Below are 57,074 nucleotides of genomic sequence, written 5' to 3'. Positions count from 1 at the left end.
CCTGATCGACACCTCCGGCCTCAACGTGCACCAGCTCACCGCCAAGGTGCGCCAACTGCTCGGCTCCGAAGGCCTGCCGGAGCTGCGGATCGCGGTGATGTCGTTCGGGTTCAAATACGGCATACCGCTGGATGCCGACCTCGTTTTCGACATGCGCTTCCTGCCCAACCCCTTCTGGGATCCGGCGCTGCGACCGTTCACCGGCCAGGACGAGGTGGTGGCCGACTTCGTGCTGGGTCAGCCCGGCGCCCAAGAGTTCGTCGACGGGGTGCTCGCCCTGCTCGAGCCGATGACCGCCGGTTATCTGCGCGAGGGCCGGTCCTACGTCACGCTCGCCGTCGGTTGCACCGGCGGCAAGCACCGCTCGGTGGCCGTCGCCGAAGCCCTCGCCGACCGCATCGGCGACGGCGACCGCACCCGCGCCATCGTCGTCCACCGCGATCTAGGACGCGAATGAAAAACACCCCACGAAGTTCTCCGCTCGTGCCTCGCTCCGATACTTCGCGGGGACCCCGAATGAGCAGTGAGGGAAGTTCTCCGCTCGTGCCTCGCTCCGATACTTCGCGGGGACCCCGAATGAGCAGTGAGGGAAGTTCTCCGCTCGTGCCTCGCTCCGATACTTCGCGGGGAGCCTTTCCACCGGCACCGAAGGGTCGCGCATGAGCCGGCGCCCGGCGGTGGCGGCGCTCGGCGGCGGACACGGCCTGGCGGCGTCCTTGCAGGCGCTGCAGCTGGTCACCGACCGCATCACCGCGATTGTCACCGTCGCCGACGACGGCGGTTCGAGCGGCCGGCTGCGGCGCGAGTTCGACATCCTGCCGCCCGGCGACCTGCGGATGGCGCTGGCGGCACTGTGCGACAACTCCGAGTGGGGCATGCAGTGGCGCGATGCGCTGCAGCACCGGTTCGCCGGCGATGGCCCGCTCGGCGGTCACGCGCTCGGCAATCTGCTGATCGCCTCGCTGTGGGACCTGCTGGGCGACCCGATCGCCGGGCTCGACCTGGTCGGGCGTCTGCTCGGCGCCCGTGGCCGGGTGCTGCCGATGGCGGGGGAGCCGCTGCAGATCCGCGCCGACGTGCGCGGCGCCGACCCCGACCGCCCCGACGAGGTGAGCGAGCTGGTGGGTCAGGTGACGGTCGCGACCACCCCCGGCCGGGTGCTCAACCTGCGGCTCGAACCGGACCCGCCGATGCCCTGTCGCGAGGCGGTCGACGCGGTGCTCGACGCCGACTGGGTGGTGCTCGGCCCCGGCTCGTGGTTCACCTCGGTGATGCCGCACCTGATGGTCCCGCACCTGCGCGAGGCGCTGATCTCGACGCCGGCCCGCCGCATTCTCACGCTCAACGTCGTGATGAATGACGGTGAGACACAAGGGTTTACGCCCGCTGACCACGTGCAGGTGCTGCGCGAGCACGCACCCGACCTGCACCTGGACGTCGTGCTCGCCGACCCGCGGGTGGTGGAGGACGAGGACAGCCTGCGCGCCGCCGCCGAAACCGTCGGAGCCCAGGTGCACCTGCTGCCCGTCGCCGACCCCGACCACCCGGGCACGCACGACCCGCTGCGGCTGGCGGCGGCCTACCGCGATGTGATCGGGTGACACCCCACCCATCGGCGGCCGGGACGAAACGATGAGAGGATGTCGCGCATGGCGATGACGGCAGCGGTGAAGGACGAACTCAGCCGGGTGACTGTCAGCAAGACCTGCTGCCGCAAGGCCGAGGTGGCCGCGGTGCTGCGGTTCGCCGGTGGTTTGCACATCGTCGGTGGCCGGATCGTCATCGAGGCCGAGCTCGACACCGCCAACGCCGCACGTCGGCTGCACCACGAGGTCACCGACCTCTACGGCATGCGCCCGGAGGTGCTCGTCATGAGCGCCGGCGGGCTGCGTCGGGGCAGCCGGTATGTCGTGCGCGTGGTCCACGAGGGCGAGGCCCTCGCCCGCCAGACCGGCCTGATCGACTCCCGCGGCCGACCGGTGCGCGGGTTGCCGCCGCGCGTGGTCAACGGCTCGATGTGCGACGCCGAGGCGGCCTGGCGCGGTGCTTTCCTCGCGCACGGCTCGCTCACCGAGCCCGGACGTTCCTCCTCACTCGAAGTCACCTGCCCCGGACCCGAAGCGGCACTGGCGCTGGTCGGTGGGGCGAGGCGGCTCGGCATACAGAGCAAGGCTCGCGAGGTGCGGGGAGTGGACCGGGTGGTGATCCGCGACGGCGACGCGATCAGCGCGATGCTCACCCGGCTCGGCGCCCACGACTGCGTCATGCAGTGGGAGGAGCGGCGGATGCGGCGTGAGGTGCGCGCGACCGCCAACCGGCTCGCCAACTTCGACGACGCCAACCTGCGCCGTTCCGCCCTCGCTGCGGTGACCGCCGGCGCCCGGGTCGAGCGCGCGCTGGAGATTCTCGGCGACGAGATCCCCGACCACCTGCGCGAGGCGGGGCACCTGCGCCTGGAGCACAAGCAGGCAAGCCTGGAAGAGCTTGGGGCACTTGCGGATCCGCCGATGACCAAGGACGCCATCGCCGGCCGCATCCGGCGGCTGCTGCTGATGGCCGACAAGCGGGCCGACGACCTCGGCATACCGAGCACGAAGGCGAATCTGTCGCCGGACCTGCTCGACGGCTGAGCGGCTTTCGGTTACCCGCGGGTCATGTCCTAGGGTCGGAGCCGACAGTTCCGCAAGACCTCAAGGAAGGGATGTGTCCGCCGTGACCGTCCGTGTGGGAATCAATGGCTTCGGCCGCATCGGTCGTAACTTCTTCCGCGCCATCAAGGACAGTGGTGCCGACGTCGAGGTGGTCGCGTTCAACGACCTGGGCGACGACAAGACCCAGGCTCACCTGCTGAAGTACGACTCGATCCTCGGGCGTTACGACGGTGAGGTGAAGGTCGTCGACGGCGGCATCGAGGTCGACGGCAAGCTCATCCGCAGCCTGGCCGAGCGCGACCCGGCGCAGCTGCCGTGGAAGGACCTCGGCGTCGACGTCGTCATCGAGTCGACCGGTCTGTTCACCGACGCGACCAAGGCCAAGGCGCACATCGACGCCGGCGCCAAGAAGGTCATCATCTCCGCGCCGGCGAAGAACGAAGACATCACCATCGTCATGGGCGTCAACGACGACAAATACGACCCCAAGGCGCACACGATCATCTCCAACGCCTCCTGCACCACCAACTGCCTGGCGCCGATGGCGAAGGTCCTCAACGATGCCCTCGGCATCGAAAAGGGCCTGATGACCACCATCCACGCCTACACCCAGGACCAGAACCTGCAGGACGGTCCGCACAAGGACCTGCGTCGCGCCCGCGCCGCCGCGCTCAACATCGTGCCGACCACCACCGGCGCCGCCAAGGCGGTTGCCCTGGTGTTGCCGGAGCTGAAGGGCAAGCTCGACGGTTACGCCCTGCGCGTGCCGACCCCGACCGGCTCCGCGACCGACCTCACCTTCGAGGCCGCCAAGGAGACCTCGGTCGAAGAGGTCAACGCCGCGGTCAAGGCGGCCGCCGAGGGCGCCCTCAAGGGCTACCTCACCTACACCGAGGACCCGATCGTGTCCAAGGACATCGAGACCGACCCGGCCTCGTGCATCTTCGACGCCGAGCTCACCAAGGTGAACGGCAACCTGGTCAAGGTCGTCGGCTGGTACGACAACGAGTGGGGTTACTCCAACCGTCTGGTCGACCTCGTCGCGCTCGTCGGCAAGGACCTCTGAGCCGCGATGCGCACGATCGACGACCTGGGCGACCTGCGCGGCCGCACCGTGCTGCTGCGCAGCGATCTGAACGTCCCGCTCGATGGCGACACGATCACCGACGAGGGCCGGATCGTGGCCTCGGTGCCGACCATTCGGCAGCTGACCGAGGCCGGCGCCCGGGTCGTCGTGTGCGCCCACCTCGGCCGCCCCAAGGGCGCGCCGGAGGACAAATACTCCCTCAAGCCGGTCGCCCGGCGGCTCGGCGAGCTGCTCGACGCGCCGGTGCAGTTCGCGACCGACACCGTCGGCGAGGACGCCAAGGCCAAAGTTGCGGCGCTGCAGGACGGTCAGGTGCTGGTGCTGGAGAACCTGCGGTTCAACCCGGGGGAGACCAGCAAGGACGACACCGAGCGCGGTGACTTCGCCGACGAATTGGCCTCTCTCGCAGACGTTTTCGTCAGCGACGGCTTCGGTGTCGTGCACCGCAAACAGGCCAGCGTGTATGACGTCGCCGAGCGGCTCCCGCAGGCGGCCGGCGGTCTCGTGCAGTCCGAGGTCGAGGTGCTGCAGCGGCTCACCAAGCCCCGGAGGCCGTATGCCGTCGTGCTCGGCGGGGCGAAGGTCAGCGACAAGCTCGGTGTCATCGACAACCTGCTGAAGACCGCCGACCTGCTGCTCATCGGTGGGGGCATGGTCTTCACCTTCCTCAAGGCGCAGGGCCACGAGGTCGGCAAGAGCCTGCTCGAGGAGGACCAGGTCGGGACGGTGCGGGGCTATCTCGCCGAGGCCGAGAACCGCGGCGTCGACATCGTGCTGCCGACCGACATCGTCGCCGCGACCGAGTTCTCGGCCGACGCGGACCACGAGGTGGTGGCCGCGGACGCCATACCGGCCGACCGGATGGGGCTGGACATCGGACCCGACTCGGCCCGCGCGTTCGCCGAGAAGATCGCCGGTGCCAAGACGGTCTTCTGGAACGGGCCGATGGGCGCCTTCGAGATGGCGCCCTACGCCGCCGGCACGAAGGCGGTGGCGCAGGCCCTCGCCGAGGCCACGAAGGCCGGCGCGACGACTGTCGTCGGCGGCGGCGACTCGGCCGCGGCCGTGCGGCAGCTGGGCTTCGCCGAGGACGACTTCACCCACATCTCCACCGGCGGTGGCGCGAGCCTGGAATACCTCGAGGGCAAGACGCTCCCGGGCCTGGCCGTGCTCGAGGATTAGGAAAACCCTTGGCGGACAAGCGAACTGCCCTGATCGCGGGCAACTGGAAGATGAACCTGGACCACCTGCAGGCCACCGTGGTCGTGCAGAAGCTGGACTGGACGCTGCGCGACAAGCGGCACGACTTCGAGGCGGTCGAGGTGGCGGTGATCCCGCCGTTCACCGACCTGCGCTCGGTGCAGACCCTCATCGACGGCGACAAGCTGAAGCTCAAGCTCGGCGCCCAGGATCTGTCGCCGCACGACGAGGGCGCCTACACCGGTGACATCGCCGGCGTCTTCCTGCGCAAGCTGGGCTGCACCTATGTCGTGGTCGGGCACAGCGAGCGGCGCGAGCACCACCAGGAGACCGACGAGGTCGTGGCGAGCAAGGTGAAGGCGGCATACAAGAACGACCTGACGCCGATCCTGTGCGTCGGCGAGCCGCTGGAGGTCCGCAAGGAGGGTCGTCAGGTCGAGCACGTGCTCGCCCAGCTGCGCGCAGCGCTCGACGGGGTGCCGGCGAGCCAGGCCGAGTCGATCGTGATCGCCTACGAGCCGGTTTGGGCGATCGGCACCGGCGAGGTCGCCACCCCGCAGGACGCGCAGGAGGTCTGCGCGGCGATCCGCGGCGAGCTCGCGAACCTGTATGACGCGAAGCTCGCCGACGGTGTGCGGGTGCTGTATGGCGGGTCGGTGAAGTCCGGCAATGTCGCGAGCATCATGGCCGAGCAGGATGTCGACGGCGCACTCGTCGGCGGCGCCTCGCTCGACCCGGCCGAGTTCGCCGCGATCGCGCGCTTCCAGGCGCACCACGGCGGAGCCGCCTGAAGCGGAAGGTATCCTTTCTCCCCGTGGACATTCTCCGGATCGCGCTTCAGGCGCTCGTCGTCATCAGCAGCCTGTTCCTGGTGCTGTTGATCCTGTTGCACAAGGGCAAGGGCGGGGGCCTGTCCGACATGTTCGGCGGTGGCGTCTCGAGCAGCCTGTCCGGCTCGTCGGTGGCGGAGAAGAACCTCAACAAGCTGACCGTGATCGCCGGCCTGCTGTGGATCGTCGCGATCCTCGGCCTGGGTCTGATCGTCCGGTTCCAGTCCTGACCTCCCCCGTCAGTCTTTTCAGGAAGGACCAGATTCATGGCCGGTGGTAACGCCATCCGAGGCAGCCGCGTCGGTGCAGGCCCGATGGGCGAAGCGGAACGCGGCGAGTCCGCGCCGCGCGTCATCGTCTCCTATTGGTGCGCGAACGGGCACGAGACCCGGCCCAGCTTCGCCGAGGAGCCCGGTATGTCGGTCCCGGAGACCTGGGATTGCCCGCGCTGCGGCTTCCCCGCCGGGCAGGACGAGGCCAACCCGCCGGCTCCGCCGAAGGCCGAGCCGTACAAGACCCACCTGGCCTACGTGAAGGAGCGGCGCAGCGACGCCGAGGGCGCGGTCATCCTGGACGAGGCGCTGTCCTCGCTGCGTGAGCGCGGCCTGATCAAATAACTACTCCCGTAGTAGAGGAATCCGGTCGCTATAGCGACCGCGCTGAAGGAAGCGCGGTCGGGCCGCCCGCAGCGGCATTACCTCTTCGACGACGACCCGGCAGCCGATCCGCCGACGACCTCGGCGCGCTGATCGACCATCACCCTGGCGGCAGCCTCGACCAGCGCGCCCAACGGCTGCGGGGTCGTCTCTGGCGTCAACCGCTCGGCCAACGCCGTCGCCAGCCGTCGTTTGCGTCCCGACCCCGACCCGGCGAACCGGTGCAGCTGGTCCTCGATCGGCCGCCCTCGCCATTCGGGCTGGTGCTGGAAGGTGCGAAACCGGCCGAGCTCGCCCAGGTCGTGTAGCGCATCGAGCACCGCGGCAGCACCGAGCGAGCGGATAAGTTCATCCTCCAGGTCGCGGTTGCAGACGAAGAAGCCGTGCGCGACCAGGTTGCCCTCGACGCGTATGCCGAGCCGCCGCAGGGCCCGGACCACGACCTGTTGCTCACCCGCATCACACAGACCGAGCACGCTGGTGCCAGCATCAGCGCGCAGGTGACGGGGAAAGTTGGTGATGCCGTGCGTCACCCGCACCTCGACGTCGTGCACACCCCGCAGCGTCAGCAGGCGCGCGACGACCACAGCGTCACTGTCACCTTCGACGAGAACTCGCACGGTCGGCATACGGCCCAGCCTGACACGGACCCCAGGGGGAGAGCAGCCGGATTGTCAGTCGTGTGGCAGGAGCGGCCGCATGAAGGTGCGCTCGTAGCGCACGACGCAGGTGATCACGACGCGTCGTTGCTCGGCACCTTCGCCGCGGCGGCGGTGTCGAGCCACCACACGGTCGCGCGCAGCCCTTCGACCGCGGACGCCGGCGTGTTCCACGGGTCGTCGGTGGTGAGGGCGCGTTCGACCGCGTCGGCCTTGTCCGCACCGGCGACCGTGAACCAGATCTCGCGCGCCCGCTCGATCGCGGGATAGGTGAGCGAGATGCGCGTCGGCGGCGGCTTGGGGGAGTCGTGCACCGCGACCGTGGTGGTGGTCGTGCAGTTCTGCGCCTTGTGCTGCGGGAAGAGCGAGGCGATGTGCCCGTCCGGCCCGACCCCGAGCATCAGCACGTCGAAGGTCGGCACCGCCGGGTCCTCTTCCAGGCCATTGGTGTCGGCCTCGTCGAACTCCGCCAGCTCGCTCGCGTAGGCCGCCGCCGCCCGCTCGACGTCGTCGCCATACGAGCCGCCCGCCGCCGGCATCCGGTGGATGTTGTCATCCGGTATGCCGAGCCGCTTCAGTCCCGCGTCCACGGCCTGTTGGTCATTTCGCTCGGCGTCGCCGGCCGGCACCCAGCGCTCGTCGCCCCACCACAGGTGCACGGCGCTGCGGTCGGCGTCGTCGGCCGGCCGGGCGCTCCACGCCTGCATCACCGCCTCGCCCATGGACCCTCCGGTGAGGACGACGTGCGCCTCGCCGCGTTGCTGCAGCGCCTCGTCGATCCGCGCGACCAGCGCGTCGACGATGTCGGCGGCGAGGGTCGCCTTGTCCTTGCGGATCTGCAGGTCGTGGTCCTTCATGGTGGGTCCCTTCGTCAGAGCTCGCTGGGCAGGTCGAGGTCCTCCAGCCGCGGCGACTTGCGGCGGCTGGGCGGCTGCGGCTCGGGCCGTCGCTTGGCGCGCGCGGGCGCTGGGGTGGCGGCTCGCTCGCGCCCGGAGATCAGTTCGAGACCGCGCAGCAGCGCGTCGCGGTAGACCTCGTCGCCATCGAGCCGGCTGAGCTCCTCGGCCAGCGAGTCGGCGGTGTCCGGGCGGGCCAGGCTGATCCGCCGCACCGGCTGGTCCGGTTGGGTCAGCGTTGCGTCCGCCTGGCCGGCCGGGCGCACCAGGTCGATCGGCCCGCTCTCGCGGTCCAGGCGCACCGAGACGATGCCGGTGCCCTTCGGCCCGACCACCCGGCGCACCGGACACCGCAGCCGGATCGCCAGCCAGCCCGCCAACAGGTCGGTGCTGGCCGAATCCGCCGCGCCCTTCACCGTCACACCGGTGACCTGCTCGAAGGGCTCGAGGTCGAGGGCGGTGGCCAACAGCCCGCGCCAGCGGGTGGTGCGCGACCAGGCCATGTCGGTGTCGCCGTCGGCATACGCGTCCCGGCGTCGGGCGAGCTCGCGCCGCGGGTTGGCCGCGAGCGAGGAGTCGGTGATCCGGCGCACCGCCATCTTGCCGATCGGGGAGCCGGCCAGGTCGGGCGGCGCGGGGATCGGCCACCAGGCGACGACGGGGGAGTCGGGCAACAGCAGGGGTATGACGACGCTGTCACCGTGGTCGGCCAGCTCGCCGCGCAGTCGCAGCACGACGATCTCGCTCGCCCCGGCGTCGCCGCCGACCCGGATCTCGGCGTCCAGGCGCGGCCCGCCGCGGCGGCTGCCGGTGACGAGCACCAGGATGCGACTCGGGTGCTGGCGCGAAGCCTCGGTGGCCGCGTCGATCGCGGTGGCCGCGGTGGCCTCGTCGGTGACGACGATGAGGGTCATCACCCGCCCGAGGGTGATGGCACCCATGCTCTGACGCACGCGCACCAGCGCCTTGGACACCTCGCGGGTGGTGGTGGCAGGCAGGTCGACGATCACGGCGCACTCCTGAGCAGCCGGAGGAACGAAGGGACGAGCGGAGAACTTCGTGGGGTTGCTCTTCGGGGTCCCCGCGAAGTATCGGAGTGAGGGACGAGCGGAGAACTTCGTGGGGTTTTCACGGCATCCTCCACTCGCGTCCGTCGCGGCGCATCATCGCATCGGCGGTGCTCGGGCCCCAGGTGCCCGCTTCGTACGGGCTGGGCCGCCCGTGCGAGGCCCAATAGCGTTCGATCGGGTCGAGGATCTGCCAGGACAGTTCCACCTCCTCGTGCCGCGGGAACAGCGGCGGGTCGCCGAGCAGCACGTCCAGGATCAGTCGCTCGTAGGCCTCCGGGCTGGCCTCGGTGAACGCGTTGCCGTAGCCGAAGTCCATCGTCACGTCGCGCACGGTGAGCGGCGCGGAGCCGGGCACCTTCGAGCCGAAGCGCATCGTCACGCCCTCGTCCGGCTGCACCCGGATCACCACAGCGTTCTGGCCCAGCTGCCGGGCCGCGGTGTCGCCGAAGGGCAGGTGCGGTGCCCGCTTGAAGACCACCGCGATTTCGGTGACGCGCTTGCCGAGGCGTTTGCCGGTGCGCAGGTAGAACGGCACCCCGGCCCAGCGGCGGGTCGCGACCTCTAGCTTGAGCGCGGCATAGGTCTCGGTGGTCGAGCTCGACGAGACGCCGTCCTCCTGCAGATAGCCGCGCACCTTCTCGCTGCCCTGCCAGCCCGCGGCATACTGCCCGCGCGCGGTGGACTTGCCGAGATCGTGCGGCAACCGGACCGCGGCGAGGATCTTCTCCTTCTCGGTCCGCAGCGCGCTCGCCTCGAAGGAGTTGGGCTGCTCCATCGCGGTCAGCGCGAGCAACTGCAGCAGGTGATTCTGTATGACGTCCCGCGCGGCGCCGATGCCGTCGTAGTAGCCAGCGCGACCGGAGATGCCGATGTCCTCGGCCATCGTGATCTGCACGTGGTCGACATAGTTGGCGTTCCAGATCGGCTCGAACATCTGGTTGGCGAAGCGCAACGCCAACAGGTTCTGCACGGTCTCCTTGCCGAGATAGTGATCGATCCGGAAGACCGCGTCGGGCGGGAACACCGACTCGACGATCGAGTTGAGTTCTCGCGCGCTCTTCAGGTCGTGCCCGAAGGGCTTTTCGATGACCACCCGCCGCCAGGTGCCGGGCCGCGGCTGCGACAGGCCGGAGCGTTCCAGCTGTTGCAGCACGGTCTGGAACGACCCGGGCGGGATGGACAGGTAGAACGCGTGATTGCCTCCGGTGCCCCGCTCCTGGTCCAGCGTGCGCACCACGTCGGCGAGCTCGTCGAAGGCCGCGTCGTCGTCGAAGGCACCGGGGACGAACCGCAGCCCTTCGGCCAGGCTGGCCCAGACGTCCTCGTCGAAGGGGGTGCGGGCACCCTCCTTGGCGGCGTCATACACGATCCGGCCGAAGTCCTGGTCGGCCCAGTCGCGGCGGGCGAAACCGACGAGCGAGAAGCCCGGCGGCAGCAGCCCTCGGTTGAACAGGTCGTAGATGGCGGGCAGCAACTTCTTGCGGGCCAGGTCACCGGTGACCCCGAACATCACCATGCTGCACGGCCCGGCGATCCGCGGCAGGCGGCGGTCGGCCGCCTGCCGCAGCGGGTTGTGCCCGCGGCTGACGCGCGCGGGGCTCATCGGGTGAGGCCGCGCAACGCCTGCTCGACCTGGGCCAGGCCCGCGTCGTGGTCGGTCAGGTGCAGTCGCAACACCGGTCGGTCGTGGTCGCCAAGCACCTGCGCGTCACCCGCCGCCTGGGAGGCGATGAACTCACCGAGGGTGAAATCCCGGCCGGGCACCGGCAGATCCTGCGCGGGCTCGGTGGTGATCTGCAGGTAGACGCCGATGCCGGGGCCGCCCTTGTGGTACTGACCGGTGGAGTGCAGGAACCGCGGTCCCCAGCCGAAGGTGACCGGGCGGCCCAGGGTGCGTGCCAAGCCTTCGCGCACCTCACCCAGACGGGCGTCGGTGATCCGGTCGAGATAGGCCATCACCGCGAGGTAACCGTTGTCGGGCAGCTGCGCGATGAGAGCCTGCAGGGCGCCGGGCAGGTCCTTGGCGTCGCCGAGGAAGTCCGGGCCGACCGTGCGCACCTCGACGGCGCCGTCGGTGAAGGCCGGTGCCTCGGTCGAGCTGGCGCCCTTGCCCATCAGGTCACGCGCAGCCTGCTTGGCAGACTCGACATCGGGCTGGTCGAAGGGGTTGATCCCGATCAGCCGGCCGGCCACCGCGACCGCGACCTCCCACAGCAGCAGCGAGGCGCCCAGCGACCCGCCGACGTCGACGGTCGCCGCGCCCTCGGGGCGGTCGTCGTCGCCTGCTGACACCAGTCGCACCCACAGCTCGTCATCGAGCAGGTCACCGGCCGGAGCCGCGCCCACGACGACGGGCAGCAGCCCCTTGCCGTCCTTGCCCGTGCTCTCGGCGATGAGCTGCTCAGCCCAGTCGCCGAAACCCTTGATCGGCGTGCCGGCGTCGATCAGCAGGATCTTGTCGCGCAGCGGGGAGGTGCCGCCCAGGGCCGCGCCGAGCTGCAGGCCGGGGTTGCCGGCGTCGTCGGCAGCGAGCTGGTCGGTGAAGGCCTCGGCCTCATCCAGGAGCGCACCGAGGTCGACGCCCGCGAGACCGCTCGGCACCAGCCCGAAGGCGGTCAGCGCCGAATAGCGGCCGCCCACGTCGGGGTCGGCGTTGATCACGGTGTAGCCCTTGCCGCGAGCGTCCTGGTCGAGCGGGCTGCCCGGGTCGGTGACCACGACGATCCGCTCGGCCGGGTCGATGCCGGCGTCGGTGAAGGCCTGCTCGTAGATCCGACGCTGCGAGTCGGTCTCGACGGTCGAGCCCGACTTGGACGACACGACGACCACGGTGCGGTCGAGCTTGGTCGCGACGGCGTCACGCACCATGTCCGGCTGCGAGGAGTCGAGGACGACGAGCTCCTTGCCCGCGGTCGCGCAGATCACCTCGGGGGCGAGGGAGCTGCCGCCCATGCCGCACAGCACGACGTGGTCGACCCCCTTGTCCTGCAACGACTTTCGCAATGTCTCGATCTGCTCGACCAGCGGCCGGGAGGATCGGGCGAGGCCGACCCAGGACAACCGCTTGCTCGCCTCGGCCTCCGCCGCAGGGCCCCAGAGTGTGGGGTCCTGCGCGAAGAGCCGGCTGGCGAACTTCTCCTGCACCAGCTGCGGCACCTGCGCGGCGATCGCATCCGCGGCCGCACCGGAGGCAGCGACCGAGAGGGTGTCTGAACTCACTTGGCCTTCTCCAGCTCCGAACGCACCGATGCCTGCAGCTCCGACCAGGACTTGTCGAACTTCTCGACGCCCTCGTCCTCGAGCACCCGCACCACATCGGTGTAAGAGACCCCGAGCTGGTCGAGGGTGTTCAGCACCTCGGCGGCGTCGTCGTAGTTGCCGGTCACCTGGTCACCGTTGACCTCACCGTGGTCGGCGACGGCCTCCAGGGTCTTGCCCGGCATGGTGTTGACGGTGTCCTTCACGGCCAGGTCCACGACATACATCGTGTCCTTGTAGTCCGGGTTCTTGACCCCAGTGGACGCCCACAGCGGACGCTGCACGTGCGCGCCGTCGTCGGCGAGCGACTGCCAGCGGGGAGTCGAGAAGACCTCCTCGAAGGCCTGATAGGCCAGCCGCGCGTTGGCGACACCGGCCTTGCCCTTCATGCCGGTGGCCTCGGCCGTGCCGATCTCGTCCAGGCGCTTGTCGATCTCGGTGTCCACGCGGGAGACGAAGAACGAGGCGACCGAACGGATCTGCGACAGGTCCTTGCCGTTGTCGCGGGCCTTCTCCAGACCGTCCAGGTAGGCGTTCATCACGCCGCGGTAGCGGTCCAGGGAGAAGATCAACGTCACGTTGACGCTGATGCCCTCGGCGAGCGCGGCGCTGATCGCGGGCAAGCCCTCGACGGTAGCCGGGATCTTGATCATGACGTTGGGCCGGTCGACGGCCTTCCACAGTTCCTTGGCCATCTCGACCGTCTTCTCGGTCTCGTGGGCCAGGGCCGGCTCGACCTCGATCGACACCCGGCCGTCCTGGCCGCCGGTCTTGTCGTAGACCGGGCGCAGCTTGTCGCACGCATTGCGCACGTCATCGGTGGTGATCGCGAAGATCGCGGTGTCGACATCGCTGCCGTCCTGCGCGAGCTGCTTGACCTGCTCGTTGTATGCCGAACCGTCCGACAGCGCCGTCGCAAAGATCGTCGGGTTGGTCGTGACCCCGACGACGTGCTTGTCGGAGACATACTTCTCAAGGTCACCGGAGGTGATCATCGAGCGGTTCAGATCGTCCAGCCAGATCGACACCCCGAGATCGGAGAGCTGGGCGAGAGGGTCGGTGGACTGCGTCATACGCGGTGGTCCTTCCTAGAGTTCTGATCGAACAGGTCACATGTCGCCGAGGTCGGGCACAGCTGCCACGGCCTCGACGTCGATTCCGGGGGTCGCGCCGCCCTTCGCGTCCTGCAGGGAGTCCTTGGCGGCGGAGACGACGGCCTCGGGGGTGAAGCCGAACTTCTCGAAGAGCAGCGCTCCGGCAGCCGAGGCACCGAAGTGCTCCAGCGAGACGGCCCGGCCGGCGTCACCGAGGTAGCGGTACCAGGACATGCCCACCGCGGCCTCGACGCTGACCCGCGCCTTCACCGTCGGCGGGAGCACCGACTCGCGGTAGCTCTTGTCCTGCGCCTCGAACCACTCCATGCACGGCATCGACACCACGCGGGCTCCGATGCCCTCCTTGGCGAGGGCCTCGCGCGCCTGCAGCGCGACGCTCACCTCCGAGCCGGACGCCATCAGGATGACGTCCGGGGTGCCGTCCTCGACGTCGGCGAGGACGTAACCACCCTTGGCAACACCGGCGACGTCGCCGTATTCCTTGCGGTCCAGGGTGGGCAGCGCCTGCCGCGACAGGCACAGCCCGGCCGGCCGGTCGGTGTGCTGCAGCAGCGTCTTCCATGCCTCGGCGGTCTCGTTCGCGTCGGCCGGCCGGACCACGTCCAGACCGGGTATGGCGCGCAGCGCGGCCAGGTGCTCCACCGGCTGGTGGGTGGGGCCGTCCTCGCCCAGGCCGATCGAGTCGTGCGTCCACACGAAGGTCACGGGCAGCCGCTGGATCGCCGCCAGCCGCACGGCCGGGCGCATGTAGTCGGAGAAGATGAGGAAGGTGCCGCCATACGGGCGGGTCAGCCCTTCGAGCGCGATGCCGTTGAGCGCCATACCCATGGCGTTCTCCCGGACGCCGAAGTGCAGCGTGCGCCCGTAGGGTCCGCCCTTCCACTCCGAGGTCTGCCGGTCGGCCGGCAGGAAGCTCGGCTGACCCTCCATCGTGGTGTTGTTGGACTCGGCCAGGTCGGCCGAACCGCCCCAGAGCTCCGGCATGACCTCGGCGAGGGCGCCGAGCACCTTGCCGGACGCGGCCCGGGTGGCGATGCCCTTCTCGTCAGCCGGGAAGGTGGGGAAGGCCTGCTCGAAGCCATCCGGCATGCGGCGCTCGAGCAGCCGGTCCAGCAGCTTGGCGCCGTCCGGGTTGGCCTTGCGCCAGGCGTCGAAGCCCTTCTGCCATTCGGCGTGCACCTCCTTGCCCCGCTTGCGCGCCTGGCGGACGTGCTCCAGCACCTCGTCGGAGACCTCGAAGGTCTTGCGGCCATCGAAGCCGAGCAGCTTCTTCAGGCCGGCGATCTCCTCATCGCCCAGGGCCGAGCCGTGCGACTTGCCGGTGCCCTTCTTGGTCGGCGCCGGCCAGGCGATCACCGTGCGCAGCGCGATGATCGACGGGCGGTCGGTGACCGCCTTGGCCTGCTGGATCGCGGCGAGCAGCGCGTCGACATTCTCGACATACTCGCCCTCGCCGGTCGTGGTGTCGCCCCGGCGCCAGTCGACGGTCTGCACGTGCCAGCCGTATGCCGCGTAGCGCGCGGCGACGTCCTCGTCGAAGGAGACATCGGTGTCGTCCTCGATCGAGATCTGGTTCTGGTCGTAGAACACCGTGAGGTTGCCGAGGCGCTGCGTGCCAGCCAGCGAGGCGGACTCACCCGAGACGCCCTCCATCAGGTCACCGTCGGAGGCGATCACCCAGATGTTGTGGTCGAACGGGCTCTCGCCCGGTGCGGCGTCGGGGTCCAGCAGGCCACGCTGGCGGCGCTGGGCCATCGCCATACCGACCGAGCTCGCGATGCCCGACCCGAGCGGGCCAGTGGTGATGTCGACACCGTCGGTGTGCCGGTATTCCGGGTGGCCGGGCGTCAGGGAGGCCCAGGTGCGCAGCGCCTTGAGGTCGTCCAGATCGAGCCCGTAACCGGAGAAGAACAGCTGGATGTATTGCGTCAGGCTGGAGTGGCCGGCCGACAGCACGAACCGGTCGCGGCCGATCCACTCGGGGTCATTCGGGTCGACCCGCATCACCTGCTGGTAGAGCAGGTAGGCCAGCGGGGCCAGGCTCATCGCGGTGCCGGGGTGGCCGTTGCCGACCTTCTGCACCGCGTCGGCGGCGAGCACACGCACGGTGTCGACCGCCCGGATGTCCAGGTCGGTCCACCCGGCGTTCTTCGCCACGGGCAGGGCGAGCGAGGGGTCGCGTCCGGCGAGGGGGGAGGCGGAGTTCTGGCTCACGTGTATGACGCTCCTTGGGGGCTTGAGTAGGTCGTCCGACGGGCTTTCGGTTTCGAGCCTAGACCCGGCTCGGAGCGGGTGGCGGGGTGCGGGGGAGGCGACGCGTACGGGGTCTAGACTTGAAACGTTCCGACCCACCGCCCGAAATCCCGAAATGCCATGTCGAACTAAGGAGCTTCGGTGACCACGACCGAGCCGCGTGCGCTGCAGCGCCGCCCGTCGGTCCCCTCGAAGCGCCCGGTGCGGGCTGTCGTCGCCGACTATGTCGCGCTCACCAAGCCGCGCATCATCGAGTTGCTCCTGGTGACGACCTTCCCGGTGATGTTCCTCGCCGACCGAGGCATCCCGTCGGTGTGGCTGATCCTGGCGACGCTGGTCGGCGGCTCGCTGTCCGCGGGCTCGGCGAACGCGTTCAACTGCTATCTCGACCGCGACATCGACCGGCTGATGCACCGCACCGAGGGGCGCCCGCTCGCGACCGGCGCGATCAGCCCGCGCGCCGGCCTGATCTTCGCGGCCGTGCTCGGTGTCGTCTCCACGCTGTGGCTCGGGTTGCTGGTCAACTGGCTGTCCGCGGCCCTGTCAGTCGCGGCCATCGCGCTGTATGTCGGCTTCTACACGATGCTGCTCAAGCGGCGCACCGCCCAGAACATCGTCTGGGGCGGCGTGGCCGGCTGTATGCCGGTGCTGATCGGCTGGTCGGCGGTGACGAACTCGCTGGCCTGGACGCCGGTGGTGCTTTTCGGCGTGGTGTTCTTCTGGACGCCGCCGCACTACTGGCCGCTGTCGATGCGATTCAAGGACGACTACGCCAACGCCGGCGTGCCGATGCTGCCTGTGGTCGCCGAGGACGTCGCCGTGGGCCGGCGCATCGTGGCTTACGCGTGGGCGACCGTGCTGACCAGCCTGCTGCTGATCCCGGTCGCCGGCATGGGCTGGATCTACACCGTGGCGGCGGTGCTCAGCGGCGTGCTCTTCCTGCTCGAATCGCACCGGCTGCTCGCCCGGGCCCAGCGGGGCGTCTCGTATGCCGTGCTCAAGCCGATGCGCCTCTTCCACTTCTCGATCAGCTATCTGACGCTGGTCTTCCTCGGTGTGGCCCTCGACCCGCTCGTGCACCTCCCGCTCCCGTTCTGACCGCCGAGCGACGATCAAGCGGTCGATCTGCCGAGCGTGCGAGGCGGATCGGAGCGTTGAGGAGCTGGCGAGGAGGCATCCGGCCAGGCGATCGGCGCAAGCGATCGATCTGCCGAGCGTGCGAGGCGGATCGGAGCGTTGAGGAGCTGGCGAGAAGGCATCCGGCCGGGCGATCGGCGCAAGCGATCGATCTGCCGAGCGTGCGAGGCGGATCGGAGCGTTGAGGAGCTGGCGAGAAGGCATCCGCCGAGCGATCGGCGCACTCGTCGGGGTCGCGCTGCCGGCGCAAAACGCCCAGTTGGGCGATCGGCGCACCGTTGGGGTCATGCTGCTGGCACAAAACGCCCAGTTGGGCGATCGGCGCACGATTGGGGTCGTGCTGCTGGCGCGAAACGCCCAGTTGGGCGATCGGCGCACCGTTGGGGTTGTGCTGCTGGCGCGAAACGCCCAGTTGGGCGATCGGCGCACCGTTGGGGTCATGCTGCTGGCACAAAACGCCCAGTTGGGCGATCGGCGCACGATTGGGGTCGTGCTGCTGGCGCGAAACGCCCAGTTGGGCGATCGGCGCACCGTTGGGGTTGTGCTGCTGGCGCGAAACGCCCAGTTGGGCGATCGGCGCACCGTTGGGGTCGTGCTGCTGGCGCGAAACGCCCAGTTGGGCGATCGGCGCATGATTGGGGTCGTGCTGCTGGCGCAAAACGCCCAGTTGGGCGATCGGCGCACCGTTGGGGTCGTGCTGCTGGCGCGAAACGCCCAGTTGGGCGATCGGCGCACGATTGGGGTCGTGCTGCTGGCGCGAAACGCCCAGTTGGGCGATCGGCGCACGATTGGGGTTGTGCTGCTGGCGCGAAACGCCCAGTTGGGCGATCGGCGCACCAGCCGCGGACGCTGCGGCATACCGGGCTCAGGGTCCGTCAGCCACCGCAAGCCGCCGCCGGAGCGAGCTCATACCTCGGCGCGCTCACGCAGGGACAGCACCGCCCAGGTGACGGCGACGACCAGCAGCGAGGCCAGCAGCATGTGGATCAGCACCAGCGCCGCAGGCACGCCGAGGAAGTACTGCGTGTAGCCGACGACACCCTGCAGCACGACCACGCTCAGCACGACGGTCCAGGCCCGCCGGGTGCGCGGTGAGGTGGCGAGCAGCCGCACCGCCAGCACCATGCCGATGATCAGGCCGCAGTAGAGCATCACCGCGTCGGCGTGCAGCCAGGCCATCGTCCGGGGCTCGACGCCGAGGCGGGCGGGTGCGTTCGCGTCGCCGGAGTGCGGGCCGGCACCGGTGACGAGGGTGCCGAGCAGGAGCACCACCCCGGTGAGCGCGGCGATGACCCACCCGAGTGCCCGCACCTCGCGGCGCACGACCGGCACCGGCGCGCCCTCGCCCTCGCGCGAGCGCCAGACCAGCCAGGCCGAGGCCCACACGAGCACCATCGAGCCGAGGAAGTGCGTCGCCACGATCCACGGGTTGAGTTTGAGGTGCACCGAGATGCCGCCCACGATCGCCTGCAGCGCGATGCCGGCGAGCACGCCCAGCAGCGGCGCGACGAGCTTCTTGCGACGCCCGTAGACACGCTGCTCGACCACCACCGCGACGATCAGCGCCACCGCGACGAAGGACACCAGACCGGTCAGCGTGCGGTTGCCGAACTCGACATACTTGTGCCAACTGCCTTGTGCCGCAACGGGAGTGAGCGACCCGGGCACACATTGCGGCCAGTCCGGACAACCCAGCCCGCTGCCGGTGAGGCGCACCAGACCCCCGGTCAGCACGATGCCGATCTCGACGGCGAGGTTGAGCCAGAAGAGGACGCGGGTCCACCGGTGCAGCGGTCGCGTGTCAGGGGGCAGCATTCAGTCGCTCCAGGAGAAGGTTCGCAGGGCCAGCAGGGTGCCGAGGCCGCCCCAGACGAGCAGCACGAGCACCGGTTCGGCGAGGGCCAGGTCGTGTCCGGTGAGCGCGGCACGCAGCCCGTCCCCGAGTGCACCGCTGGGCAGCAGGCGCACCAGCTGTCCGGCGACCCCGGGCATCCGGGCGGTCGGATAGAGCAGGCCGCCGACGGCGACGAGCAGCACCCAGATCAAGTTGGCGACCGCCAGCACGGCCTCGGCCCGCAGCGCCCCGGCGAGCAACAACCCGAGCGCGACGAAACAGAAGGTGCCGAGCAGCATGAACATCGCCGCGATGAGCACCCCGGACAGCGTGGGGTGCCAGCCGAAGGCCAGCCCGAGCGCGGCGAGCACGACGGTCTGCAGTGCGACGACGGTGAGCACCGCGAGGGCCTTGCCCGCGAGCAGCCCGCCCCGGCCGAGTGGTGTGGTGCCGAGGAAGCGCAGCACGCCATACCGCCGGTCGAATCCGGTCGCGATCGCCTGACCGGTGAACGCGGTCGACACGACCGCCATCGCGAGCACTCCGGGGACGACCAGGTCGATCCGGCGTCCCGGTCCGAGGTATGGCGTGTGCGCCAGTGCCATGCCCACGAGGGCGAGCGCTGGGAGCAGGAGGGAGACGAGGAGTTGCTCGCCGTTGGACAGCAGGGTGCGGGCTTCGTAGGAGGCCTGGGCGCGCACGCGAGCGCTTGCGGTGGTCATCGGGTGTGTCCCGGGCGGGTGAGCGCGAAATAGGCGGTCTCGAGGTCGCCGCCGTCGGCGATCGTGGCCACTGGCCCTTCGGCGACCGATCGTCCCGCGGCCATCACCACGACCTTGTCGGCGAGCCGCTCGGCCTCCTCGAAGGAGTGAGTGGTGACGATTACGGCGCAGCCACGGTCGCGTTCGGCGCGGATCAGGTCCCAGACGTCCAGGCGGGCGTGCGGGTCGAGGCCGGCGGTGGGTTCGTCGAGGAAGGCGACCGCGGGTTCGCCCACCAGGGCGGCGGCGAGCGCGACCCGCTGCCGCTGCCCCCCGGACAGCCGCCGCACGGTGGTCTGGACGAAGCCGCCGATGTCGAGGGCGTCGACGAGCGCGGGCACGCGGTCGGAACGGCCGACGAGACGGCCGACGTGGTCGAGGAAGCGGCCGGCACCGACCGATCCGGGCAGCCCGCCGTCCTGCAGCATGACGCCGACCCGGGCGCGGTGCTCCGCCGAGGCCGACCAGGGGTCAGCGTCGAGCACCCGGACCGAGCCACCGTCGGCGCGGCGCAGCCCTTCGGCGATCTCCATGGCGGTGGTCTTGCCGGCGCCATTGGGCCCGAGCACACAGGTGATGGCGGCCGAGTCCGCCGACCAACTGAGGTCGTCGAGGGCGAGGGTCCTGCCGTAGCGGTGCGTCAGGTGCTGCACGTCCACGGCCGGTCCACTCACAACGGTGAAGTCTAGGTCTGGCTGGGCGGGTGCCATTCGGCGGCCGGAGGCCTAGGCTCATGAGGGAGCGCCAACGGGGGTTGACGTCATACATCGAGGGGTTGGTCGAGATGTCCGTTCGTCGCCTGATGGCCGCAATGAGCACCGCGGCGTTCGCTGTGCCGGTCTTCGCCACCGCCGGCGCGCCGAGCGCCACCGCGGCCAGCACACCCCCGCGCGCCACCGGCACCGTGCCACGTGCCACCGGCACCGCGGCCTGCACCGCCGAGCAGATGGCCGTGCGCACCTCGATCGAGACCAAGGTCGGCCAGATGTTCATGGTCGGTGAGCCGGCCGCCGGCGGCAGTTCGACCACGCTGGGTCAGATCTCGACCTATCACGTCGGCAATATCTTCCTCTCCGGCCGCAGCACCGCCGGCGTCAGCGCCACCGCATCGGTGTCCGCGGCGGCCCGCGCGCGCAGCACCCAGGCCGCGACGGCGGGGATCATGCCGTTCATCTCCACCGATCAGGAGGGCGGCTACGTCCAGGTGTTGCAGGGCCCGGGGTTCAGTTCTATCCCCACCGCGCTGACCCAAGGCACCTATCCCGACCTCTACTACAAGGCACAGACCTGGGCCGGCCAGCTGCGTAGCGCGGGCGTCAACATGAACCTTGCGCCGGTCGCCGACACCGTGCCCTCGTGGCTGGGCCGGGGCAATCCGCCGATCGGTTACTACTACCGCGAGTTCGGCTACGACTCGGCGACGACGCAGAAATTCTCCAATGCCTTCTCCTGGGGGATGCGCGCCAAGGGGGTCGCACCGACGGTCAAGCACTTCCCAGGCCTCGGGCTGGTGAACGCCAATACCGACACGACGACCTCTGTCCACGATGCCCGGATGACGCGCTACGGCAACTACAGCAGCTACCTCAACCCGTTCAAGAACGCCGCCGCCACCGGGGTGCCGTTCACGATGGTGAGCTCGGCCATCTACGACAACATCGACGGCAGCCAGCCGGCGGTCTTCTCCTCGACCATCGTGCAGTCGATGCTGCGCTCGCAGGTCGGCTTCAAGGGCGTGGTGATGAGCGACGACATCGGCGCCGCGGCCGCAATGTCGCCCTACAGCTATGCCACGCGGGCCACGCGCGCGGTCAACGCTGGCGTCCAGTTGCTGCTCACCGTCACCCCGAACGCGCTGCCCTCGATGTACAACGCGGTCCTGGCCAATGCCCGCAGCAACGCCACCTTCGGCTACTGGGTCAATGCCGCGGCGCTGCAGATCTACCGGGCCAAGCAGGCCTACGGGCTGCTGCCGCGCACCTGCTGAGGGGCCGTGACTCACGCCATACCGACCCGGGTGACGCGCGAGGTGCGAATTACGTCATACTGGTGTTGTGTTTATGGCTGGCAAGCAACTCCCGGTGGCCGACAAGGCCGAGTCCCGGACCCGCCAGCGCGTGCTGCAGACCGTCTCCGAGCAGGGACCGATCACCGCGGCCGCGGTGGCCGAACGGCTCGGGCTGACGACGGCTGCTGTCCGGCGCCATCTGGACTGCCTCGCCGACTCCGCCTTGGTGGAGGAGCGCGAGACTGTCGCGGTCGGCGCCCGTAAGCGCGGTCGCCCCGCCCGGTCGTATGTCGTGTCCGCCCGCGGGCACGAAGCGCTGCGGGACGATTACGCCACCCTGGCGACCTCGGTGCTGGACTTCCTGCACGCCCACGGCGGCGACGAGGCGGTCCATGCCTTCGCCCGGCAACGCGCCGACGCCCTCGGTGCGCGGCTCGCCGCTGATGTGTCCGCGGCCGGGCCGGATGTCGAGGACCGCAGCCGGGCCCTGGCGACCGCCCTCACCCGTGAGGGATATGCCGCCTCGACCCGCCCGGTCGGCGGCGGAACACCGCTGGCCGGCGTGCAGTTGTGCCAAGGGCACTGCCCGGTGCAGCACGTCGCCGAGGCCTACCCACAGTTCTGCGAGGCGGAAGCCGAGATGTTCTCCGAAGTGCTCGGGGTGCATGTCCAGCGGTTGGCCTCCCTCGCCCACGGGGACCACGTGTGCACCACATTCGTCCCCGACCACCCGACCACCCCGATCCACCGAAAGGATCCGCGATGAGCACCATCGAAGAGCTCAACCCGGGACTGAAGGACCTCGGCCGCTACGAATACGGCTGGGCCGACAGCGACGAGGCGGGTGCCAGCGCCAAGCGCGGTCTGTCCGAGGAGATCGTCAACGACATCTCGCGCCGCAAGAACGAACCGGCCTGGATGACCGAGCGACGCCTCAAGGCGCTCAAGCTGTTCGAGAAGAAGCCGATGCCGACCTGGGGCAGCGACCTCACCGGGATCGACTTCCAGAACATCAAGTACTTCGTGAAGTCCACCGAGAAGCAGGCGGCCAGCTGGGACGACCTGCCCGAGGACATCAAGAACACCTACGACAAGCTCGGCATCCCGGAGGCAGAGAAGCAGCGTCTCGTCGCGGGTGTCGCTGCGCAGTACGAGTCCGAGGTCGTCTACCACCAGATCCGCGAGGACCTGGAGGCGCAAGGCGTCATCTTCGTCGACACCGACACCGGCCTGCGCGAGCACGAGGACCTGTTCAAGGAGTACTTCGGCTCGGTGATCCCGAGCGGCGACAACAAGTTCGCCGCGCTCAACACCGCCGTGTGGTCTGGTGGCTCGTTCATCTACGTGCCCAAGGGAGTCCACGTCGACATCCCGCTGCAGGCCTACTTCCGGATCAACACCGAGAACATGGGTCAGTTCGAGCGGACGCTGATCATCGCCGACGAGGGCTCCTATGTGCACTACGTCGAGGGCTGCACCGCGCCGATCTACAAGTCGGACTCGCTGCACTCCGCGGTCGTCGAGATCGTGGTCAAGAAGAACGCCCGGGTGCGCTACACGACCATCCAGAACTGGTCGAACAATGTCTACAACCTGGTGACCAAGCGGGCGACCTGCGACGAGGGCGCCACGATGGAGTGGGTCGACGGCAACATCGGCTCCAAGGTCACGATGAAGTACCCCGCGGTCTTCCTGCTCGGCGAGCACGCTAAGGGCGAGACGCTGTCGATCGCCTTCGCGGGCGAAGGCCAGCACCAGGACGCCGGCGCCAAAATGGTGCACGCGGCGCCCAACACCTCCTCCACGATCGTGTCCAAGTCGGTCGCGCGCGGTGGCGGGCGCACGTCATACCGCGGTCTGGTGCAGGTACTGGAAGGCGCCGAGCACTCCAAGAGCTCAGTGGTCTGTGACGCGCTGCTGGTCGACCAGATCAGCCGCTCGGACACCTACCCGTATGTCGACGTCCGCGAGGACGACGTGCAGATGGGCCACGAGGCGACCGTGTCCAAGGTGAGCGAGGACCAGCTGTTCTACCTGCGCTCGCGGGGGCTGTCGGAGGAGGAGGCCATGGCGATGATCGTCCGCGGCTTCGTCGAGCCGATCGCCCGCGAGCTGCCGATGGAGTACGCGCTCGAGCTCAACCGCCTGATCGAGCTGCAGATGGAAGGCGCAGTCGGATAACCCCACGAAGTTCTCCGATCGTCCTCGAATTCGCTTCTGCCCCAAGGAGATTCCGTTAGATGACGCTCATCACCCCCGAGCGCAACCAGGCCGCGGGTCACGTCGACCCGGCTGCGGCTTATGTCCCCGACCAGTCCCGTGCCGAGCGCCGCACGTCCTTCGAAGTGGCCGACTTCCCGGTGCCGCACGGCCGGGAGGAGGAGTGGCGGTTCACGCCGGTCGACCGGTTGGGGAATGTCTTCAGCGACACCCCGACCGATGACCGTGAGGGTGACCCCGCTGCGACCTTCGACGCGACCGAGGTCGAGGCCGTGCTCGCCGAGCCGCTCGGGCCGGGCGCCGCGCCGCGCGGCACCGTGCTGGTGCCGGCCGACCGGGCCGCGGTCGTGGCCTCGGCCAACACCGACCAGGCGCTGCACCTCAAGCTCGCCGCGGACACGGTGTATGACGAGCCGCTGCGGCTGCGCATCCACGGCAACGGCGCCGGTCGCCGGTCCAATGCGCATTACGTGCTCGAGGCGGGGCCGCACTCTCAGGGCCTGGTGATCCTGGAGCACACCGGCAGCGCCGAGCACACCGGCAACCTCGAGGTCATCGTCGGCGACGGGGCCAACCTCACCGTGGTCACCCTGCAGCAGTGGGAGGACGACGCCCACCACCTGGGGCAGCACGACGCGCTCGTGGGGCGCGACGCGGCATACCGCCACATCGCGGTGACCCTCGGTGGCGCGATCGTGCGGGTCAACAGCAACGTGCGGTATGCCGGACCCGGCGGCGAGGCGACCCTGCTCGGGGTCTACTTCGCCGACGCCGGTCAGCACCTGGAGCACCGGTCCTTCGTGGACCACAACGCGCCGCGCTGCACCTCGCTGGTGACCTACAAGGGCGCCCTGCAGGGCGACACCGCGCACACCGTGTGGGTCGGCGACGTGCTGATCCGCAAGGAGGCGGAGGGCATCGAGACCTACGAGCTCAACCGCAACCTGGTGCTCACCGATGGTGCGCGCGCCGACTCGGTGCCGAACCTCGAGATCGAGACCGGCGAGATCGCCGGCGCGGGGCACGCCTCCTCGACCGGGCGGTTCGACGACGAGCAGTTGTTCTACCTGATGGCTCGTGGCATCCCCGAGGCCGAGGCGCGCAAGCTGGTGGTGCGCGGCTTCTTCGCCGACATCGTCGCCAGGATCGGGGTGCCCGAAGTTGTGGACACGCTGATGGCGGCTATTGAAGCCGAGTTGGCAGCGACCGGATCGTGAGTGACTTCGTGAAGGTGTGCACGCTCGACCAACTGCCGGAGAACTCTCCGGTGGTGGCCGACTTCGACGGCCGGCGCGTCGCGATCGTGCGCACCAGCGACTGCGGGGTGCGGGCGATCGACGACACCTGCTCGCACGCCAACGTGAGCCTCGCCGAAGGGGAGGTCGACGGCTGCACGATCGAGTGCTGGCTGCACGGGTCCCGCTTCGACCTGCAGACCGGTGAACCGACCGGCCTGCCCGCGACCCAGCCGGTCGCCGTCCACACCGTGCGTATCGATGGCGACGATGTCTTCGTGCGCCTCGCCGACTGACCCGACATACGAGAAAGAAGAGACGAAAAGCTATGGCAACCCTGGAGATTCGCGACCTGCACGTGTCGGTCGACACCGAGCAGGGCCCCAAGGAGATCCTCAAGGGCGTCGACCTCACGGTCCGCTCCGGTGAGACGCACGCGATCATGGGCCCCAACGGCTCGGGCAAGTCGACGCTGGCCTACAGCATCGCCGGCCACCCGAAGTACCACGTGACCTCCGGCACCGTCACTCTCGACGGTGAGGATGTGCTGGCGATGGAGCCGGACGAGCGCGCCCGCGCCGGCCTGTTCCTCGCCATGCAGTACCCGGTCGAGGTGCCTGGCGTGACGGTGAGCAACTTCCTGCGCACCGCCAAGACCGCCATCGACGGCGAGGCGCCGAAGCTGCGCACCTGGGTCAAGGACGTGAAGTCCGCGATGGAGAACCTGCGGATGGACTCGGCCTTCGCCGAGCGCAATGTCAACGAGGGCTTCTCCGGTGGCGAGAAGAAGCGCCACGAGATCCTGCAGATGGAGCTGCTCAAGCCGAAGATCGCGATCCTGGACGAGACCGACTCCGGGCTCGACGTGGACGCCCTGCGCATCGTCTCCGAGGGCGTCAACCGCGCCAAGGAGGGCACCGACCTCGGCGTCCTGCTGATCACCCACTACACCCGCATCCTGCGCTACATCAAGCCGGACTTCGTGCACGTCTTCGTGGACGGCAAGGTCGCCGAAGAGGGCGGCCCGGAGCTGGCCGAGCGCCTGGAGAACGAGGGCTACGACCGCTTCCTGTCGGCGGCCGCCCAGAACTGAGGAGCCCATGAGTTCGTATGACGTGCAGCAGGTCCGGGCGGATTTCCCGGTGCTGCAGCGTGAGGTGCGCGACAAGCCGCTGGTCTACCTGGACAGTGGCGCCACCTCGCAGAAGCCGGCGTCGGTAATCGACGCCGAGCGGACGTACTACGAGCAACACAACGCGGCGGTCCACCGGGGCGCGCACCAGCTGTCCGAGGAGGCGACCGATGCCTTCGAGGCGGCCCGGGAGAAGGTTGCGACCTTCGTCGGGGCTCGGCCGGAGGACATCGTCTTCACCAAGAACGCCACCGAGTCGATCAACCTGGTCGCCTACGGGCTGTCCAACGCCTCGGCGCCGGGCGCGCTCGACGGCGTCCCATCGGAGGTTGCCGAACGGCTGCGGATCGGAGCGGGCGACGAGATCGTCGTCACCGAGATGGAGCACCACGCCAATCTCGTGCCGTGGCAGGAGTTGTGCCGCCGGACGGGGGCGACGCTGCGCTGGTTCCCGGTGACTGACGGGGGAGAGCTCGACCTCTCCGACCTCGACACCCTCGTCAACGAGCGCACCAAGGTCGTGGCGTTCAGCCATGTGTCCAATGTGGTCGGCACGATCAACCCGGTCGCTCCGTTGGTGGCGGCGGCCCGGCGAGTCGGCGCGATCACCGTGCTCGACGCCTGCCAGTCGGTGCCGCACCTGCCGGTGTCGGTGACCGAGCTCGGTGTCGACTTCATGGCGTTCAGCGGGCACAAGATGCTCGGCCCGACCGGTGTCGGCGTGCTCTGGGGCCGCGCGGAATTGCTCGCCGCGTTGCCGCCCTTCATCACCGGCGGCTCGATGATCGAGCAGGTCTTCATGGACCACACGACGTATGCCGCGCCGCCGCAGCGGTTCGAGGCCGGCTCGCCGAATGTCGCTCAGGCCGTGGGCCTGGGTGCTGCCGTCGACTACCTGTCCAAGCTCGGCATGGACGCCGTGCGCGAGCACGACAAGGTGCTGGTGCAGGCTGCGCTCGACGGTCTCGCGAAGCGGCCGTGGGTGCGCGTCCTCGGCCCGACTGACGTCGAGAAGCGTTGTGGCGCAGTCGCTTTCGTCGTCGACGGGGTGCACCCGCATGACGTTGGACAGATCCTCGACGACTCCGGCATCGCGGTCCGCACCGGCCACCACTGCGCGTGGCCGCTGCACCGGGCACTCAAGGTGCCGGCGTCCACGCGGGCGAGCTTCGCGGCATACAGCACGGTCGAGGAGGTCGAGGCCTTCCTGACCGCGCTCGACCGAGTGCCAGAAGTCTTCGGGGTGGAGGTCGCCTGATGGATCTCTACCAGCAGTTGATCCTCGACCACTCCAAGCGGCCGCAGCACGCCGGTCTGCGCGAGCCCTTCGAGGGCGAGGCGCACCACGTCAACACCACCTGCGGCGACGAGGTGACCGTGCGCGTGCACGTCGACGGTGACGAGGTCAAGGACGTCTCCTATGACGCGCAGGGCTGCTCGATCTCGGTCGCGTCGGCGTCGATCCTCGCCGAGGAGGTCATCGGCTTCTCGGTGGAGGAGTCGCTCTCGACCTACGAGGCGATGCGCGCCATGTTGACCAGCAAGGGACAGGACCCCGGCGACGAGGAAGTCATCGGCGACGGGGTCGCGCTCGCGGGCGTGGCGAAATACCCGGCCCGGGTCAAATGCGCACTGCTGCCGTGGGCGGCATACACCGACGCGCTGGTGCGAGCCGGCGTGGACATCTCGACCGTTGGAGGACAGCGATGACCGACACCGCAACCCCGCCGAATGTCGCCGACGTCGAGGAGGCCATGCGTGACGTGGTCGACCCCGAGCTCGGCATCAATGTCGTGGACCTCGGCCTGGTCTACGGCATCACCGTCGACCCCGACGCTCACGCGGTCATCGACATGACGCTCACGTCGGCGGCCTGTCCGCTGACCGACGTCATCGAGGACCAGACCGCGCAGGCGCTCGAGGGTCTGGTCAAGGGGCACCGCATCAACTGGGTGTGGATGCCGCCGTGGGGCCCGGACAAGATCACCGACGACGGCCGCGAGCAGCTGCGGGCGTTGGGCTTCAACGTCTGAGGCCTTTGTCTGCGCCTCGCCGGGTCGGGCGCTGGCGCGGATTGCCCAGTTGGGCGTTTTGTGCGCCTCGCCGGGCCGGGCGCTGGCGCGGATTGCCCAGTTGGGCGTTTTGTGCGCCTCGCCGGGCCGGGCGCTGGCGCGGATTGCCCAGTTGGGCGTTTTGTGCGCCTCACCGGGTCGGGGATTGGCGCGGATTGCCCACTTGGGCGTTTTGTGCGCCTCGCGACGGATCTGCTGACGCTTCGCGAGGATCTGGTGACGCTTCGCGAGGCATTACTGACGTTTCGCGAGGCACTGGTGACGTTTCGCGAGGATCTAGTGACGTTTCGCGGGGATTTAGTGACGCTTCGCGAGGCATTACTGACGTTTCGCGGGGCGGGGTGACACACGACGCGCCGAGGAGAACGTGTCTCCTCGGCGCGTCGCGGCATACCCGATGGGTTCAGCGGGTGTCGGGTGTCCTGGTTCAGCGGGTGTCGGGTGTCCTGGTTCAGCGGGTGTCGGCGCCGTGCTGCGAGCGGGTGTCGGCGTCCTGCTTCGGGCGGGCGTCGACGACCCGGGCCCGGCTGACCGTCGCCTCGGTGCCACCGATGTGCTCAGTGCGCGACTCGTTCTCCTCGATGACGAGGACGAGTTCGTCGTGACCGTGCTCGGTGACGCCGTCGATGACGGCCTGCTCGACCAGCTGCTGACCGAGTTCGGCGCGACGCATCATCGGGTCCTCGCGCAGATCCTTCACCAGGGCCCAGCACATCAACGCCATCACGATGACGAACGGCAGGGCCGAGACGATGGTGATGTTCTGCAGCGAGGTGAGGGCCGCGGCTGGGTCGCCTTCGTGCAGACCGACGATCAGCATGACCGCGGCGACCGCACCGGTGAGCACACCCCAGAAGATCACCGTCTTACGGGTCGGCTCGATGGTGCCCCGCTCGGAGAGCGTGCCCATGACGATCGAGGCGGCGTCCGCACCGGAGACGAAGAAGATCGCCACTAGGAACATCACCACGAAGGTCGAGATCGTCGCCAGCGGGTAGTGGCCGAGCAGCTGGAAGAGCGCGGCGTTGGCGTCGACCGCGCCGTCCTTGCCAACCAGGTCCTTGGTGCTCATCTGCTGGTTGATGGCCGCGCCACCGAAGATGGCGAACCACAGCAGCGACACCACGCTCGGCACGAGCAGCACGCCGGTCACGAACTGGCGGATGGTGCGGCCGCGGCTGATGCGCGCGATGAACATGCCGACGAAGGGCGTCCAGCTGATCCACCAGGCCCAGTAAAAGACCGTCCAGGTCGACAGCCACTTCGCGAGTGCGGCGTCCCCGGAGGCCTGGGTGCGCGAGGCCATCTCGGGCAGGTCAGCGGCATACGTGCCGAGGGCGGTCGGGACCATGTCCAGGATGAACACGCTCGGTCCGACGAGGAAGACGAACAGCGCGAGCACCAAGGCCAGCACCATGTTGATGTTGGACAGCCACTGGATGCCGCGGGCGACACCGGACACGGCGGACAGGATGAAGCAGATCGTCAGCACCACGATGATCGCGACCAGACCGAAGCTGCTGATCTTGTCGACCCAGCCGACCGACTGCATACCGGCCGAGATCTGCAAGGCACCGAGGCCGAGGGAGGCCGATGAGCCGAACAGCGTGGCGAAGATCGCCAGACCATCGATGACCTTGCCGATCGGACCGTCGACGCGCCGGCCGAGCAACGAGCGGAAGGCCGAGGAGATCAGCTGGGTGCGGCCCTTGCGGAAGGTGCCGTAGGCGATCGCGATGCCGACGACGGCATAGATCGCCCAGGGGTGCAGCGTCCAGTGGAACAGCGTGGTGGCCATCGCCTCGCGCATGGCCTCCCGGCTCTGCGGGGTGACGCCGCTGTCCGGCACGGGGGAGACGAAGTCGGTGAGCGGCTCGGAGACGCCATAGAACATCAGGCCGATGCCCATGCCGGCGCTGAACATCATCGCGACCCACGAGATCGTGGAGAACTCCGGCTTCTCGTTGTCGCCACCGAGCGGGATGGACCCGAATCGGCTGGCGGCCAGCCAGATGGCGAAGACCACGAAGACCGACGCCAGCAGCACGAACAGCCAGTCCGCCGAGCGCATCGTCCAGCTCAGCGTATCGCCGGACACGGTGCCGAGCCCGGCGGGTGACACCAGACCCCACACCACGAACGCGATCGCGATGATGCCGGTGACGGCGAATAGGACCTTGTCCATGCCGAACTTCGGCGGGTGCTTCGGCTCAGGAGCCGAGTGCAGCCCCTCCAGCAGTTGGTGGGCGCTGTTGCGATCGGGTTGGTCGGTCGAGCGGGAAGTGCTCGTGGTCGACACGTTGTCGCCTCGCTTCCATATTGAGGATGACGGACGCCCCGGCCAGGACGGCTCTTGAACGAGCGTCCAACTCGAGGCCCAAGGGTCTACCTTGCCAAAGCAATGGTTAGTTCTCAAATCATTCGGAGGCGAGAAAGGTCACGTCGGCGACACGGAAACGGCGGGCGACCCCGCTGGGGCCGCCCGCCGTCATACCGGCTGAACGCGCTTTATTGGTTCAGGTCAGTGGCGTCGAAGGTGTTGCATTTGTTGATGTCGCCGGTCGTGTAACCCTGGGTGAACCAGTACTGACGGGCCTTGGCCGAGCCGTGCGTCCAGGTCTCCGGGGTGACGCGGCCCTGCGCCTTCTGCTGGATGCGGTCGTCGCCGACCGCGGCAGCCGCCGAGAGGGCGTCGGTGATGTCCTGCTGGGTGACCGACTTGAGCAGCGTGTTGCCGTTGGCGTCCTTGGTGGTGGTGGCGTCCTTCACCCACATGCCGGCGAAGCAGTCGGCCTGCAGCTCGGTGCGCACCGAGGCGGAGTCGGCGCCTTGCTGGTCCTGCTGAGCCCGGCCGAGCAGACCGAGGATGTCCTGGACGTGGTGACCGTATTCGTGGGCCAGGACGTATTCCTGGGCGAGCGGGCCGCCATTCGCGCCGTACTTGCTGGTGAGTTCGCCGAAGAACCCGGTGTCGAGGTAGACCTTCTTGTCGAGCGGGCAGTAGAACGGGCCCATCGCGGAGCTGGCGGTGCCGCAGCCGGAAGACGTGCTGCCGCGGAACATCACCGTCGGAGCCTTGGTGTACTGCTTGCCGTATTTGGGCAGGTACTGGGCCCAGTAGTACTGCACCGAGTTGACGGTGCCGACCACGCGGCAGGTGTCGTCCTTGTTGGCGTCGGCGCCGGTCTTGCACTGGTCGATGGCCTGCTGCACCGGGTCCGAACCACCGGCAGCGCCGGCGTTGCCACTGTCGATCTGGGAGGTGTCGTTGGGGTCATAGGGCAACCCGCTGCCGCCGCTGTTGGGATCGCTCCCGGTGAGGTTGCCACCGAAGAGCACCATCAAGATCATCAGGATCAGGCCGCCGATGCCGCCACCGACGGCGATGCCGCCAGGGGCCATCCCGCCACCGCCGGAACCGCCACCGCTCTGCACCTGTGAGGTGTCGAGTTGAGCGTTGTCGTTGAACGTCACGGGGTCCTCCGCCCTTGCGTCGGGGTGCGGGAAATGGGGGAGCCCCGCGCCACTGCCGACCCGTAGACTAGCCCGCTGGACCGGTGCTGTGCCGTTGATGCCCGCAGTGGCTGGTCACGATTCGAACCATCCACCCTGGCCTGGACGGCCGACCGACGAGGAGTGCGCGAGCAATGATCACCGCCCAGGCGATTGAACTGCGCGCGGGCTCGCGGCTGCTGCTGGAGGGTGCGAGCTTCCGGGTGGCACCCGGGGACCGGGTCGGACTGGTGGGCCGCAATGGCGCCGGCAAGACCACGCTCACCAAGGTGCTGGCCGGTCAGGCGCTGCCCGCCGCGGGCACGGTGACGACCTCGGGCGAGGTCGGTTACCTGCCGCAGGACCCGCGCACCGGTGACCTCACGATGCTGGCGCGCCATCGCATCCTGTCGGCCCGCGGCCTGGACACGGTGCTGCGGCAACTGCGCGAAGCCGAGGCGGAGATGGGCAGCGAGCAGGACGGCATACGGGATAAGGCGATGAAGCGGTACACGCGGCTGGACGCGGAGTTCACCGCGCAGGGCGGGTATGCCGCCGAGTCCGAGGCCGCCTCCATCGCGTCCTCGCTCGGCTTGCCCGAGCGCATCCTTGACCAGCCGCTGCAGACCTTGTCCGGCGGGCAGCGACGGCGGGTGGAGCTGGCGCGGATCCTCTTCTCCGGGGCCGAGACGCTGCTGCTGGACGAGCCGACCAACCACCTGGACGCCGACTCGATCCTGTGGTTGCGCGATTACCTCAAGGCCTACAAGGGTGGGCTGATCATCATCAGCCACGACGTGGAGATGCTCGAGACGGTGGTGACGCGGGTGTTCCACCTGGACGCCAACCGGTCCGAACTCGACATCTACAACGTGGGGTGGAAGGCCTATCTGGCGCAGCGCGAGACCGATGAGCGGCGGCGACGGCGTGAGCTCGCGAATGCGCAGAAGAAGGCGTCCGCGCTGCTCGCGCAGGCCGACAAGATGCGCGCGAAGGCGACCAAGGCCACCGCCGCGCAGAACATGGCGCGTCGCGCCGAGCGGTTGCTCGCTGGCGTCGAGGGGGAGCGGCAGCACGATCGGGTGGCCAAGCTGCGGTTCCCGACGCCCGCACCCTCGGGCAAGACGCCCTTGCGGGCCACCGGACTGTCGCGGTCGTATGGGTCGTTGGAGATCTTCACCGATGTGGATCTGGCGATCGATCGCGGCTCGAAGGTCGTCGTGCTGGGGCTCAACGGTGCGGGTAAGACCACGCTGTTGCGGCTGCTGTCCGGGCTCGACACTCCCGACACCGGTGCGGTCGAGCCGGGGCACGGGCTCAAGCTCGGTTACTACGCGCAGGAGCACGAGAACCTCGACCTTGAGCGATCAGTGCTGGACAACATGAAGTCCGCGGCGCCGGATCTGGGGGAGACCGAGGTGCGCAAGGTGCTCGGCTCGTTCCTGTTCAGCGGCGACGACGTGGAGAAGCCGGCGCGGGTGCTGTCCGGTGGTGAGAAGACCCGGCTCTCGCTCGCGCTGCTGGTCGTGTCCGCGGCGAACGTGCTGTTGCTCGACGAGCCGACCAACAACCTCGACCCGGCCTCGCGCGAAGAGATCCTCGGTGCCCTCCGGGCGTATGCCGGGGCCGTCGTCCTCGTCACCCACGACGAGGGTGCGGTGCAGGCGCTCGAACCGGAACGGGTGCTGCTGCTGCCGGACGGGGTTGAAGACCTATGGGGTCCGGACTACCTGGACCTGGTCACCCTCGCCTGACGCTTTGCCTCCTCGTCGCTGCTCGGGCCGTCGCCGCCGCGCGAGCGGGTGGTTATCGCCGCGCGAGCGCGCGGCGAGGCGGCTCGGCATACGGGCTCGGCTCAGTTCCGCTCAGTTCGGCTCAAGGACGACGACGGTGGCCCCGCCGAGGTGTCTTCGCTCGTAGCCGTAACAGATGTGACCTGCGGGACATCCGTGACACCACCACTTGTGGATAACTCCGGTCTTGACCAAGTCCTTACTCACAGATTTCTGGTGGCCAAGGACATTTGGGTGCGAAGTGGGCACTATCGAGGGACGTTCACCCGAGGAGGGCCGGCGTTCCGTCACGGCGCGGGCTGGAGGAGGTCATCGATGGGTGCAAGGAAGGCCACGCGAGAGAGGTATGGCGCGGTGGCTGTCGCGTTGACGTTCGCGCTCGCCCTGTCGGGGTGTTCCGGCGGGGCGAAGGGGTCGACATCGAGCCCGCCCCCTCCGAGTTCGGCAACGTCGACGAACTCGTCCTCGAGTTCATCGACGGCCAGTCCGACGAGCACGGCGAGTAGTTCGAGTGCTCCCACGTCGTCGAACACTGCGGCGGGGGCTCCTGGGGTACCTGAGCCGGCACGTCAGCACACCGATGCCGGCGCAAAGGCGTTCGTGGGGTATTACCTAGCATTGATCAACTCAACTGGGAGCAAGCCAGAGACCGGCAAACTTGAGCCGTTGGCGAAGAGTACCTGCAAAAGCTGCGCAAACTACGCGGGCAATGTGAAGGAGCTGGTAGCTAGAAGCGCACGCAACAGCGGGCCAGCGCTGACGCTTCATGAGATCGCACAGACGCCCGAGAAGGACCCAAATGTGTGGGAAGCATGGCTCGATCAGAACGCCATTAGCGTCGTGGATACAACCGGTGCCGTTTTGACCTCCTATCCACTGCAGGAGAACCTCGGTCTAGTGTTCTTTCTGAGTTGGACTCCTGCAGGCTGGCGCGTCGGAGAGATTCAGGTGGACGAGTCAAGGAGGCGCCGGTGAGGACGCGGGTGGCCGCGATGGGCGCTTCACTTGCGGTCGCCATTATTGCTAGCCCGCAGGCAATTGCATCTCCAGGATTACCAAACTTGTGCGGGGTCAATCGTTGCGGCTTCGGCGGCGGTGGTGTCTATGTCGGCTTGAGTGAGGCGCAGACCCGCGCCCTCCCGCCGAAGGGCTCGGGGACGATCAACCGCGGTGGGAAGCCGGTGCGAGTGACCGCACCATACGAGTATCAGACTGTTCTGGAATGCCCGGGCAACGCACCCGGTGCAGGCGGTAATGACAACGGATGCACTCAAGCCTATACGCGATGCGCGAGTGTGCCGAATGCCGAAGGGCCGTATTCGCGAATCTATCGGCGGTTGACCGACCCCGCTACGGGCGTGGGACCGCCCGACGAATCATGGGACTTCGTGAATAGAACCTGCTGGCCGACGCTGGTACCCAACAACACCGGGAAGCCGCAACTGACGCTGTCGATGATCAAGGCGCAGTGGACGCGCACGCCGTTCGCGAAACCAACGTTGGTGATTCAACCACCGAATGGCCGAACGCTGATCACGCTGCCGACCTATTTCCAGCAGGCCTTTTCGGTTACCGGATATCAACCGGACGAAGTCCGCTCGGTTACCCTCCTCGGTCGCCAGGTCCGCATCAAGCCGACGTTCAAGGCGAATGTGTTCGATTTCGGTGACGGCACGTCATACGGCCCGACGAAATCGGTCGGCGGTCCATACCCAACCGGTGACGTCACGCACGCTTACACGGCGAAGGGCACGGTCAGCGTGCGGGTAACCACGACCTATGGCGGTCAGTATTCGGTCGATGGCGGCCCCTGGACCGACATCCCCGGCACGGTGAACATCGTCGGACCGGCCCAGCAACTGCAGGTCCTCACCAGTCGCAACGAACTCGTCAACCAGTAGTCGCCGGGCGGCGCGGGGGCGCATTTGCGCAGGTCAGGAGGCTGTCGGTGGTTGGTTCTAGAGTTCAGTTATGGCCTTCAAGAGTGCTCCGCCGACACCCTCCCCCCGGGAGTCGGCGCGGGCTGCCTTCGAGGCTTCGGCGACCGGAGATGCCTTCGCCGCCGAGGTGCTGGCCAGTGCGCGAGCAGCCACCGGTGCCGAGGGTCTGAGCGCTCGCCTCGCCGCCTGCCAGTTGCTGCTCGGTGATTGTTTCGACGCCCTCCGCGGGGGTCACGTCGCGGGCGAGCCGTCTAATTCGCTGCGTGAGACGTATGCCGAACTCGTGCTCACTACTCAGCAAGTCGCCAACGCTGCCGGCGCTGCCCAGCAAATCGCTCTCGCCAGGTTCGCCGCCGTGGTCGCCGACGAAGACCCCGAGACCGGTGAGGTCCGCGAGACCGAGCACAGCCTCGGCCACGTCGAGGAATTCGCCGCCGACGAGCTTGCGCCGATCATGCACTGGACGGCCCGCACCGCAGGCAACCGCGTCCAAGATGCTGCCGCGGTGGTCACCAAGACACCCCGGCTGCTGGCGGCCGCAGGAGAGGGCGCCATTGACATCTGGCGGGTCACCGCGATCGCCGACGAGCTGTGCAACGCCAGCCCCGACACCTGCCGCCGGGTCGAAGACGCGCTGATGGAGCGAGGCGTCTGCCAGTGGACGCCCCGACGAGCCCAGCGCGCGGCACGGTCCCTCGTTGAACGGTTCGAAGCGGATGCAGCCAAGAAGGCGCAAGAACGCACGATCCGAGAGCGGCTGGGGCTCTGGTTCGAGCCTGGTCGGGAGCGCGGTCTGTCCGATCTCCACGCGACCATGCGAGCCGAGGACGCAGCCCGCCTGGAGACGGCGCTCGAATCCCACGCCCGCGAGCTCCACCGCGCCAACACCACCGGCAAGACGCTCTCCGAATGCCGAGTCGACGCACTCATCGACCTCGCGACCGGCAACTCCCGCATCAATGCGCACTTCATCGTGCACGTCCCGGTCGAAGGCCTCGCAGACGACGGCGACCAGACCGACAGTGAGCAGACCGATGCGGCGAATGCCGAAAGCTGCCGGCACGCTCAGCCCACCGGCGGGGGAGGCCGCCGGGCCGAGAGCGCGTGCCCAACCGGGGTGGTGCCTGAGCCAACGCCAGACGAGCCCGAGGACTGGCCGTTCGACCCGGAAGACAGTGACTCGCCGTTCGACCGGAATGACGCTGCGGCAGAAGCGGATTGGGCGGCGGCCTTCGATCGATGGTGGGAGCGGGCGAACACCGAAGGCACCCCCGAACACGAGGCCCTGCAGCGACAGTCCGCGTATGCCGAAAGCCACGAGGGCGATGGTCATGACGATGGCGCGCCACCACCGGGCATGTCCTGGGACGACTGGCTGGCTCACCTCGACCGGGAAAGTCAGCAGTGGTTCGAGGCCGTGCCCGACCTGTGGCCCGAGCCACCCCCGGACGATGACGAAACGTCAGGTCAGCGGCATACCTGCGGCACCACGGAGGCCGACATCGACGGCGTGATCCCTGGAGTCGGGGTGATCCCTGCGCACATCGTGAGACAGCTGATGCGGAACGTCGACACCCGGATCGGGCGTGCCCTGGTCGACGCCCGCACCGGGGTGGTGCTCTCCACGACGACCACCGTCTACCGGCCGAGCGGCACGATGGCCGAATTCGTGCGCACCCGCGACGGGCACTGCCGGTTCCCCGGCTGCCTTGCTCCCGCGCGATCCTGCGACCTCGACCACGTCATCCCCTGGCAACGGGGTGGACCCACGACGCCCACGAACCTGCAATCGCTGTGCCGGCACCACCACCGGCTGAAGACCGACACTTCCTGGCGAGTCACGATGACCGATACGGGCGTCTGCACCTGGACCAGTCCCCTCGGACGCACCTATGTGACCACGCCCGACGGGCCCTTCGACCTGACGAGCGCCGCCCTCGGCCGGCGCACCGAGAACGCATCACAGCCGGCCCGCATCACTGCCTGACCGAGATCGGCGCGGAATGCCCGGAGGGCCGCCACTGTTGTCGGTTCCGGCGTGCAGGCTTCACCCCCACGGGCAAAGTGCTCGCAGCCCGGACAACGACGACGAGACCAGCATGCTTGCTGCGTCGAGCACGACGACGTTGCGAGCTGCGTCGAGCACGACGTCGCGGCGAGCACGACAACGTAGCGAGCGCGGCGACGCTGCCGGCTGCGTCGAGCACGACAACGCAGCATTCACACAACCGGAAGGTGCACCCACAGTGACGATGGGCTGGATGGCGATGCGTTCGCTGACGCAGGACTCGTCAGTGAAGAACACCAAGCTCAAGCCCGGCACCACCAAGCGCGTCCTCGGCTACGCCGGCCCCTACAAGCGCCAGCTGGCCATCTTCCTCGTCCTCGTGGTGCTCGACGCACTCCTCGTCGTCGCCACCCCGTTGATCCTCAAGGCGATCGTCGACGACGGCGTCCAGCAGCACAACACCGGCCTGGTGATCCAACTCGGCATACTCGCCGGCGTTGTCGCGATCGTGGACGCAGCGTTCAGCGTGGGGGAGCGCTGGCTCTCGGCCACCCTCGGCGAAGGCCTGATCTACGACCTGCGCCGCGAGGTGTTCAGCCACGTGCTGCGTCAGCCCATCGCGTTCTTCACCCGCGCACAGACCGGTGCGCTCGTCACCCGGCTCAACTCCGACGTGATCGGTGCGCAACAGGCCTTCACCTCGGTCATGTCCAATGTCGTCTCCAACGCTGTCGGACTGCTCGTGATCGTCGTCGCGATGGCGACCCTCTCCTGGCAGCTGACCCTCGGCGCGCTGATCCTCGTGCCCCTCTTCCTCATCCCCACGCGCATCATCGGCCGCCGCCTCGCCGGCCTGACCCGCGGCCAGATGGTCGAGAACGCCGATCTCGGCGCCCGCATGACCGAGCGGTTCAACGTCGCCGGCGCGCTGCTGGTGAAGCTCTTCGGCCGCCCCGCCCAAGAGGACCAGGAGTATGCCGAGCGCGCCGCCAAGGTGCGCGACCTCGGCGTGAGCATCGCGGTGCAGCGCTCCATCTTCCTCGTCGGCCTGACGCTGCTCGCCTCCCTTGCGACCGCGCTCATCTACGGCGTCGGCGGTGTCATGGCGATCAACGGGCAGCTCACGGTCGGCACCCTGCTGGCCCTCGCCGCCCTGCTCGGCCGGCTCTATCTGCCCCTGACCCAACTGTCGAATGTGCGCGTCGACGTCATGACCGCCCTGGTCAGCTTCGAGCGCGTCTTCGAGATCCTCGACCTGCGCCCGCTCGTCGCCGAGAAGCCGGACGCCGTGCCCCTTCCGCGCGGTCCGCTCGACGTCCGCCTGGACCACGTGTCCTTCAGCTACCCGCACGCCGACCAGGTGTCGCTGGAATCCCTGGAGACCACCAGCCGGGACAAGGGCGACGGCAGTCTCGTGCTGGACGATGTCAGCTTCACCGCCGAGCCGGGCAGTGTGGTCGCGCTCGTTGGCCCGTCCGGTGCCGGCAAGACCACAATCACCGGCCTGGTCGCCCGGCTCTACGACCCGACCCAGGGCAGCGTGCACATCGGCGGGGTCGACCTGCGCGACGCCACCTTCGAGTCCCTGCGTGACCAGGTCGGGGTGGTGACCCAGGAGGCACACATGTTCCACGACACGATCCGCGCCAATTTGCTCTACGCCCGCCCCGACGCCACCGACGCGCAACTCGAAGAAGCCCTGCGCGCCGCGCATGTCTGGTCACTCGTCGAGCGGCTGCCTCTCGGCCTCGACACCCTCGTCGGCGACCGCGGCCACCGCCTCTCCGGCGGCGAGAAGCAGCGCCTCGCCATCGCCCGACTGTTGCTCAAGGCCCCCTCGGTGCTGATCCTCGACGAGGCCACCGCCCACCTCGACAGCGAGTCCGAGATCGCCGTCCAGCGCGCCCTCGACAGCGCCCTCAAGGGCCGCACCGCCCTCGTCATCGCCCACCGCCTGTCGACCATCCGCAACGCCGACACGATCCTGGTGGTCGCCGGTGGCCGGATCGTCGAGAGCGGACGGCATACCGAACTGCTCGCGCGAGGGGGACTGTATGCCGACCTCTACCGCACCCAGTTCGCCCAGGCGGACTCCGCCTAGGGCAGGTGGGCGGCGCCGGCGAGCGCGCTCACGCGTCCTCCTCGTCCCAGATCCGCACCTTGCGCTCCTTGGGCGCCTTCGCGCGCCCGGTGGCGTCCAGGTGCTCCCTGCGGGCCCGGGCCAGCACGAAGCCGAACCCGGCAACGATCCCCAGCCACCACTGCAGCGCATAGCTGAAGTTGATCCAGGCCGACGTCCCGAGGTCGGGCGGCGGCAGGAGGGTCGCCCGCTCGATCGCCGCACCCGTCGCGGCCCGCTCGCTGCGCACCAGCACATAGGCGTTGTATGCCGATCCGCCGACCTGGGCGGACAGCTCCGGAAGGTTGATCGACGCGGCCTGCCCGGGCACGACGGGCTTGCGCAGCGACGGCTCTCCCGCTCGCACCCAGCCCACGACGGTGAGGGCACCGGCCGGGGTGGCCGGCACCTTGTCCGGAGCATTCGCGTTCGGCCCGTTCGGAAGCCAGCCCCGGTCCACCAGCACTCGGCCACCGTTGGTCAGCACGAAGGGCACCACGAGTTCGTAGCCATAGTTACCACTGTTAGGCCGGTTGCGGATCAGCACACGGGAGCCGGTGTCGTACTGCCCGCTGAGCCGCACCTGCCGCCATACGGTGTTCCGCGGGAGGGGAGCGCCCGGTGCCACCACCGACGACAGCGGCACCGCCGGGGCGTCGTAGTTGGTGCGGATGAGTTGCTGGGCGGCGTGCCGGCTCTCGAACCGGTGCCACTGCCAGCGTCCGAGGAAGAGGCACGCCGTCGCCCAGACCGCGGCCACGGCCAACCACGCCAACCAACGACGGGTGAGCAGCAGCCGGAACACGTGGGCGACGCTACCCGCACGTACCCTGGTGTTCATGCACCGGACCTCGCCCGCGACCGCTCTGGTCGACACCTTCGGTCGGGTCGCGACCGATCTGCGCGTGTCGGTGACCGATCGGTGCAACCTGCGCTGCACCTATTGCATGCCGGCCGAAGGCCTCGACTGGCTGTCCAAGCCGGAGCTGCTCACCGATGACGAGATGGTGCGGGTCATCGACATCTTCACCCGGCTCGGCGTCACCCAGGTGCGCTTCACCGGCGGTGAGCCGCTGGTGCGCCGATCGCTCGTCAGCATCGTGCAGCGGGTCGGTCAGCTTGAGCGTGCGCCGCGAATGGCGTTGACCACCAATGGAATTGGCCTCGACCGCTTGGCTCAGCCGCTCAAGGACGCCGGCCTGCACCGGGTCAATGTCTCGCTCGACACCGTCTCGCCGGAGCGCTTCGCCGAGATCACCCGGCGCGACCGGTTCCACGATGTCGAGCGCGGGCTCAAGGCGGCCGCCGACGCCGGCCTCGCCCCGGTCAAGGTCAACGCCGTCGCCCAACCAGGGGATGACCCGGCCGACCTTCTGCAGTGGTGCCTGGAGCGTGGCTATGCCCTGCGCTTCATCGAGCAGATGCCGCTCGACGCCGGCCACCAGTGGACGCCGGGCAAGGTCGCATCGCGGGAGGATCTGCTGGCGGCCCTGCGCCGGCGCTTCCGGCTCACCGAGGTGCCCGCCCGCGGCTCGGCGCCCGCCGAGCTGTTCCACGTCGACGGTGGCCCGGAGACGGTCGGCATCATCGCCAGCGTCACCGCCCCCTTCTGCGGTGCCTGCGACCGGGTCCGGCTCACCGCGGACGGTCAGGTGCGCAACTGCCTGTTCGCCCGCGAGGAGGGCGACCTGCGCACCCCACTGCGGGACGGCGCGAGCGACGACGAACTCGCCGACCTGATCCGGGCCACGATGTGGCGCAAGGCAGCCGGCCACGGCATCGGCACCCCGGAGTTCGTCCAGCCCGACCGACCGATGTCCAGCATCGGCGGCTGAACCGCGCCGGGCAGGTTGGGCTACTTGTGGCCCAGTTGCTTGCGGGCCTCGTCCGGCCGCACCGCGCCCAGGACGTCGATCCGCCGCTGGTTGGTCGCATTGGCGATGACGACCGCGATATACGGCAGCACGACAGCCAGTGCGACGCACACCCAGCGCAGCCACCCGGTGAACACCACCGCGAGCACGAAACACACCGTGCGGATGGACATGGAGATGAGGTACTTGTGCATGCGGGAGGCCTGGTCGTCCTGGGGACCGGCCGGAAGATTGGTCGCCGACGGCACCTCAGGGGCAGGGGTCCGGGCGCGCATACCCTCAAGCTTAGGTCGCCCGCTCCCGCCCCGTGGATGAGGCCGTCGGCGGTCTGCCGGGGCGCCGAGCGGGCTGGCGAATTACGGCTACCCCGCGGTAGTCGATAGCGTCCGAGTCATGACTCAGCCCCGACGCGTCCTGATCACCGGAGGCAACCGCGGCATCGGCCGTGCGATCGCCGAATCCTTCGTCGCCGCAGGGGATTCGGTCGCCATCACCTCCCGCGACGGCAGCGGTCCCGAGGGCGCCACCGCCATCGCCTGCGATGTCACCGACAGTGCCTCGGTCGACGCCGCCTTCGACGAAGCGGAGCAGGCCCTCGGCGGCCCGGTCGAGGTGCTCGTCGCCAACGCCGGCATCACCGACGACGGGCTGCTGATGCGGATGTCGGACGAGAGCTTCGCCAAGGTCATCGACACCAACCTCGCCGGTGCCTTCCGCTGCGTGCGCCGAGCCAGCAAGGGCATGATTCGCCTGCGCCACGGCCGGATCGTGCTGATCTCGAGCATCGTCGCGGTCACCGGTGGCCCCGGCCAGGTCAACTACGCCGCTTCCAAGGCCGGCCTGATCGGTATGGCGCGCTCGATCACCCGCGAACTCGGCGGCCGCGGCATCACGGCCAATGTGGTCACCCCCGGCTATATCGACACCGACATGACCCGCGGTCTGCCCGAGGCGCAGCGCGAGGCCTTCGTCGCGGCCACCCCCGCCGGGCGTTTCGCCCAGCCGGAGGAGGTCGCCGCGGCGGTGCGATTCCTCGCGAGTGACGACGCGGCATACATCTCCGGCGCCGTGCTGCCCGTTGACGGCGGCCTCGGCATGGGCCACTGAAAGGATTCGCGATATGGGACTGCTCGAGGGCAAGAAGCTGCTGATCACCGGTGTGCTGATGGATTCCTCCATCGCCTTCCACGTCGCCAAACTGGCTCAGGAAGAAGGCGCGCAGGTCGTGCTGACCTCGTTCGGGCGCACGATGAAGATCACCAGCACGATCGCCAAGCGACTGCCACAGCCGGCGCCGGTGATCGAGCTCGATGTCACCGACGCCGAGCACCTGGCCACCCTCGCCGACCGGCTCAAGGAACACCTCGACGGTCTCGACGGCGTGCTGCACTCGATCGGCTTCGCCCCGCCGGGCGCGTTCAACTTCATGGAGGGCAGCTGGGAGGACGTCGCCACCGCGGTGCAGGTGTCGGCCTACTCCCTCAAGGCCCTCGCCGCGGCGACCCTGCCGCTCATGCCCGACGGAGGTGCGCTCGTCGGGCTCACCTTCGATGCCAAATTCGCCTGGCCGGTCTACGACTGGATGGGTGTCGCCAAGGCGGCCTTCGAGTCGACCAACCGTTATCTCGCCCGGGACCTCGGCCCCCAGCAGATCCGCTGCAATCTGGTCGCCGCCGGCCCGATCCGCACCACGGCCGCCAAGTCCATCCCCGGCTTCGAGGCCTTCGAGCAGGTCTGGGACGAGCGCGCCCCGCTCGGTTGGGATGTGCGCGACCCGGAGCCCGCGGCCCGGGCGTGTGTCGCGCTGATGTCCGACTGGTTCCCCGCCACCACCGGCGAGATCCTGCACGTCGACGGCGGTGTGCACGCAATGGGCCAGTGAGCTCGCCGGCTCACTAAAGTCGGCCCCATGACCGACGACACGGTGGCCGTCACCGAGGCCAGGGTGCTCGAAGGCCCCAACCTCTACTTCCCGCGGCCCGCCGCCAAGCTGGTCCTGCGCCTGCCCGGCTATCTGTCGGCACCGGCCGACGACGTCGCCGCCGTCGCCAGCGCCGTCGGCGTGCGCGCCCGGCGGGTCGGCGAACCGGGCAGCGAACTGCGTCAGCGCGTCATGGTGCGCCTCGCCGAGCGCGCCCTGCGGCTGATCGCCACCGCGGCGGGCACCTCCCGCCTCGCCGTCCGCTCACGCGTCGGGGAACACCCCGACGAGGTCGTCGTCGCCTTCCCGTTGCGCACCCGCGAGCGCGCCGCCGGTATGGCGTCCGCCCTCACCCAGGTGCTCGCCGGCCTACTTGCGGCCCGAGGGGAGGGGCTGGAGCAGATCGTGCAACCGGCCGGCGATGCGTTGCGGCAGGCCGACGCCGGCGAAACACTGCGTCCGGCCCGGCCCAAGATCCCCGTCGTCGCCGTCACCGGCACCAACGGCAAGACCACCACTACCCGACTGATCGCCCACCTGGCGATGTCCGCCGGCCGCCGCACCGGCTGGAGCTCCACCGACGGCGTGCTGGTGGACGGGGTGGAACTCGAGCACGGCGACTACTCCGGCCCGGCCGGTGCACGCACCGTGCTGGAGGCGGATGGCGTCGACTTCGCGGTGCTGGAGACCGCTCGTGGCGGCATGCTCTTCAAGGGCCTTGGGACGGCATACAACGACGTCTCCGTGGTCACCAACGTGAGCGCAGATCACCTGGGACAGAACGGAATTCACACCCTCGACCACCTCGCCGAGGTCAAGGCGATCATCACCCGGGTGACCCGGCCGAGCGGCTGGGTGGTGCTCAACGGCGACGACCCGCGGGTGTGGGCGATGCGTGCGGGGGCCAGCGCTCCGGTGTGGTGTTTCTCGCTCGACCCGGCGTCGCCGGCGCTGCGCGATGCCCTCACCGCGCACGGCCGCGGCATCACGGTGCTCGACGGCACCATCGTCGTCCTCAAACCGGGGGAGACCCCGAGCCGGCTGATCGACGTCGTCGACGTGCCGATGACCCTCGCCGGATTGTCCCGGCACAATATGGCCAACGCCCTCGCTGGCGCGGCGGCCGGGCTCGGTGCCGGGCTGCCGGCCGAGGCGGTGATCGAGGGTCTGCGCACCTTCGCCCCCGACGCCCAGCACAACGCGGGCCGGATGAACACCTACACCCTGAGCCTGGCGGGCGGCGGCGAGGTCACCGTCATCCTCGACATGGCCCACAACGAGGGCGGCCTCGAGGCACTCCTGGAGGTCGCGAGCGGGCTGCGCCAGCCGGGCGCCTCGGTGATCCTGGGCCTTGGCACCGGTGGCGACCGGACCGACGACATCCTGCGCAACCTGGGTGAGCTGGCCGGCCGCGACGCCGACCGGGTGCACATCCAGCACAAGGAGAAATACCTGCGCGAGCGCACCATGACCGACCTGGAGGCCAAGCTCGTCGAGGGCCTGGCCCGCGTCGGGGTCACCCCGGTGTCCAGCTCGCCGACCGAACTCGAAGGCCTCCAGGCACTGATCGCCGACGCCCACGACGGTGACGTGCTCGCGCTGATGACCCACCAGAGCTGGTCCCAACTGCACCAGTGGTTGCTCGATCAGGGCGCTCAGCCTGATGACGCAAAGGCGTTGCGGCACAAGGTGATTGGTGCCCGTGGCGAGCACGAGGCGCAGGACCGGATCACCGCCCTCTGGCAGATCGAAGATCCCTACGACCGCATCGCCGCGGGGGAGGCGCTGCTCGCCGATTACCCCACCGACGCGCGAGTGCTCTACGAGCACGCCGGCACCTTCGACAGTGCGGGAGAGGAGGAGGCCGCGCTCACGGCATACGACCGGGCCCTGGCGACGGGACTGCGGGAGCCGCACCGGCGCCGAGCGCTGATCCAGAAGGCCTCCACCCTGCGTCATCTCGGCCGGCTGGAGGAGTCGTTGGCCATCCTCGACGAACTCCGTGCGGCGTGGCCGGACAACGAGGCCGTCGCCGTCTTCCGGTCGCTGACGCTGCACGACCTCGGCCGCGACGCGGACGCCCTCGGCGACCTGTCCCGGTGGCTGGTCGCGCACTCCACCGATGTCGACGTCGAGCGTTACCGCCGCTCGCTCACCCGGTTCACCGGCGAGATCGGCTCCTAGCGGCCGTATTTGAGTTGGTAGCGGGCGTACAGCTCGCCGGCCTGCTGCATCACCTGGGTCTGCACCTGCACCAGATAGGTGTCCGCCTCCACCGTGCTCACCGACGCGAAATCGCGCTGCCCACGGGTCGCGGCCTGCGCGGCGAAACCGAAGACCGCACCCCAGATCGCGCCCAGCACGGCCGCGCCGGCGACGACGGCGAGAAAGTTGGCATCGGTGAACAACGCCATCAGCAGGCCGATGAGCACACCGAACCACAACCCGGAGGCGGCACCGGCGAGGGCCGCCTTGCCGTTGGTCATCCGGCCGACGACCTGCTCGACCGAGTGCAGACCGCGCCCGACGATCTGCACGTGCTGGACCGGGAAGCCCTCGTCGGACAGGTAGTCGACCAGGCGCTGCGCCTGGGCGTAGTCGGGATATTCGGCGAGCACCTGGTGCGGCTCGTGCGAGGGCGTCACCGGCCCGCGGGCACCGGGCGCGCCCGCTCCGGGAATCGGTGGCTGGGTCATCAGATCTCCTCCGTGGTGTGGTTGTCGAGCACGGCACGTAGCTGCTGGTCGTCGTCGGCCATCCGGCGTTCGGCCGAGGTGGTGAGTTCGGCCGGGTCGAGATCCGGATCGCCGAGGTGCTCCTCGGTCGAGCGCGCCCCCGCCTGTGCCCGGCGGCCGAACTCCTCGAGCTCGGCCAGCACCTTGGCGTGCTGGTCGACGCACAACACGACCACATCGCCGGCATTGGCCCGCAGGACTGCGTGCCGGGTGGCTTCGAGTTCGTTGAGCACGGTGACGACCTGCCGGCACCGAGCCCCCTCATCGATGGCCTGCTGGGCACCCTCGAGCAGCAGGGTCGCCGACTCACCCGGCGCGCGGCGGCGCAGGTTGTCGTCCTCCCGGACGATGAGCACATCGAAGTGACGCGCGGCGATCCGGCCGAGCTCGCGAATGTCGTCGTCGCGTCGATCGCCCGGTGCCCCGACCATGCCGATGCGGGAGATCCGGTGGTCGGTCGCCTTCTGCCGCTGCCCGACATACCGCTCGACGAACTCGCCGAGTTGCTCCATCCCGGGCGGGTTGTGGCAGTAGTCGACGAAGATCTCCGCGCCGCGGATGTCCACCTTGTTCAGCCGCCCGGGCGACAGATAGTAGGAGGTGTCGAAGGTCCGCAGACCCTGCCGTATGTCGTGCAGCGGGGCTCCCGCGGCGAAGGCCGCCCCGGCGGCCGCGAGCGCATTGGCGACATTCATCCGGGCGGCGCCACCGAAGGTGGCGGGCAGCAGGTGGGTCCAGGCGAGCGGCATGGAGCGGCGACCCTGCTTGAGCACGATCATCTCGCCGCGGTCCGAGGGCTCGAGCACCACCGCACGGGCACCACGCCGGCAGCGTTCATCGATGAAATCGCGCACCGCCGATCCCGGTGCCGCCATCGAGAACCACACGATCGTGCCGCTGCAGCGCCGCCGCATCCGGCGCACGTGCGGGTCGTCGGCGTTGAGCACCGCGAAGCCGTCGCGTGGCACGGCTTCCACCACCACGGCCTTGACGTCGGCGAGTTGCTCGAGGGTGTCGATGCCCCGCATCCCGAGGTGGTCGGGGGCGATATTGGTGACCACGGCGATGTCGTTGCGGTCATAACCGAGGCCCTCGCGCAGGATGCCGCCGCGCGCCACCTCCATCACCGCGAAATCGACCCGCGGGTTCTGCAGCACCATCTTGGCCGAGCGCGGTCCGGACGCGTCGGCCTTGATGACCAGCCGCTCATCGATCACGATGCCGTCGGTCGAGGTCATCCCGACCTTGCGGCCGACGCCTTTCATGATGTGCGCAAGCATCCGCGAGGTCGTGGTCTTGCCGTTGGTGCCGGTCACAGCGACGATCGGCACCCGTGAGGGCGACCCGGGCGGGAACAGCAGGTCGACCACCGGCTTGGCGATGAACTGCGGCTCACCGACGGTGGGATGGGTGTGCATCCGGAAGCCGGGCGCCGCGTTGACCTCGCAGATCGCTCCACCGGTCTCGCGGACCGGGGCAGTGATGTCGGGGCAGATGAAGTCGATGCCGGCGACATCCAGCCCGATCATCCGGGCGGCTTCCTCGGCGATCTCGACGTTGTCCGGGTGCGCGTCGTAGGTGCGGTCCACACTGATCCCGCCGGTGGACATATTGCCAGTGAGCGCGAGCTTCACCATCACGCCCTCGCCCGGCACATCGTCCATACCGAAGCCCTGCTCGCGCACGAGCGCGACCGCGGCGTCGTCCACGGTGATGCGGGTGAGCACCTTCTCGTGGCCGATCCCGCGGCGCGGGTCGGCGTTGGTGATCTCGACGAGTTCGCTGACCGTATGCCGGCCGTCCCCAACCACGTGCGCGGGCACACGTTCGGCGATCGCGGCCATCCGGCCGCCAATGATGAGACAGCGGTAGTCCTTGCCGGTGATGAAGGATTCCACCTGCACCACACCGCGCCGGGACTGTTCCTCGGCGAGCGGGAAGGCGGCCCGCACCTGCTCCTCGTCGCGCAGGTCGAGGCACACCCCGCGCCCGTGGTTGCCATCCAATGGCTTGACGACGACCGGGAAACCGATCCGTCGCGCTGCGGCCACCGCACCGTCGGCGCTGCGCACCGTCTCGGCCTTGGGCACGGGCAGGCCGGCCGAGCCGAGCAGCGTGGCGGTGAGGTTCTTGTCGCCCGCGATATCCACGGCGAGCGCCGAGGTGCGCGAGGTCATCGTGGCCCGGATCCGCTGGGCGTGGACGCCTTGGCCGAGTTGCACGAGCGAGGCGCCGTTGAGCCGGGTGTAGGGGATATCCCGGCTGACGGCCTCCTCGATGATGGCCGCGGTCGAGGGCCCGAAGGCATAGCGGGCGGCGCGGGCGAGGAAGGCCTCCAGCTCGGCCGGGAAGTCGAAACCCTCCTCGGCGCTCACCAGATGGTTGACCAGCCGCACCGCGAGTTCTCCGGCGGCCAGGCCGACCCGCTCGTCGGTGAAGCCGTAGATCACGTGGTAGACGCCGCGGCGGCCCTGCACCCCGCGGGTCTTGCCGCGGCGCAGGTCGTGGCCGGCCTCCTGCTGCAATTGCAGGGCGACATGCTCGGCGACATGGCCCAGCCAGGTGCCATCGCGCAGCCGCTCGACGAAACCGCCGCGCACGCCGCGGCTGCAGGTGTGGCTCTCCAGCCCGGGCAACAACCTCAGCAGGGCGTCGGTGAAGCCCGGCAGCCGGTCGGTGGGGAAGTCCTCCAGCGAGCCCAGATCGACCACCAGGTGGATCGCCTGCTCGTAGGACCAGACATTCGGCCCGCGGTACACCCGGCTGCTCTCGATCCGCAGATCGGGAGCGGCGTGTTCCTCACTCATCGAGCCTCCTTCAGTGCCGCAGCGCCGCGGCCGCGGCGGCGGTGTCGTGCCGATCCCGGCCGGCGGCGACGGCGAGGTCGGCATACTTCTCGACGAAGTCGGTGAGGGTCGCGGTGCGCAGGTCGAAGGTGGCGCCGAACGGCAGGGTGTGCACGACGGCCCCGCTCACGAGCAGCGGCGCATCCCGGCGGGCCTCGTGCGCGTCGGTGGTCGCGCGCCGCGCGTCGACGACGAAGACCGCGCCGGAGCCGACCACGGTCAGCTGCTCACCATCGGTGATCTCGGCGGCGGTGTCCTCGTCGATGCCCATGCCGAGCAGCGACGGCGAGCCGGCCACGAGCGACAGCAGCCGGCCATAGCGGGCCCGCTGGTCGAAGTGCTGGTCGATGATCACGCCGGGCAGCAGACCGAGCCCGGCGGTGAGCTGGCTGGAGCGCTGGCGCGGCGTCACGCCCTCGTCGCCCATCGAGATCATGAACTGGCTCATGATCGAGGCGCCGGCCGAGGTGCCCGCGACGACGGCGCCGCGATCGTGTGCGCGCAGCAGTGCCTCGCCGAGCGGAGTGCCGACGATCAGCTGGGACAGCTTCAGCTGGTTGCCGCCGGAGAGGAAGACCCCGGTCGCCTCGTCCACCTGCCGCACCAGGTCTTCGCTGGAGCTCTCCACCCGGGTGCGGGGATTGACCGCGGACACCTCGGCACACCCGAGACGGGAGAAGACCGTCGAATACACCTCGACGACCTCGTCCGGCACCGACGACGCGGTCGGGATGACGCAGATGCGCGCCCGCCGCCCGCCGGCGAGGCGGACGAACCGCCGCAGCACGGTCACCCGGCCCACCTTGTCCTCGGCGCCGCCGATGATGAGCAGGGATCGTGTTTCAGCCTTGGGCATGACCGGATTCTAGGGAGGCTTCGGCCCAGTCCTTCCGGGGCACTCCGAGCAGGGTCAACACCTCGGCGAGACTCGCCTCGATGTTGTGGCGCACCTGGGCGCGCACCACGGGCTTGGCCCGCCAGGCGACCGCGAGTCCGGCCGCGCCCAGCATGAGCAGGTCGTTCGCTCCGTCACCGACCGCGACCGTGCGCTCCAGCGGTATGCCGTCCGCGCTCGCCCAGCCGCGCAGCATCCGTTCCTTCTCGGCGGCGTCGACGACCTCGCCGAGGACCCGGCCGGTGAGCTTGCCGTCGGACACCTCGAGGCGGTTGGCGCGCACGTGGCGCACCCCGAGCCGGTCCGCGATCGGTTGCACGATCTCGGCGAAGCCACCCGAGACCAGACCGGTCGGCCAGCCGTGCTGGCTCACCGTGGCGAAGAGGGTTTCGGCGCCGGGGGACAGGCGCACCTCGGCCGTCACCCGGTCCAAGACCTCGACCGGCAGGCCGGCCAGGGTGGCCACCCGGGCGTGCAGGCTCTGGGCGAAGTCCAGCTCACCGCGCATGGCACTCTCGGTGACGCGGGCGACCTCGTCCTGCGATCCGGCATACGCGGCGAGAAGCTCGATGACCTCCTGCTCGATCACCGTGCTGTCGACATCGGTGACGAGCAGTCCCGGCTGGCTGAGGCCTAGCGGACGGCGCCCGGGCACAACGGGTTTCACGAGGTGACGACCGCTCCCTTGCCGATGACGACCAAGCCGGAGTCGGTGACGGTGAAGCCGCGTGCCCGGTCGTAGTCGTGGTCGATGCCGACGTCCACGCCCTCGGGAATCGTGACGTCCTTGTCGATGATCGCGTGGTGGATCCGGCAGCCGCGGCCGATGTCGACATTGTCGAGCAGCACCGAGTCGGTCACCTCGGCGAAGGAATGGGTGTGGACGTTCTGGGACAGCACCGAGTTGTGGATGGTGGAGCCACTGACGATGCAGCCGGGCCCGACCATCGAGCTCACCGCGAAGCCCATCGAGTCCGATGCGCCGTAGACGAACTTCGGCGGCGGGAAGTAGCCGGGGTCGGTGCGGATCGGCCAGGAGTAGTTGTAGACATTGAAGATCGGGTGGATCGAGATCAGGTCCATGTGCGCGTCGAAATAGGAGTCCAGCGTCCCGACATCGCGCCAGTAGCCGCGGTCGCGGTCGGTGGCGCCGGGCACCTCGTTGTCGCGGAAGTCGTAGGCATGCGCCTCACCATTGCCGACGAAGGCGGGGATGATGTCGCCGCCCATGTCGTGATTGCTGTCGGCGAGCTCGGCATCGTGGGTGACCGCCTCGACCAGCGCGTCCGCGTCGAAGACGTAATTGCCCATCGAGGCGAGGATCTCCTCCGGGTTGTCCGCGAGCCCCACCGGGTCGGACGGCTTCTCGCGGAAGGCGCCGATGCGCCCGCTGCCGTCGCCGGTGAGCTCGATGACGCCGAACTGGTCGGCCAGCGAGATCGGCTGCCGGATCGCCGCGACGGTCGCCTTGGCGCCGGACTCGAGGTGCCGATCGACCATCTGGCTGAAGTCCATCCGGTAGACATGGTCGGCGCCGACGACCACCACGATGTCGGGTCGCTCGTCCTGGATCAGGTTGAGGCTCTGGTAGATCGCGTCCGCCGAGCCGGAGAACCACTGCTTGCCGCGGCGCTGCTGCGCGGGCACGGGAGCCACGTAATTGTCGAGCATCGTCGACATCCGCCAGGTCTTGGTGACATGCCGGTCGAGGCTGTGCGATTTGTACTGCGTGAGCACGACGATCTTGAGGTAGCCGCTGTTGACCAGATTGGACAGGGCGAAGTCGATCAGCCGGTAGACGCCACCGAAGGGCACCGCCGGCTTGGCCCGGTCACGCGTGAGGGGCATCAGTCGTTTGCCCTCGCCGCCGGCGAGCACGATGGCGAGGATCCTGGGTCCTGAGCGCGCAACCATGGAGCCCAACCTACGGTGAGCGACCGGGCGTGGCGAGAGAACAGGCCTGCCGTTCCACGGTGCGGGAGCGATAGCGTCGCTCCATGCGGGTCGACGTGGTCACCAAGGAGTACCCACCGAATATCTATGGCGGAGCCGGAGTGCACGTCGCCGAGCTGGTGCGCGCGCTGCGCGCCAATGGGCAGCAGACGATGGTGCGGGCCTTCGGTGAGCCGGTGCGGGAGCCGGACACCTTCGGGTATGCCGAGCTGCCCGAGCTCGCCGAGGCCAATGCCGCCTTGCGCACGCTCGGGGTGGATCTGCCGATCGCCCAGGACTGCGCCGGCGCCACGCTGGTGCACTCGCACACCTGGTATGCGAACATGGCCGGCCAGCTCGCCTCGCTGCTGCACGACATCCCGCATGTCGTCACCGCGCACAGCCTCGAACCGCTGCGCCCGTGGAAGGCCGAGCAGCTCGGTGGCGGCTATGCGATCAGCTCGTATGTCGAGCGCACGGCCTACGCGCACGCGGCGGCGGTGATCGCGGTTAGCGACGGCATGCGCCGGGATGTGCTGGCCAGCTATCCCGACCTCGACCCGGCCAAGGTGCGGGTCGTGCACAACGGCATCGACTCCGAACTGTGGCGGCGCGACGACTCCGAGACTGCGCGAGAAGCGTTGCGCGCCAAGGGAATCGACCCCGACCGCCCCAGCGTGGTCTTCGTCGGCCGGATCACCCGGCAGAAGGGCCTGCCCTATCTGCTGCGTGCCGCGCGCTCACTCGACCCAGCGGTGCAATTGGTGCTCTGCGCGGGAGCGCCCGACACCCCGGAGATCCTCGCCGAGGTCGAAGGGCTGGTCGACACCCTACGCGGTGAACGCGACGGGGTGGTCTGGATCGCCGACATGCTGCCGCGCGCCGAGATCATCGGAATCCTTTCGGCCGCAACGGTTTTCGTCTGCCCGTCGGTCTACGAACCGCTCGGCATCGTCAACCTCGAGGCGATGGCCTGCGAGGCGCCGGTGGTCGGCACCGCGACCGGTGGCATCCCCGAGGTCGTGGCCGACGGCGAGACCGGCTGGCTGGTGCCGATCGAGCAGGTCACCGACGGCACCGGCACCCCGGTCGACCCCGACCGGTTCGTCGCCGACCTCGCCGAGGCACTCAACGCCGCCGTCGCCGACCCGGCCGAGGCCCGCCGACGGGGCGTCGCCGGCCGCCGCCGGGCCGAGCGGGAGTTCGCCTGGGACGCGATCGCCCAGCGCACCCTGCAGGTCTACCGCGAGGTCGTCGACGCCTGGCAGTAGGGCGAAACGCCTAGTGCGACAACGCCGTTCGGTGACCGGCGATGGTGAGCGCGGCCAGGTTGGTCGCGTCGGCCAGGGCGGCATCGGCCGCGACCTCGAGCCGTCGCAGCACCGCCGCCCGTGCCGAATGCGCCGCGGCGGACCCGGGCAGGTCGTCATTCGTGGCGGCCTCGCAGGCTTGGGCGATGAGCGCCGCGCGCTGCACCACGGCCACGGCACGCCCCGGCATACCGGCGGGGAGGGACCACGACAGGTCCACCTGCGAGACCGACTCGCGCGATCGCGCGCCACTCCACGGGACGACCTCGAGGTCGTCGAGTTCCGTTGTGGCAGAGCGGATCTGCTCCAGCAGTCCCCGCTCGATCTCCGAGGGCGTCAGCATCTCGACACGGTGCAGGGGCACCGGATCGGTGTCATAGGCCGTCAGCTCGATCTGCCAGCCCGGCTCCTGGCTGGAGCCGTATGCCGACACCACCGGCACCAGCGCTCCGCCCAGGGAGGGCACGTAGACGCATTCGCCGGCGTCGACCGCGGCGCCGACGAAGGCCGACGACCCGCGCGGGAGGGCTTCGGGCTGGCCCGGGTGGGGGAGCGCGCACAACAACACCTGCTCACCGAGCGCGGGCCACAACTCGAGCCGGTCCACCGCCCCGCTGACGTCGTCGATATCGGGCAGGGCGCGGGTGAGCGCCTCGGGCGGGGTGCACCGGCCGGACCAGGCGGCAGTCACCCACAGGCTGAGGCGCACGGAGGCGGGCAGGCAGGTCACCGCACGATGGTAGGCGGATAGGGTCTGGGGCCATGAGCGATGTGCTGGCTCTCGCCGAGGTGAGTGTTGTCCGTGGCGACAAGTCGTTGCTCGATCAGGTCAGCTGGGAGGTCGAGGAGGGCGAGCGCTGGGTCGTGCTCGGGCCCAATGGTGCCGGCAAGACCACGCTGCTGCAGATCGCCTCCGCGCGCATGCACCCCACGACCGGAGTCGCCGGCGTGCTCGGTGAGGTGCTCGGCGCGGTCAACGTCTTCGAGCTGCGCCCCCGCATCGGCCTGGCATCGGCCGCGATCGCCGAGCGCATCCCCGGTGACGAGCTCGTGCGTGATGTGGTGGTCACCGCGTCATACGGCATCGTCGGACGGTGGCGCGAGGAGTACGACTCGCTCGACCACGAGCGGGCGGCCGAGTTGCTCGACCAGCTCGGCGCGAGCCACCTGCTCGACCGGCGCTACGGCACGTTGAGCGAGGGTGAGCGCAAGCGGGTGCAGATCGCCCGCGCGCTGATGACCGACCCCGAGTTGCTGCTGCTCGACGAGCCGGCGGCGGGCCTCGACCTCGGCGCGCGGGAAGACCTGGTGCGCCGCCTCGGCGACCTGGCGCAGGACACCGACGCGCCCGCGCTGGTGCTGGTCACCCACCATGTCGAGGAGATCCCGCCCGGTTTCACCGACCTGCTGCTGCTGCGCGACGGCCAGGTCGTGGCGCAGGGCCCGATCGAGACGACCTTGACCGCGGAGAACCTCTCCCGGGCCTTCGACACGCCGCTGGAGTTGCAGCGGCACGGCGACCGGTGGAGCGCCCGCGCCGCGCGCTGAGCCCAGCCTGAGACGGGTGCGATCGGCGCCCTGCCGGATCGCTACCGTGGCCCGGTGACCCTGACCCATGCGCTGCTGATCCTGCTGGCCGGTATGGCGGCCGGCACCATCAACACCATCGTCGGCTCGGGCACGCTGGTCACCTTCCCGACGCTGCTGGCCTTCGGCTATCCGGCCGTGGCGGCCAATGTCTCCAACTCCCTCGGGCTGGTCGCCGGTGGCATCTCCGGCACGATCGGCTACCGCAAAGAACTCGCCGGCGCCGGCGCGGACATCCGCCGCCTCGCGCCCATGTCCTTCCTCGGTGCGATCACCGGTGCACTGCTGCTGATCTGGCTGCCCGCCTCGGCGTTCGACGCGATCGTGCCGGTGCTGATCCTGCTCGGCATCGTGCTGGTGATCGCCGGGCCGCGCCTGCAGCAGTGGGCCAAGGCGCACCACGCCGATCACGAGAGCACCGGCCGGCGGGTCGCGCTCGGCCTCGGTGTCTTCGGCGCGGGCGTGTATGGCGGCTACTTCGGCGCCGCCCAGGGCGTGCTGCTGATCGGGCTGATGAGCGTGCTGATGGCTGCACCGCTGCAGCGCATCAACGGCCTGAAGAATGTGCTGTCCACGATCGTCAACGCGGTCGCCGCCCTCACCTTCCTGGTCATCGCGCTGGACAAGGTCGACTGGGCGGTGGCCGGACTGATCGCGGCCGGCTCGCTCATCGGCGGCGTCATCGGCGCCCGCGTCGGGCGACGATTGCACCCCAACGTGCTGCGCGCCTTCATCGTCATCGTCGGCGTCGTGACCGTCGTCTGGCTGCTCACCAAGTGATCGCCGAGCACGACCTGGTGCCGATCGTGGTGCTGGGCCTGATCATCGCGTTCGGTGCGCTCGTGCAGTCGGTGGTCGGCTTCGGCCTGGCGGTGGTGGCGGTGCCGTTCATGGTGCTCATCGCGCCCGACCTGCTGCCGGGCGCCATGCTCGTCACCTCGCTCGCGCTGCCGGCATGGGAGCTGATCAGCGGTCCGCGCGATGTGGACTGGCAACACTGGTGGTGGGCGATCGGCGGCCGGGTCGCGCTGATGCCGGTCGGGGTGTGGCTGGTCGCGCACGCCTCGTCGTCGGCGATCGCGCTGATCGTCGGCGTGCTGGTGCTGGCGGGCGTCGCCGGCTCGCTCTGGGCGGTCGACCTGCGCCCCACGCCGGGTGGCGCGCTCGCCGCGGGCGCGATCACCGGGATCAGCGGCACGGCTGCCTCGATCGGCGGACCGTTCCTCGGGCTCGTCCTGCAGCACGAACGCGCCAGCCGGATCCGCTCCACGCTCGCGATGTTCTTCGTCGTGGGAGCGGCGACGGCGCTGCTGGGTTTGGCCGTCGGTGGTCAGCTGCGCCACGACCAAATCGTGGTGGGCCTGGCCTGGGTGCCCTTCGTGGTCGCCGGTTCGGCGCTCGCCGTCCCCTTGCGTCGTCGTATGCCGGAAGCCGCCATGCGCCGCGCCGTCCTGGTGCTCGCCGCGACCGCGGGCGCGGTGGTCATCGTCCGCGCGATCGTCTCCTGACTGCTTCGACAGCCGCGACCGAGGCCGGCATCCGCACACGCTGTGGTCGTCGGATCGCCGCGACCTAGGCTGACGCCCGTGCCGATCACCGTGACCGACCCCCGCGACGAACGGCTGCGGGACTATTTCGGGCTCACCGATGTCGCGCTGCGCCGCGTCCTCGAACCCGAGCAGGGGCTCTACCTCGCCGAATCGGAGAAGGTCATCCGGCGCGCCCTCGCGGCCGGGCATCGCCCGCGTTCCTACCTGATGGCGCCCCGCTGGCTGGACGACCTCGGTGACCTGGTCGCGGCAGCCGAGGCGGACGGCATACCGGTGTATGTCGGGGACCCGGCCGTGCTGGAGGCGATGACCGGCTTTCACCTGCACCGCGGGGCGATGGCGAGCATGCACCGGCCGGTCCTGCCGGTGTGGGAGGACCTCGTGCCGGCCAGCGGACGGCTGCTCGTGATCGAGGATGTCGTTGACCACACCAATGTCGGGGCGATCTTCCGGTCGGCAGCGGCGATCGGAGTGGATGCGGTGTTTGTCACGCCACGGTGCGCCGACCCGCTCTACCGGCGCAGCGTGCGGGTTTCCATGGGCACGGTCTTCCAGGTGCCCTGGACCCGGATCGAACCATGGCCCGACGCCGTCACCCGACTGCGCGAACTCGGCTGGCGGGTGGCCGCGCTCGCCCTGTCGAAGGACGCGATCTCCCTCGACGAACTGGCTGCGGCGCCCGGCGAGCGACTGTGCTTGGTGCTCGGCACCGAAGGCGATGGCCTGTCCCGGCGGACCCTGTCAGTGGTCAGTGATGTGGTGTCCATCCCCATGCGCGGAGAGGTCGACTCGCTCAATGTCGCGGCGGCGTCGGCGGTGGCGCTCTGGGCGACGCGGGCCCACTGACAGCCGATCCATAGCTAATCCACCGACCCGGACACGCCGCCTCGGGCCGCCCGAGGACTAGCGTCGAGCGCAGGAATGCCCGGAACGGCGGGCATCGAACCTTCAAGGAGTGTCCATGAATTCCAACACGGTGATCTGGATCATCGTCGCGG

At 69.3% G+C, this 57,074-nt stretch carries 53 protein-coding genes and 1 pseudogene (2 of these 54 only partly in view); 33 read left to right on the top strand and 21 right to left on the bottom strand.

The features are described from left to right. The 8 genes from rapZ to G9U51_RS03810 all read left to right on the top strand — a co-directional run. Positions 1 to 457 carry the 3' portion of an RNase adapter RapZ gene (gene rapZ / locus G9U51_RS03845; RefSeq protein ID WP_166193423.1) on the top strand. Its footprint begins 431 nt before the window's first position, so 457 of the gene's 888 nt are visible here — the last part of the coding sequence; the start codon falls outside the window, past its left edge; the stop codon is at positions 455 to 457. Positions 458 to 659: 202 nt separating this feature from the next. Beyond that, the gene (locus G9U51_RS03840) at positions 660 to 1,601 is read left to right on the top strand and encodes a gluconeogenesis factor YvcK family protein (protein ID WP_166193420.1); all 942 of its coding nucleotides are present in this window, start codon (positions 660 to 662) and stop codon (positions 1,599 to 1,601) included. Positions 1,602 to 1,649: 48 nt separating this feature from the next. Beyond that, entirely contained in the window at positions 1,650 to 2,630 is a 981-nt protein-coding gene (whiA, locus tag G9U51_RS03835) for a DNA-binding protein WhiA (RefSeq protein ID WP_166193417.1), read from the top strand. Positions 2,631 to 2,712: 82 nt separating this feature from the next. Then, complete coding sequence (gene gap, locus G9U51_RS03830) at positions 2,713 to 3,717, top strand: type I glyceraldehyde-3-phosphate dehydrogenase (protein WP_166193413.1); 1,005 nt, start codon at positions 2,713 to 2,715, stop codon at positions 3,715 to 3,717. 6 nt (positions 3,718 to 3,723) lie between these two features. Then, positions 3,724 to 4,920: a phosphoglycerate kinase gene (locus G9U51_RS03825; protein ID WP_166193409.1), complete on the top strand. Its 1,197-nt coding sequence runs from the start codon at positions 3,724 to 3,726 to the stop codon at positions 4,918 to 4,920. A gap of 8 nt (positions 4,921 to 4,928) precedes the next feature. Continuing rightward, positions 4,929 to 5,729 (top strand): triose-phosphate isomerase, encoded by an 801-nt coding sequence (gene tpiA / locus G9U51_RS03820; protein ID WP_166193406.1) that lies wholly within the window; start codon positions 4,929 to 4,931, stop codon positions 5,727 to 5,729. A gap of 23 nt (positions 5,730 to 5,752) precedes the next feature. Further along, positions 5,753 to 5,998 (top strand): preprotein translocase subunit SecG, encoded by a 246-nt coding sequence (secG, locus tag G9U51_RS03815; RefSeq protein WP_166193403.1) that lies wholly within the window; start codon positions 5,753 to 5,755, stop codon positions 5,996 to 5,998. Positions 5,999 to 6,034: 36 nt separating this feature from the next. Beyond that, positions 6,035 to 6,385 (top strand): RNA polymerase-binding protein RbpA, encoded by a 351-nt coding sequence (locus G9U51_RS03810; protein ID WP_166193400.1) that lies wholly within the window; start codon positions 6,035 to 6,037, stop codon positions 6,383 to 6,385. A 77-nt stretch (positions 6,386 to 6,462) separates the two neighbouring features. On the opposite strand, the gene G9U51_RS03805 is transcribed toward G9U51_RS03810, so the two are convergent. The 7 genes from G9U51_RS03805 to tkt all read right to left on the bottom strand — a co-directional run bounded on the left by G9U51_RS03805 (position 6,463) and on the right by tkt (position 15,636). Then, entirely contained in the window at positions 6,463 to 7,053 is a 591-nt protein-coding gene (locus tag G9U51_RS03805; RefSeq protein ID WP_166193397.1) for an ATP-dependent endonuclease, read from the bottom strand. A 104-nt stretch (positions 7,054 to 7,157) separates the two neighbouring features. Continuing rightward, on the bottom strand, positions 7,158 to 7,940 hold the full coding sequence (pgl, locus tag G9U51_RS03800; protein ID WP_166193394.1) for a 6-phosphogluconolactonase: 783 nt from the start codon (positions 7,938 to 7,940) through the stop codon (positions 7,158 to 7,160). Between the two features lie 14 nt (positions 7,941 to 7,954). After that, the gene (locus G9U51_RS03795; protein WP_166193391.1) at positions 7,955 to 8,989 is read right to left on the bottom strand and encodes a glucose-6-phosphate dehydrogenase assembly protein OpcA; all 1,035 of its coding nucleotides are present in this window, start codon (positions 8,987 to 8,989) and stop codon (positions 7,955 to 7,957) included. 118 nt (positions 8,990 to 9,107) lie between these two features. Continuing rightward, complete coding sequence (gene zwf / locus G9U51_RS03790; protein WP_166193388.1) at positions 9,108 to 10,652, bottom strand: glucose-6-phosphate dehydrogenase; 1,545 nt, start codon at positions 10,650 to 10,652, stop codon at positions 9,108 to 9,110. Then, a complete protein-coding gene (locus G9U51_RS03785) occupies positions 10,649 to 12,268 on the bottom strand; it encodes a glucose-6-phosphate isomerase (protein WP_166193385.1) in 1,620 nt (539 codons plus the stop codon). Before G9U51_RS03785 ends, zwf begins: the two co-directional genes overlap by 4 nt. Further along, on the bottom strand, positions 12,265 to 13,380 hold the full coding sequence (gene tal / locus G9U51_RS03780; RefSeq protein WP_166193382.1) for a transaldolase: 1,116 nt from the start codon (positions 13,378 to 13,380) through the stop codon (positions 12,265 to 12,267). The genes G9U51_RS03785 and tal overlap by 4 nt, the downstream gene beginning before the upstream one ends. Positions 13,381 to 13,416: 36 nt before the next feature. Beyond that, a complete protein-coding gene (tkt, locus tag G9U51_RS03775) occupies positions 13,417 to 15,636 on the bottom strand; it encodes a transketolase (protein WP_328823295.1) in 2,220 nt (739 codons plus the stop codon). A 180-nt stretch (positions 15,637 to 15,816) separates the two neighbouring features. On the opposite strand from tkt, the gene G9U51_RS03770 reads away from it, so the two are divergent. Then, positions 15,817 to 16,773, top strand: coding sequence for a heme o synthase (locus G9U51_RS03770; RefSeq protein WP_166193379.1), 957 nt, complete (start codon positions 15,817 to 15,819; stop codon positions 16,771 to 16,773). A gap of 945 nt (positions 16,774 to 17,718) precedes the next feature. Here the strand turns inward: G9U51_RS03770 and G9U51_RS03765 are convergent. From G9U51_RS03765 to G9U51_RS03755, 3 genes are read right to left on the bottom strand one after another with little or no spacing between them, the layout of a single operon-like run. Further along, positions 17,719 to 18,627, bottom strand: a complete 909-nt coding sequence (locus tag G9U51_RS03765) for a COX15/CtaA family protein (protein ID WP_166193376.1) — start codon at positions 18,625 to 18,627, stop codon at positions 17,719 to 17,721. Further along, a complete protein-coding gene (locus tag G9U51_RS03760; protein ID WP_166193373.1) occupies positions 18,628 to 19,368 on the bottom strand; it encodes an ABC transporter permease in 741 nt (246 codons plus the stop codon). It lies immediately after the preceding gene. Then, positions 19,365 to 20,081, bottom strand: a complete 717-nt coding sequence (locus G9U51_RS03755; protein ID WP_328823294.1) for an ABC transporter ATP-binding protein — start codon at positions 20,079 to 20,081, stop codon at positions 19,365 to 19,367. Before G9U51_RS03755 ends, G9U51_RS03760 begins: the two co-directional genes overlap by 4 nt. Before the next feature lie 59 nt (positions 20,082 to 20,140). Here G9U51_RS03755 and G9U51_RS03750 point away from each other — a divergent pair, with 59 nt between their 5' ends. The 9 genes from G9U51_RS03750 (at position 20,141) to G9U51_RS03710 (ending at position 28,035) form a co-directional block, all read left to right on the top strand. Next, complete coding sequence (locus G9U51_RS03750; RefSeq protein ID WP_166193367.1) at positions 20,141 to 21,394, top strand: glycoside hydrolase family 3 protein; 1,254 nt, start codon at positions 20,141 to 20,143, stop codon at positions 21,392 to 21,394. Positions 21,395 to 21,467: 73 nt separating this feature from the next. Next, on the top strand, positions 21,468 to 22,181 hold the full coding sequence (locus tag G9U51_RS03745) for a helix-turn-helix transcriptional regulator (protein WP_166193364.1): 714 nt from the start codon (positions 21,468 to 21,470) through the stop codon (positions 22,179 to 22,181). Further along, on the top strand, positions 22,178 to 23,596 hold the full coding sequence (sufB, locus tag G9U51_RS03740) for a Fe-S cluster assembly protein SufB (RefSeq protein ID WP_166193361.1): 1,419 nt from the start codon (positions 22,178 to 22,180) through the stop codon (positions 23,594 to 23,596). Before G9U51_RS03745 ends, sufB begins: the two co-directional genes overlap by 4 nt. 59 nt (positions 23,597 to 23,655) lie before the next feature. Continuing rightward, positions 23,656 to 24,852 (top strand): Fe-S cluster assembly protein SufD, encoded by a 1,197-nt coding sequence (sufD, locus tag G9U51_RS03735; RefSeq protein WP_166193358.1) that lies wholly within the window; start codon positions 23,656 to 23,658, stop codon positions 24,850 to 24,852. Continuing rightward, entirely contained in the window at positions 24,849 to 25,166 is a 318-nt protein-coding gene (locus G9U51_RS03730) for a non-heme iron oxygenase ferredoxin subunit (protein ID WP_166193355.1), read from the top strand. Before sufD ends, G9U51_RS03730 begins: the two co-directional genes overlap by 4 nt. Positions 25,167 to 25,198: 32 nt before the next feature. After that, positions 25,199 to 25,963, top strand: a complete 765-nt coding sequence (sufC, locus tag G9U51_RS03725) for a Fe-S cluster assembly ATPase SufC (protein ID WP_166193351.1) — start codon at positions 25,199 to 25,201, stop codon at positions 25,961 to 25,963. 7 nt (positions 25,964 to 25,970) lie between these two features. After that, positions 25,971 to 27,260, top strand: a complete 1,290-nt coding sequence (locus tag G9U51_RS03720) for a cysteine desulfurase (protein WP_166193348.1) — start codon at positions 25,971 to 25,973, stop codon at positions 27,258 to 27,260. Beyond that, the gene (gene sufU, locus G9U51_RS03715; protein ID WP_166193345.1) at positions 27,260 to 27,712 is read left to right on the top strand and encodes a Fe-S cluster assembly sulfur transfer protein SufU; all 453 of its coding nucleotides are present in this window, start codon (positions 27,260 to 27,262) and stop codon (positions 27,710 to 27,712) included. The genes G9U51_RS03720 and sufU overlap by 1 nt, the downstream gene beginning before the upstream one ends. After that, positions 27,709 to 28,035 carry a metal-sulfur cluster assembly factor gene (locus G9U51_RS03710; RefSeq protein WP_166193342.1) on the top strand — a complete coding sequence of 109 codons (327 nt, stop codon included), beginning with the start codon at positions 27,709 to 27,711 and terminating at the stop codon, positions 28,033 to 28,035. The genes sufU and G9U51_RS03710 overlap by 4 nt, the downstream gene beginning before the upstream one ends. A gap of 490 nt (positions 28,036 to 28,525) precedes the next feature. Here G9U51_RS03710 and G9U51_RS03705 read toward each other — a convergent pair whose 3' ends face one another. Together G9U51_RS03705 and ypfJ are read right to left on the bottom strand one after the other, a co-directional pair. Next, positions 28,526 to 30,259, bottom strand: a complete 1,734-nt coding sequence (locus G9U51_RS03705) for a BCCT family transporter (protein ID WP_166193872.1) — start codon at positions 30,257 to 30,259, stop codon at positions 28,526 to 28,528. A gap of 323 nt (positions 30,260 to 30,582) precedes the next feature. Beyond that, on the bottom strand, positions 30,583 to 31,548 hold the full coding sequence (ypfJ, locus tag G9U51_RS03700; protein WP_166193339.1) for a KPN_02809 family neutral zinc metallopeptidase: 966 nt from the start codon (positions 31,546 to 31,548) through the stop codon (positions 30,583 to 30,585). Between the two features lie 173 nt (positions 31,549 to 31,721). Between ypfJ and abc-f the strand changes: the two genes are divergently transcribed. Then, positions 31,722 to 33,320 carry a ribosomal protection-like ABC-F family protein gene (gene abc-f, locus G9U51_RS03695; RefSeq protein ID WP_166193336.1) on the top strand — a complete coding sequence of 533 codons (1,599 nt, stop codon included), beginning with the start codon at positions 31,722 to 31,724 and terminating at the stop codon, positions 33,318 to 33,320. 326 nt (positions 33,321 to 33,646) lie between these two features. Here the strand turns inward: abc-f and G9U51_RS03690 are convergent, their stop codons facing one another. Next, entirely contained in the window at positions 33,647 to 33,892 is a 246-nt protein-coding gene (locus G9U51_RS03690; protein WP_166193333.1) for a hypothetical protein, read from the bottom strand. Positions 33,893 to 33,914: 22 nt separating this feature from the next. Between G9U51_RS03690 and G9U51_RS17970 the strand changes: the two are divergent. The 4 genes and pseudogenes from G9U51_RS17970 to G9U51_RS03675 all read left to right on the top strand — a co-directional run. Beyond that, positions 33,915 to 34,334: pseudogene (locus G9U51_RS17970) on the top strand (DUF6318 family protein); the annotation flags it as partial. Further along, a complete protein-coding gene (locus tag G9U51_RS03685) occupies positions 34,331 to 35,260 on the top strand; it encodes a hypothetical protein (RefSeq protein ID WP_166193330.1) in 930 nt (309 codons plus the stop codon). The pseudogene G9U51_RS17970 and the gene G9U51_RS03685, both read left to right, overlap by 4 nt. A gap of 70 nt (positions 35,261 to 35,330) precedes the next feature. Continuing rightward, complete coding sequence (locus tag G9U51_RS03680; RefSeq protein ID WP_166193327.1) at positions 35,331 to 37,286, top strand: HNH endonuclease signature motif containing protein; 1,956 nt, start codon at positions 35,331 to 35,333, stop codon at positions 37,284 to 37,286. Between the two features lie 265 nt (positions 37,287 to 37,551). After that, entirely contained in the window at positions 37,552 to 39,408 is a 1,857-nt protein-coding gene (locus G9U51_RS03675; protein WP_166193869.1) for an ABC transporter ATP-binding protein, read from the top strand. Positions 39,409 to 39,436: 28 nt separating this feature from the next. Here G9U51_RS03675 and G9U51_RS03670 read toward each other — a convergent pair whose 3' ends face one another. Next, positions 39,437 to 40,231: an SURF1 family cytochrome oxidase biogenesis protein gene (locus G9U51_RS03670; RefSeq protein ID WP_166193324.1), complete on the bottom strand. Its 795-nt coding sequence runs from the start codon at positions 40,229 to 40,231 to the stop codon at positions 39,437 to 39,439. 34 nt (positions 40,232 to 40,265) lie between these two features. On the opposite strand from G9U51_RS03670, the gene moaA reads away from it, so the two are divergent. Continuing rightward, entirely contained in the window at positions 40,266 to 41,261 is a 996-nt protein-coding gene (gene moaA / locus G9U51_RS03665; RefSeq protein WP_166193321.1) for a GTP 3',8-cyclase MoaA, read from the top strand. A gap of 20 nt (positions 41,262 to 41,281) precedes the next feature. Here the strand turns inward: moaA and G9U51_RS03660 are convergent, their stop codons facing one another. Beyond that, a complete protein-coding gene (locus tag G9U51_RS03660; protein ID WP_166193318.1) occupies positions 41,282 to 41,575 on the bottom strand; it encodes a DUF3099 domain-containing protein in 294 nt (97 codons plus the stop codon). Positions 41,576 to 41,693: 118 nt separating this feature from the next. Here G9U51_RS03660 and fabG point away from each other — a divergent pair, with 118 nt between their 5' ends. The 3 genes from fabG to G9U51_RS03645 are packed head-to-tail and all read left to right on the top strand — an operon-like array spanning position 41,694 to position 45,405. Then, positions 41,694 to 42,407, top strand: coding sequence for a 3-oxoacyl-ACP reductase FabG (fabG, locus tag G9U51_RS03655; protein ID WP_166193315.1), 714 nt, complete (start codon positions 41,694 to 41,696; stop codon positions 42,405 to 42,407). A 13-nt stretch (positions 42,408 to 42,420) separates the two neighbouring features. Further along, positions 42,421 to 43,182 (top strand): enoyl-ACP reductase FabI, encoded by a 762-nt coding sequence (gene fabI / locus G9U51_RS03650; protein ID WP_166193312.1) that lies wholly within the window; start codon positions 42,421 to 42,423, stop codon positions 43,180 to 43,182. A 27-nt stretch (positions 43,183 to 43,209) separates the two neighbouring features. After that, positions 43,210 to 45,405, top strand: coding sequence for a tetratricopeptide repeat protein (locus G9U51_RS03645; RefSeq protein WP_166193309.1), 2,196 nt, complete (start codon positions 43,210 to 43,212; stop codon positions 45,403 to 45,405). Here G9U51_RS03645 and G9U51_RS03640 read toward each other — a convergent pair. The 5 genes from G9U51_RS03640 to glgC are packed head-to-tail and all read right to left on the bottom strand — an operon-like array spanning position 45,402 to position 51,611. Further along, entirely contained in the window at positions 45,402 to 45,917 is a 516-nt protein-coding gene (locus tag G9U51_RS03640; protein ID WP_207947988.1) for a general stress protein, read from the bottom strand. The two genes, G9U51_RS03645 and G9U51_RS03640, sit on opposite strands and share 4 nt — an antisense overlap. Continuing rightward, a complete protein-coding gene (cphA, locus tag G9U51_RS03635; RefSeq protein ID WP_166193306.1) occupies positions 45,917 to 48,763 on the bottom strand; it encodes a cyanophycin synthetase in 2,847 nt (948 codons plus the stop codon). The genes G9U51_RS03640 and cphA overlap by 1 nt, the downstream gene beginning before the upstream one ends. A gap of 10 nt (positions 48,764 to 48,773) precedes the next feature. Beyond that, positions 48,774 to 49,658 carry a cyanophycinase gene (locus G9U51_RS03630; RefSeq protein WP_166193303.1) on the bottom strand — a complete coding sequence of 295 codons (885 nt, stop codon included), beginning with the start codon at positions 49,656 to 49,658 and terminating at the stop codon, positions 48,774 to 48,776. After that, positions 49,645 to 50,364 carry a phosphoserine phosphatase SerB gene (serB, locus tag G9U51_RS03625; RefSeq protein WP_166193300.1) on the bottom strand — a complete coding sequence of 240 codons (720 nt, stop codon included), beginning with the start codon at positions 50,362 to 50,364 and terminating at the stop codon, positions 49,645 to 49,647. The genes G9U51_RS03630 and serB overlap by 14 nt, the downstream gene beginning before the upstream one ends. Further along, positions 50,361 to 51,611 carry a glucose-1-phosphate adenylyltransferase gene (gene glgC, locus G9U51_RS03620; RefSeq protein ID WP_166193297.1) on the bottom strand — a complete coding sequence of 417 codons (1,251 nt, stop codon included), beginning with the start codon at positions 51,609 to 51,611 and terminating at the stop codon, positions 50,361 to 50,363. Before glgC ends, serB begins: the two co-directional genes overlap by 4 nt. Before the next feature lie 83 nt (positions 51,612 to 51,694). On the opposite strand from glgC, the gene glgA reads away from it, so the two are divergent. Continuing rightward, a complete protein-coding gene (gene glgA / locus G9U51_RS03615) occupies positions 51,695 to 52,900 on the top strand; it encodes a glycogen synthase (RefSeq protein ID WP_166193294.1) in 1,206 nt (401 codons plus the stop codon). Between the two features lie 10 nt (positions 52,901 to 52,910). Here glgA and G9U51_RS03610 read toward each other — a convergent pair whose 3' ends face one another. Further along, entirely contained in the window at positions 52,911 to 53,669 is a 759-nt protein-coding gene (locus G9U51_RS03610; protein WP_166193290.1) for a hypothetical protein, read from the bottom strand. Between the two features lie 32 nt (positions 53,670 to 53,701). Here G9U51_RS03610 and G9U51_RS03605 point away from each other — a divergent pair, with 32 nt between their 5' ends. The 5 genes from G9U51_RS03605 to G9U51_RS03585 form a co-directional block, all read left to right on the top strand. Further along, on the top strand, positions 53,702 to 54,487 hold the full coding sequence (locus G9U51_RS03605; protein ID WP_166193286.1) for an ABC transporter ATP-binding protein: 786 nt from the start codon (positions 53,702 to 53,704) through the stop codon (positions 54,485 to 54,487). Between the two features lie 54 nt (positions 54,488 to 54,541). Beyond that, on the top strand, positions 54,542 to 55,306 hold the full coding sequence (locus G9U51_RS03600; RefSeq protein ID WP_166193283.1) for a sulfite exporter TauE/SafE family protein: 765 nt from the start codon (positions 54,542 to 54,544) through the stop codon (positions 55,304 to 55,306). Beyond that, positions 55,303 to 56,034, top strand: a complete 732-nt coding sequence (locus G9U51_RS03595; protein WP_166193280.1) for a TSUP family transporter — start codon at positions 55,303 to 55,305, stop codon at positions 56,032 to 56,034. Before G9U51_RS03600 ends, G9U51_RS03595 begins: the two co-directional genes overlap by 4 nt. Before the next feature lie 78 nt (positions 56,035 to 56,112). Then, complete coding sequence (locus tag G9U51_RS03590) at positions 56,113 to 56,922, top strand: TrmH family RNA methyltransferase (protein WP_166193277.1); 810 nt, start codon at positions 56,113 to 56,115, stop codon at positions 56,920 to 56,922. A gap of 115 nt (positions 56,923 to 57,037) precedes the next feature. After that, positions 57,038 to 57,074: the 5' portion of a hypothetical protein gene (locus G9U51_RS03585; RefSeq protein WP_166193274.1), read on the top strand. 1,001 nt of this gene lie beyond the right edge of the window; only the first 37 of its 1,038 coding nucleotides appear in the window; it begins with the start codon at positions 57,038 to 57,040; its stop codon lies off the right edge, out of view.

Source organism: Metallococcus carri, assembly GCF_011440275.1.
In the GTDB taxonomy this organism is placed as follows: Bacteria; Actinomycetota; Actinomycetes; order Actinomycetales; family Dermatophilaceae; genus Metallococcus; species Metallococcus carri.
The sequence above is the reverse complement of the archived record's forward strand: the minus strand, read 5'-3'. Positions and strand labels throughout refer to the sequence as shown.

Excerpts from the sequence above, each read along its gene's own strand:
- G9U51_RS03605 (WP_166193286.1), top strand. The coding sequence starts at position 53,702 with ATGAGCGATGTGCTGGCTCTCGCCGAGGTGAGTGTTGTCCGTGGCGAC.
- G9U51_RS03720 (WP_166193348.1), top strand. The coding sequence starts at position 25,971 with ATGAGTTCGTATGACGTGCAGCAGGTCCGGGCGGATTTCCCGGTGCTG.
- G9U51_RS03760 (WP_166193373.1), bottom strand. The coding sequence starts at position 19,368 with ATGACCACCGCAAGCGCTCGCGTGCGCGCCCAGGCCTCCTACGAAGCC.
- G9U51_RS03765 (WP_166193376.1), bottom strand. The coding sequence starts at position 18,627 with ATGCTGCCCCCTGACACGCGACCGCTGCACCGGTGGACCCGCGTCCTC.
- G9U51_RS03710 (WP_166193342.1), top strand. The coding sequence starts at position 27,709 with ATGACCGACACCGCAACCCCGCCGAATGTCGCCGACGTCGAGGAGGCC.
- G9U51_RS03745 (WP_166193364.1), top strand. The coding sequence starts at position 21,468 with ATGGCTGGCAAGCAACTCCCGGTGGCCGACAAGGCCGAGTCCCGGACC.
- G9U51_RS03840 (WP_166193420.1), top strand. The coding sequence starts at position 660 with ATGAGCCGGCGCCCGGCGGTGGCGGCGCTCGGCGGCGGACACGGCCTG.
- G9U51_RS03680 (WP_166193327.1), top strand. The coding sequence starts at position 35,331 with ATGGCCTTCAAGAGTGCTCCGCCGACACCCTCCCCCCGGGAGTCGGCG.
- sufU (WP_166193345.1), top strand. The coding sequence starts at position 27,260 with ATGGATCTCTACCAGCAGTTGATCCTCGACCACTCCAAGCGGCCGCAG.
- G9U51_RS03640 (WP_207947988.1), bottom strand. The coding sequence starts at position 45,917 with ATGACCCAGCCACCGATTCCCGGAGCGGGCGCGCCCGGTGCCCGCGGG.
- G9U51_RS03630 (WP_166193303.1), bottom strand. The coding sequence starts at position 49,658 with ATGCCCAAGGCTGAAACACGATCCCTGCTCATCATCGGCGGCGCCGAG.
- G9U51_RS03705 (WP_166193872.1), bottom strand. The coding sequence starts at position 30,259 with ATGGACAAGGTCCTATTCGCCGTCACCGGCATCATCGCGATCGCGTTC.
- G9U51_RS03810 (WP_166193400.1), top strand. The coding sequence starts at position 6,035 with ATGGCCGGTGGTAACGCCATCCGAGGCAGCCGCGTCGGTGCAGGCCCG.
- G9U51_RS03645 (WP_166193309.1), top strand. The coding sequence starts at position 43,210 with ATGACCGACGACACGGTGGCCGTCACCGAGGCCAGGGTGCTCGAAGGC.
- fabI (WP_166193312.1), top strand. The coding sequence starts at position 42,421 with ATGGGACTGCTCGAGGGCAAGAAGCTGCTGATCACCGGTGTGCTGATG.
- pgl (WP_166193394.1), bottom strand. The coding sequence starts at position 7,940 with ATGAAGGACCACGACCTGCAGATCCGCAAGGACAAGGCGACCCTCGCC.
- whiA (WP_166193417.1), top strand. The coding sequence starts at position 1,650 with ATGGCGATGACGGCAGCGGTGAAGGACGAACTCAGCCGGGTGACTGTC.
- G9U51_RS03750 (WP_166193367.1), top strand. The coding sequence starts at position 20,141 with ATGAGGGAGCGCCAACGGGGGTTGACGTCATACATCGAGGGGTTGGTC.
- moaA (WP_166193321.1), top strand. The coding sequence starts at position 40,266 with ATGCACCGGACCTCGCCCGCGACCGCTCTGGTCGACACCTTCGGTCGG.
- zwf (WP_166193388.1), bottom strand. The coding sequence starts at position 10,652 with ATGAGCCCCGCGCGCGTCAGCCGCGGGCACAACCCGCTGCGGCAGGCG.
- abc-f (WP_166193336.1), top strand. The coding sequence starts at position 31,722 with ATGATCACCGCCCAGGCGATTGAACTGCGCGCGGGCTCGCGGCTGCTG.
- sufC (WP_166193351.1), top strand. The coding sequence starts at position 25,199 with ATGGCAACCCTGGAGATTCGCGACCTGCACGTGTCGGTCGACACCGAG.
- glgC (WP_166193297.1), bottom strand. The coding sequence starts at position 51,611 with ATGGTTGCGCGCTCAGGACCCAGGATCCTCGCCATCGTGCTCGCCGGC.
- glgA (WP_166193294.1), top strand. The coding sequence starts at position 51,695 with ATGCGGGTCGACGTGGTCACCAAGGAGTACCCACCGAATATCTATGGC.
- G9U51_RS03675 (WP_166193869.1), top strand. The coding sequence starts at position 37,552 with ATGGGCTGGATGGCGATGCGTTCGCTGACGCAGGACTCGTCAGTGAAG.
- G9U51_RS03660 (WP_166193318.1), bottom strand. The coding sequence starts at position 41,575 with ATGCGCGCCCGGACCCCTGCCCCTGAGGTGCCGTCGGCGACCAATCTT.
- sufB (WP_166193361.1), top strand. The coding sequence starts at position 22,178 with ATGAGCACCATCGAAGAGCTCAACCCGGGACTGAAGGACCTCGGCCGC.
- fabG (WP_166193315.1), top strand. The coding sequence starts at position 41,694 with ATGACTCAGCCCCGACGCGTCCTGATCACCGGAGGCAACCGCGGCATC.
- cphA (WP_166193306.1), bottom strand. The coding sequence starts at position 48,763 with ATGAGTGAGGAACACGCCGCTCCCGATCTGCGGATCGAGAGCAGCCGG.
- G9U51_RS03825 (WP_166193409.1), top strand. The coding sequence starts at position 3,724 with ATGCGCACGATCGACGACCTGGGCGACCTGCGCGGCCGCACCGTGCTG.
- sufD (WP_166193358.1), top strand. The coding sequence starts at position 23,656 with ATGACGCTCATCACCCCCGAGCGCAACCAGGCCGCGGGTCACGTCGAC.
- tal (WP_166193382.1), bottom strand. The coding sequence starts at position 13,380 with ATGACGCAGTCCACCGACCCTCTCGCCCAGCTCTCCGATCTCGGGGTG.
- G9U51_RS03805 (WP_166193397.1), bottom strand. The coding sequence starts at position 7,053 with ATGCCGACCGTGCGAGTTCTCGTCGAAGGTGACAGTGACGCTGTGGTC.